Consider the following 57,671-nt stretch of genomic DNA (forward strand, 5'->3'; position numbering starts at 1 on the left):
GCCATTTCATTAAAATCCCTCCAATAGATGAAACATAGGCAGCAGAACTGCCAAATACATTGACACTATTAAAAAACCGATAAACATGTATAAAACAGGCTGAATCATTTTAAGAAGTTTTTCTGTCTTTTCCTCCAATTTATTTAGGCAATGCCTGCTGAAAAAAGATAATTCCTGGTCCAGCCTGCCATTTTTTTGACCATGTCTGATAATATTGGCCAGCTCCCTTTCAAAAAAAGGATAACTAATTAGTATATCCTCAAGCTTATTCCCCTCACGGAGTTTGATTTTCACGGCTTCACCAAGGGCGCTGTAAAAAGGCTGCTTATCATTTTTTTCAAAAAGACTAAGCGCCTCATGTGTGGATAGGCCGCCGATTAAGAGGTGACTGAGCTGTACAGCAAAGAAATGGGTGTAGTAAAGACGAAGAAAATGGCCTCCAGCAGGAATTTTTACTATGACCATCTTTTGCTGGATAGGGGAAAGGTTTCTGAATCTAAAAAAATAGTATATAAGTAAAGTGACTAAACCGAAGAGTACAATCAGAATGAATAATGGGAGAAGGTCCCCAAACAAATAAACGGCTTTTGTGAAGAAATTAGGCTTAAGGTGCATGGAAACGAATAAGGAAGAGAAACGGGGCAGCAGGACTTTATCAACGAAAACAAATAGGAATGCGGTAATGAACATCAGGAAAATAGGATAGGTCATCAGTTTTTGCAATTTTTGAATGTCCCTTCCTTTTCTCAGCACCATTTCGCTTCCTTCAAGAAATGCAGAAGCAAGGCCGCCATGCTGTTCGGCAAAAAACACATAGCCGATCAGATTATTATTAAAGTTCATGTTTGCAAGGATTTGATAAAAAGGAAATCCTTCTTTCAATTGAGAGAGGCACTGACTAATTTCATGTTTTCGTTTTGGCGGCAGCTGATGCATCATTGATTCCAGTGCCTCAGATAAGGGGTACCCTCTGGACAGCAGTTCACCAGTATTTTTCAGAAACAAGCCCTGTTCTTGAATGGTCCATTTATGTTTCCGCATTATCGTGCACCCACCTGCTGTACTCAGTTTCCTTTATATATCCAAGAGCAATCCCTTTAGTTATTACCTCTTTAAGTGTGCGATACTTAACAAGGCTTCTTTCGCCTCTCGCCTTCTTTATGGAGGCATTAAGCGCTCTTCCTGCAAGAAGCTCAAACACACTTGCCCTTTTCCACCTGCCGTATCCATAGCAGAATGGAGAACATTCCCCTTCACAATAAGGGCAATTCAATTCGACAAGGCGCTGAGCCGTGACAGCCACTAGTGTCTGCTCAATTTCCATCATATTCACCCCAAACTCAGCTAAACGATATACAGCCCCCTGAGCATCCCGAGTATGCATCGTGCTTAAGACAAGGTGACCTGTAAGTGCTGCTCTAACAGCAATCTTCGCAGTTTCCGCATCCCTGATTTCACCCACCATAATGATATCGGGGTCATGGCGAAGGATTGCTTTCAAGCCTGCGGAATAAGATACGCCCGCTTTCTCATTGACTTGAACTTGAAGGACCAAGTCATTCTCTTTTTCAATCGGATCTTCCAGGGTAATCACATTGCGATGGAACATATGAGAGGTTTCATTCAGCAGAGAATATAATGTTGTGGTTTTTCCGCTTCCAGTTGGTCCTGTGAAAATAATTAATCCATGAGCATGTTTCAGCAATGCCAGCATTTTTCTGGTCATGTCTGGAAAAAGGCTGATTTGAAAAAAAGGAATTTGTTCCTGCTGGGGCAGAATTCTGATAACGAGGCTTTCGCTGTGGCTTGATGGGAGGGTTGAAAAACGCAGTCCAATCATTTGTCCATCTACTTCAAGAGAATAGGCACCGCTTTGCGGCCGTCTCTTTTCACCAATGTCCATCGAAGCGGTAAATTTAAAATGAGAAATCAGTCTGTCGCACTCTTCTTTAGGAAGATAAAGCCTGGGGGTCAATTGGCTGCCGAACCTGAGCTGAATTAGAGTGTCTTTTCTTCGGGGAATAATGTGGATGTCGGAAGCATGGCTCCTGACGGCGTCTTTGATAATTCGTTCTGCCATTCTTTCAATTACACTCAACTAATTATGCACCACCTTTATTAATTGTTATAGATAATAATTCGCCTAATCCCGAGTATAACCTCCATATTTCGGCAAATCTTTTTGACGAATTTGTGAATAAATTATTTTTTTCTTTTCATAATAAAAGTGTACCAAATGAATTGATGGGCTATAGCCAAGCGGTAAGGCACCGGACTTTGACTCCGTCATGCGCAGGTTCGAATCCTGCTAGCCCAGTAATTATGGAAGGACACCAGGTGTTCCTTCCTTTTTTTACTACAAAAAAAAGGAAATGCGCAATCTATACGCATTTCCCATAAAGTGAAATTTCAAATTTCAATCAGTGGTTTTTTTTATAACCCACTGATTGTTAGTTGAACCAATCGGGCCTATACGGGCATTTTGCCCACCACTTATCCTCAATTGATTCCTCTGATTCTTGTAACGGGAATTTTACTGCCCGTTAGACTGCGATAAAATCTATTTGGCAATATTCTTAAATGCATCCGGATTATAGCCTATGACAATTTTATCTCCATTTGTCAGTATGGGCCTCCGCAGCAGTTTTGGCTCCTTAATTACTATTTGCACCACTTCTGATAAAGATAATTCCTCAAGGTTCTGTTCCAGTTTTTTATAGGTCTGGCTGCGGGTAGCGAGCAGTTCGTCAAGGCCGCTTGTTGTTAAGGAAAGTATTTTTAGTAATTCTCTTGATGATGGAGTCTCCCTGAAGAGATGCCTTTCTTCAAAATCAATTGAATGGGCTGTCAGCCATTTTTTCGTCTTTCTGCAGGAAGTACAGCTGGGATATGTGAAAAATGTCAATTGGCTCATAACTCTTCTCCTCACAAACTTCAATATTATTTTACTTAAATTGGACATCATTTGTACAATAAACGTATACACATTTGTATAAGTAATTAAACTTCATTTGTGAACATTTTCTAAACTTATAGTGATTACAGTGTTAACCTAAATCGACTGTATTATAATGGAAGCATGCCAGGAAGGCGCCAGCTCATTCATATAAGTGACAGCTGATGACCTCGGGAATAAATTACCCTTTTGAGGTGACAATAAATGGAGCAAACATTAAAAATAACTAATGTGTTATCCGATCCAACCCGCTATTATATTTATCAATACATTACGAAAAGACATAAAGATGTGACCGTACAGGAGATTGCAGATAATTTCAGCATTCATCCCAATGTTGCAAGATTGCATTTATCCAAGCTCGAAGATGTCAATATGCTTGTATCTGAAACAAAAAAAACAGGCAAAGGCGGAAGGCCAAGCCGCTTATATCGGTTATCTGATGACGTGATTCAGCTGCATTTTCCTTACAGGGATTATCAGCTGCTTGCAAAAATAACCATGGAGACAATGCTGGAGTTAGGTGAAGAAGGCAGAAAGGCACTGTATTCGACAGGAAAGAAATTTGGCAGAGAACTGATCCAGCAAGAGCTTAAAAGATTTGCAGGAACAGAAAAACTTACCTTTGACCAGAAATTAAACATCCTAAAGCATGCTGCCGATATGTCAGGTTTTCATCCTGAATTTGATGTAAACGCCGAAAAGACTATTGTCTATTTCCAAATTTATAATTGCCCATTTAAAGAAGTTGCAGCCCGCCACAGAGAGCCTGTGTGCAATATGCATAATGAATATTTGAAGGGTATGTTCGAAAGTTTGTTTCATTCTATTCAGCTGGTGGAAAAGCAAAATATGCTGACTGGCTGTGATGCATGCTCCTATCAGGCATTTGTTGGAAACTAAAAAAACAGATCCAGGAAAAAACCAGCTTAACAAGCATATCGTTTTTCCTGCTCTTTTCTGGACTATTTTGAAACCATTATTTACTTTTATTAAGCATTTACTTTATAATATTGTAGTGATGGACTTGTAAGGGTAAAAGGAGGGATACATATGGATCGTATGTACAGAGTATTAGGCTTCTGGACGGGAATTTTCGCCGTTATGTTTTACCTTGGCGACATGTATACAACGTCCCTGATTTTCTTCGGCCAAACAGGATTTTTCCTGCTTTTAAGCTACTTAAAGCTTTCCGAACGTATGTATATTTATGTTTTTGGAGCATACTTGACTGTTTTCTTCGTAGGCTTCACTTATTGGTCAACATTTATGATGACACCAGGCGCGGGCGGCCACTAATTGCCGATATAAAAAAGCGATGAAACCATCGCTTTTTTATTTTTCTCATATTTTCTTAGCCTGAAGAACCAGGTGAAATGCTGAACTCATACCTGAAGGCATAATCAGACTTCTGATTGCCCGGTTTCTTTTGCTGATAGGAGAGAACGGGTTAGAATCATAATGATCTTCAAGTTCCTGTAGTATGCCTGCAGACAGCAAGAATTCGTCCTGTCTCATTTTAAAATGGAAGTTCAGCCCTTCCTTTTCTCCAATGCGGATCAGGGAATCGAAATGGATATGGCTGGTTATATCCATCTTTCCAGGGTGCTCGAGTACATTATTCATTAAAGAATGCTTGTAATAGCCTCTAAGACTTCCATCCCTTCTCATCGGCTCTTGCCATTCCTCATCTGTATACCCATAATCGGCAGTCAGTACAATGCCTTTATCCAGAGCAACAGACAAGCTCTTGATCATCTGTTCCATTTGCAGAGGAATTTCAATTCTTTGGCCATTGCTAAGTGACAGACCGCTTTCTTCAAGAAATAAGTAAATATCTCCATTTGTTAATGGCACAGCTATCTCTGCAAGCTCCCCTTCTTTTACGGTAACCATAATTTCATGCAATTGATCCTTCCTTTTTTCAACCACATGTACGGGCAAGGCATCAAACAGCTCATTTGAAAAAATCATGCCGCAAAATGGGGTGATTTCATTCCAGCTATCTATTTGTCTTATACTTTCAGAAAATACAATCTGTTCCTCCTGCAGCTTTCTGTGATAGGGACTTGTTTCAAAAATGCAGTAATGAATCTCTTCATCAGCAATAAGCTTCCATTCATCAATAAAAGCTCGGGCGAAACGCCCATTTCCGCCCCCTATTTCGCAGACCTGAAAAGGCAGCTTATACTCCTTTGCCATCTGAAAAAACCACTTTGAAATCGTCCTTCCATATATATCAGAAATATTGCTGCTTGTTATATAATCTCCTGCCGGCCCAATTTTTGGTGTGTTTTTCATATAATAACCATATTCGGAATGATACAGGGCCTGCTGGATATATTCAGCATAGCTGATCATTTGCTGAGGAGTATTTTCTATAAAATTCATTAAAAAATTCCGCATAAGAACTCCCTTTTTTAAAAAATTCTAGCTTATTGGAAACAGCCATGCAATCTTGTTTTGATCACTTTTTTTCACTATTGACATAGTGTTTTCTCTGTTATATTGTTAATGTAGTAGCTTAACTATATCCCCTCCCATTTTTTATATGAATAAAACATCCCCCAGAAAAGCCCTTCTCATTGGAGAAGGGCTTTTCTATTTTACATTCAGAACCCATTCAGGAAGGGGTTTGAATCCATTTCCTGCCCAATTGTCGTTACCGGTCCATGTCCAGGGAGTACTTCTGTTTCTTCAGGCAATGTTAAAAGCTTATTATGTATACTTTCAAGAAGCTGCTGATGATTGCCGCCAGGAAGGTCTGTGCGTCCAATGCTCCCACTGAATAAAGCATCCCCGGCAACCACGAGATCTGCATCTTCAAAATATAGTGAAATACTGCCCGGAGAATGGCCTGGTGTCTCTAGAATTTTCAAGTTAAATTCACCTATGCTCAACTCTTGTTCCCCTGTTATAATATGGTCGGCGGGCCTTGCTTTTATCAGCTTGCCTATTTTAAAAAGGTGAGATCCGTTTAAGGCTGGATCTGGAAGCCATGCTGCTTCTTTTTCATGTATGTATACAGGAATAGAAAATGCATCTCTTATTTCGTCTACAGCGCCAATATGATCAAAGTGAGCATGAGTAAGAATTACAGCTAGAGGTTTTAGTCCTTTCTGTTCAATAATACCGCTTAGTTTTCCGCTCTCTTCACCCGGATCGAAGATTAAACAATCTTTGGTTTCATTCGAAAGAACATAACAGTTTGTTTGCAATGGGCCAAGAGGGATCTGATTCCATTCCATTGCTTACACCTCCCAGTGTTGGTTTAATTGTTTATTATTTTACACTATATCAGAATGGAATGCCTTATATCTGCAAAAGGAGAATAAGATGAAAATCCTATTTGGTGTTGAAGCCAGCTATATTATTCAAGATGTGCCCGAATTCATGGATCTAATAAAAAAAGAGACTGAACTGTTCGATTTTCAGCAGAGCACGTTTCTGTTTGAGCAGATGGCTCATGCCGAATTCACAAGAAGTGTACTTGTCGAAGCCGGGCTATTCGAAGAATTTTTTAATCTCTGGTACATAAAATCTGGTGTAAAGGGAGAAACTTTTGATGACTTTGCCATAGAAACAGACAGCGGGTTCTGCTTGTTCACCGAGCTCCTTAGCGCCTTTACTATAACCGGGGGCAGTGCAGAAGATGTCCGGATGGCTGTCTATCAATTTCAGGAGCATTTAGTCTTTACCGCAAAAGAAGAAGAAGTGCCATTGGTTTATTTTTCAGAACTTCACTTAAAGGATTTAATAATCGGCATTGCTGAAGCATATGACATACAAGTGTCATTTTTAGACCTCGACAAATAGAAGAAAAAAATATAAAATAAAGGACGAATGTATATACTTGGGTTTTACATAATGGGTATATAACCTGAAGAATGATTTTGATATGGCTTTTGCCTGCTGATCACGAAATAAAGGGGGCTGTTTTAATGGGACTACCAATCATTTTTGCATTAGTCGCAGTTCTTGCAGCTTTTGGTGCGTTTAGCGCACTGAAAAACAAGAACTTCCTTGGCTTGGTTTTTGCTGTAGGAACACTTGCTGTTTTCGGATGGTTCTCTGTAATGACCATAATTAACAGTGGATATCCTGCTGTTCACTAAGAAAAGTGCAACGAGCCTGCTAAGCATTAGCAGATGGCGTCTGATGCTTGACTTTTAAAAAAATAAAAGGGCTTCCCTCAATGGGGAGCCCTTTTATTTTAGCCATTTAACTGACTTTCAACCCTTCGGACCTTCTCTTCCATTTTCCTTTTGACATCACGTCTGTCATCAATGCGGATATTAGTTGCCACCCTCATTAGGCCTTTTTCAAAAGGGACTTCATGCATTGCCTGGATGACCTCAAACAAATCAGTAAGTTCCCCTTCAATAATGGTATTCATGGGTGTCAGCTGAAATCGGATTTTGCCGCTTTCTTCATACTTTTTTAATACACGCTGAATGTCTGCCACATAACTGCTGACACTTGGTGTTTCCGTTCCAATTGGAATAACAGTAACGTCTGCAATAGCCATATCTTTACCCCTCTATCTAACTTGATTTATCGTTATGTTCTACTAACCGAAAGATTTCTCTTTTGTCAGGCATTATTAATTCTTCGAGATAAAAACCCGCTAAACAGGCTGTCCCATTAGGTGAGCAGCTGAGCGGCGCATTTTCCATGTCTTCCAGAAGCACTTCCTTATCTCCTGTTTCACTGTCAACGGATATAAGCTGAAATCCCCCTGCATACATATCACTTTCAGCGCTATACAATGGCTGAAAAGTTATGATGCCCTGAGGAGTCCAGTCATAATACGGTACCAGCCAATCCGAAAACCTTGTCAAATGAGGTACTGAGATTGAAGATAACTTCCTGAAGTCATTATCCATAAAAGTATACATAGCCTGATCTGACTGATCTGCCGGCACAGTGATGGTCATTAGCCTGTCTTTGGCAGCATCGAATTGAAAAATGTCTGCCAAAACCTTGGTTTCATTATTTCCATCAATAGATTGTTTAACCAGCGGTGCAAAAAGTGACGGGTTTTCATTGCCCCAATCAAGGAAAAAAAGATGATTTGAATCCCCCCATTTGGCAAAAGGCTCCCTTAGGTTTAATTCTTCTGATGTACCTTTTGCAATGTCGATATGGTAGGAAGTAAAGTCCCAGTCTTCAGTAAATGAAGAAATTAATAATGATTCTTCATGATAAGGGTTCCACTCAACAGCAAAGTCAAAGCCAGATATATTTTTCTCCCAAACAACTTTCCCATTTGCTTTTATCGCGGTTAAAGTTCCTTCATAGGTTCCTGGTGATGTTCGAATCAGAATGTATTTGCCAGCCGGGCTGACCGTTACGGACGCAATCGGATGTGAACTTTCATAGAGAAGATTTTGATCGCCAGAAAAGAGGTTATAAGAAAAAACCCTGGAAGCTGTTCCCTCACTTACAGTGTAAACAATTTTATCATCGCTGAGCCAGCCATTTGCTCCCTGAAATTCCCCTTCTTTAATCCGGATAGGCTTAACGTTCCTATTTTCAGCATTATCAGGTGGTGCGGACGGTTCAGAGGCTTCTGTTTCTTGATTCTTTTTTTGCTGCATCTCTGCTTTTTCCGGCTGTTCACAGCCGGTTATTAAAAATAGGGAAACCATCATAACAAAAAATAAAAAAAGAAGCTTCCCTTGATATGTAGATTGAGTGTCCAACAAATCCGCACCTCCTTATCTCCCTAAATATAAGTACGTAAACGGCATGAAAATGTTTCAAAAATAATAGAATTAATGTATTTAATAGGAAAAAGCCGTTTTTCCGTCTTCGATTTGGAAAAGCGGCCGGTTACCATAGAACTATTGGCTTGTGAAGTTAGTATGATAGTTATTTTAATGTCTGTTTCACTAAAATACAATAAAGAAACATTTTCAAGGTTAATTTTTCACATATAAAGCGATGCAAGAAAAATGCCCAGCACTTCTTCATAAATATCATCAAATTGTGACAGGGGCAGGGGATTGATGCCTCTTCCAAGTTCAATTGTGAATCCCGGTCTCCGGAACTCCTGTATGAACCAATCCTTATAACCCGCAAAACTATCAATGTATTGAACTGCTTTATACCCGCTGACACGCTCGAACTCTAGCGCGAGTACCTGTGATTCCGGCGGCTCCAATCCCTCGAATCCCCAATAAAATTCTGCTCCTTGTGTATGGAAGGCAAGCATTCGATCGAATTGATTATCTTTTGCCAGTTCCGCCATTGCTATGGCTTCTGGTTCTGTTAACGGGGCTTCCCCAAGATAATCTCTTGGTGCCGGAGCATTTTGTTCACTTCTCTCTTTTTCAAAATCCCATTTGGCAGGATACTGATTATTTAAATCTACACCCCTAATATTGGCCTTCCAGCCTGTGAAATCAGTGCTTCCCCTATTTATGGCAATCACTTCTTCCCTGAGTTCTGGAGGTGGCCCATTTAAGACAAGATCTACTCCATCAGGATTCACCATTGGCACTATGGAAAGGTCAACGGAATTATATAAAGGCATTGTTGACACGCCTCTTATCGGCCGGACATTTGTTATGGATAAGAGAAAGCTGTTCAGCAAAGCCATTAATATAGGGGTTGTAATCCATTCATTTGCATGAAAGGATGCATTAATTTGCACTTTCTTATTCCCTTTTCCCAGACGTATCTCCTGAATTGGCTTTCCAAGGACACTTTGGCCAATTGATTTTACCTTTATGAACGGATAAATATCCGACAGCATGGTAATATCGGCTGTTAAAGCTTTGTAAGCATAACTTCTCCTGCCTGATACAATTGGAGTTATTACCCGCCTTGGCAGCTTTATGGCTGTACCGGGGGCCAGACTGTTTGGATTAAGGGATTGATTAACCAGGAGAAGAGCATCTACAGAGAGGTTTCTGGAAGTACTCAGCTTCCAAAAGGTGTCTCCTGGTCTTACCGTATAATTTTGCAGTGTAAAGCCGGGAATATTAATTTCCTGGCCTATCTGCAGCAATGCAGGATTTACGCCGGGATTGGAATCAGCAATGAGATTGATTGGCACCATAAAGAGCTGACTGTAATACCAGATGGAGTCTCCGGACCGGACTTTGACTTTCATCTTTCTCCCCCTTTCCATCATTTCAATTTTATGAGAAAAAGAAAAAAAGATGACTGTTTACCTGTGTTAATTTGAATCCGCAGTGTCGAAAGTGGGCAAAGAAAAAAGCACCTGCACGCAATCAGGCGCTTTTTTCAATTTATTTATTTATTTTTAGCAAGCCAGGCTGCTCCAATTACGCCGGCATCATTGCCCAATGTGGCAATATCTATGACGGTGGATTCCTTCACTCCTGGAAACGCAAATTTAGCGAAGTTTTCAATAACAGGCTTCAGCAGGACATCACCTGCTTTGGATACTCCTCCGCCTAATACTATTTTTTCCGGATTCAAGGTATTTGCTATATTTGCCAATGCCAGTCCCAGGTGCATAGCTGTTTCATTGACTACCAGAAGAGATGCTTCATCCCCATTCCTTGCTGAATCGAAAACATCTTTTGCTGTGATAAACCCATTCTCCCTATATAAATTGGAAAGAACCCCTTCTCCACCCGATTTTAGGTTTTCAAGAGCCTGTCGGACAATGCCTGTAGCTGATGCTATTGTTTCAAGGCAGCCCGCTTTTCCGCAATTGCACTGAGCACCGCCAAAAGGAACGGAAGTAATGTGGCCAATTTCACCTGCAGCTCCGCTGACTCCCTGCACAATATCTCCGTTGGCAATTACTCCGCCGCCGACACCTGTGCCAAGTGTTACACATACAAGATCTTTAGCGCCATTTCCGGCTCCCTTCCACATTTCGCCCAGAGCAGCGCAGTTAGCATCATTATCAATGATGACTGGAAGCGATGTTTCCACTTCAAGCAAATCCTTCAGCGGGTAATTATCTTTCCAGCCTAAATTAACAGTGTTATATACAACACCTGTTGCAAGATTTACAGGACCTGGAGCCCCCATGCCAATGCCGATGATTTTATCCTTGCTTATATCCAGTTCCTCCAATTTATGATCGATGGCTTTAGCTATATTTATCGTAATATTTTTTCCTTCTTCACTATTGTCAGTGGGAATTTCCCATTTATGAATGATTTCCCCATAATAGTTGATAAAAGCAAGTTTTGTAGTTGTTCCGCCTAAATCTACCCCAACCAGCCATTTCTCTGCCAAACTCCATCACCTTTTCTGTCTATTTTTTCTCTTTAAGATTCTGAATTTCAGTCCGTAAAATCAAGATGCTGCTCTGGTAATCTTTCACATCAATAAGCTGAGAATCATATAGCTCTTTTAATTCCGCAGCCATAAGCTCCAAGTCAGCTTCACGATTCCCTATGTAGATAATTGTCCCATATTTCTTCAGGAATTGCTGTATATCATAAATGGTTTTCATTCTGTACCTCTGCTTTATCGATAAGTTTATACCACAATAAAGTATAATCTAAATGTCCATCCTTCTCAAGATGGACAAGCTCCCGGAAATAAATAAGATTCCTGGACTAACGTAAAAAATCCCTTCCTGGCACAGCAGCCAGGAAGGGATTTTTTTACATTTAGCGATCTGGATCTTTGGGATGCAGGAAACGCGGCCGCCTGTTCTTCAATGGTATTGGCGATCTGAGCAATACATCCCTGAATGCTCTCAGATTGAAAGGGATGAATGGCCACAGGTATGGCACTCCAAAAGATTTCATTCTCGCCAGCATGATTATCAGCAGCATGATGCCAGCTACATATCCATAAGTATGGAAAATGCTTGTTGCAATCAGCAGGGCGATTCTTATCAGCCTGTTGGCCAGGCTCATTTCATAGCTTGGTGTTGAAAAAGTTCCAATTGCTGCTATTGCTAAATAAAGAATTACTTCATTAATGAACAATCCAACTTCAACAGCTACTTGGCCAATCATCAGGGCAGCCACCAGTCCGAGTGCAGTGGCCAGTGCGGATGGAGTATGGATTGCAGCCATCCTCAGCATATCCAAACCGAGCTCTATCATAAGGAACTGAATGACTAATGGCAGCTGTCCTGTTTCATTCGGCCCGATATATGATAATGCATCAGGCAGCAGCTGTGGCTCTATAGCAAATAAGTACCATAAAGGCAAAAGAAAAATGGACGCCCAGACAGCCAAAAAGCGGACAAATCGCAAATATGCACCTACAAGGGGCTTATTCCGGTATTCCTCAGCATGCTGCAGGTGATGCCAGAAGGTTGTCGGTGTAATGATCACACTGGGCGAACCATCGACGATGATGCAGACATGCCCTTCATAAAGATGGGTTGCTGCTGTATCAGGCCTCTCGGTATATCTTACCATCGGATATGGATTCCAATGCCGGCCAGAAATGAATTCCTCTATTGATTTTTCAGCCATTGGCAACCCATCAGTGTCAATCTTAGAAATAGAATCCTTAACTTTTTGGACCATTTCAGGATCTGCAATGTCTTCAATATAACTGACAACAACATCTGTTTTAGACCGCCTGCCCACCTGCATATATTCCATGCGGAGTGTCCGGTCTCTAATTCTTCTCCTCGTTAAGGCTGTATTAAAGACGAGTGTTTCGACAAAACCATCCCTTGAACCGCGGACAACACGTTCGATATCAGGCTCCTGTGGGCCTCTTACAGGGTATGTACGGGCATCAATGAGAATCACTTCATCGACACCATCCACGACTAATGCAGTTGGACCAGCCAGCACCATATCCACAACTTTATTCAGATCATCAGTGGTTTCAACCTCAACATAGGGTATATACGTTTTTATTAACCTGGAAAGCGTATCCCCTTCCAGCTGACCAGCATCCAATCCTGCAAGCATTTTCATCAGATAGTGCAATATATCATCTTTTACAAAGCCATCTACAAGATATAGGGCCATTTCCCTTTCTGCATATTCAACATCCAGCTGAATCACATCAAAGCTTTTTTCAACTCCAAGTGCATCTCTAAGATATTCTATATTTTCTTTCAGCGAAACCTTTACAGGCTCTCTTCTGACTTTCTCCAAAATCCCACCTCAGCATTCTGTTCCATTCTTTTCCTTGCATACTATTCAACATCATAGACATGCAAAAAAAAAATCATACCAATGATTGGCATGATTCATGAAAATTCACCGGAAATGAAGATATTATTTCCCGGGTAGTAAGCTGAAAATTCAGTAAAATATCAGCTGTTTTTTTATTCTATTTGGTTTAATAGCTTTTGATACTCTTCCTGTTCCGATTTAAGACCAGTGGCTTTTTGAGCATGATGCCTTGCTTTTTCCGTGTTATCTTCTTCTAAATAGATCAGTGCCAGATTATAATGTGCTTCGTGGAAAGAGGCTTCTTCCTTAACGACATGGAGAAGATGCACTTTTGCTTCTTCCAGTTGTCCCGCTTTTATTTCCGCATATGATAACAGAAAATAAGCTTCTGGAGAGGCATTCCCTTCCTTAACAAAATCAGCAAGCATTGAACGAGCCTTTTCATACTCTTCAGCATTAATATGCTCCTGGGCCATCACCATTGCAGTCTGTTCATTTAAAAGCCTTCCTGGTTCATTGAAACCATATTTCAACAATCCAGCCGCCAGACAGAATGATGCTGCTAAAAACAGGAACTGGAGCAATGGCCGTTTCTTCTTGGGAAAATGCACAATGCCAGTAGCAAGAAATCCGCCAATCAGCCCGCCGATATGGCCTGCGTTATCAATTCCTGGAATGGTAAACCCAAATGCAAGGTTGATCCCCAATACGACAAGTATATTAAATCCTATTGTACGGAAGAAAAGACTTGGATAAATGAGCCCAAAATATAAAAGTGCACCGAAGCAGCCAAAAATAGCTCCGCTTGCCCCAGCTGAAAGGGTAGGACTAAAAATGAAACTGGCTAATGTCCCGCCAAAACCTGCAGCCAAATAGATGAATAGGAACCTTAAATTTCCATACACGCGTTCTACTGCCGAACCTAGATAAAATAAGGCAAGTGTATTCATTAATAAATGCAGCAGCCCAATATGGAGAACAATCGGGGTCAAAAATCTCCACCATTCCCCATCAAGAATTAATGGGTTGAATTTAGCTCCATACTTGATTAAAGTCGATGTATCTGTGCTCCCGCCCATTGCTTCCAAAACTAAAAAAACAGCAACTTGAATAAAAATGAATATATACGTAAAGAAGGGCTTCCCAAAATTAAACATTTCCTTTTCTTTCTTCGCTGTTTTTACTGCTTTAGAAAGAGCGGCATGTTTCAGTGCATCAACATCCATTTCCGTATAATTTCCGGACAGAAACGTTAACGGTTTTTCAAAAATGGCCTCAACCGCACTAAGGCTATCCGGTTTGCCGGACTCAATGATTAGGGTTTGGACAGAGGTTTTCGCATTTTCAGGCATGAAGGGGACTGTGATGCGGAATTCATAGTCATCTACAGGCAGGTACTTAGTGACATAGATATTTAATACCGGCATCTCCCTTTTGCCAAGCTGCTTCCTGACAGATTCTGCTTTTTGGGCAGTAACTTCGATATCCCGCTGCAGCCAATTGCTCCAGTCAAGATTATATTTTAAGAGCCTGATTGCCTTAATCGTTTTATGCTCCATCTTTTCAAGCCATAATTCATCCTGATCACCAGATAGCTGAATCATTCTGTACCCCTGATCAGATATGAAATAATCCGCAAGTTTCCAAAATAAATAATCCTCTTGAACGGCCAATTCTTCCCCCACTCTCTATATGTTGCAATGATTACAATACTTTATTTAACTATAGGCAAAAAAGAAACCTTTTGTAAAAGAAAAAGCACCTAAATATTTATCCAAAATAAAAAGACCATTACGGTCTAATTACTAAAAAAATAAAATCCTGAATGTTGACAACTGTCTAGCTGCAGCGCCTCCCCCCTTGAGGTGTCGGGGGGAGGCGCTGCAGCTTTTCTTTACATTATTGCTGCCCTTCCGATTGCCCAGAAGAGAAAACAGAGCTCATCATCCTGTCGCGGACAAGCGGAAAACTCATTACTGAAGTGACTAGCAGTTTCCGCAAAAAGACGTTCCCAAAAATAACATTAATCAATCGATAACGGTTATGATAGGCAAAATAAGTACCAAGCCCTATCATAAATATGGATAGTAATCGAGACATTAAAAATCCCTCCTCTTCCTTATTGTGAGAAGAGGAAATAATTTTTATCCATGCTTCAGAACAAAATAAAATCCGCCGCCCAATGCAAGCTGGCTAATCCTTCCTTATTGGTTCCAGCGTTTTCTTGAGAACATTTACTGATTGGGTAAACTGATCAATCTCTTCGCTGTTTAAGTCAAGTTCAACAATGTCACGAATGCCGTTTCTATTGACTATAGCAGGTACCCCAATGTAAACATCATCATGACCATACTTTCCATCTAAGTAAGCTGACACCGTAAGGACCGAATTCTCGTTCTGAAGGATGGCTTTCGTCAGTCTGACCAGGCCCATGGCTATTCCATAATAAGTCGCCCCTTTTCGCTCAATAATCTGATAAGCTGCATCTCTGACATTAAGGAATATCGAATTAAGATCTTCCTTTCTAAAATTCTCTTCTTTCCCTATCCAGTCATCAATGTTTTTCCCTGCAATATCAGCATGGCTCCATACAGGCAATTCAGTATCCCCGTGTTCACCTATAATATATGCATGAACATTGCGCGTATCGACTTTGAAATACTCCCCCAACAGAAACCTGAATCTGGCTGTATCCAATATCGTTCCGGATCCGATTACTCTTTCCTTTGGCAGTCCGGAGAATTTCCAGACTGCATAGGTCAGAATATCTACTGGATTTGTCGCAACCAGGAAAATGCCATCAAAACCGCTATCCATAACATGATTCACAATGCCTTTAAAGATTTTTGCATTTTTTCCACTAGATCCAGACGTGTCTCTCCAGGCTTTTGATTTGCTCCAGCAGTTATGACAACCAAATCAGCCTCTTTGCAATCTGAATAATCTCCAAACCAGATCGATGTTGGGGAAGGAGCAAATGGCATGCCATGATTCAAGTCCATCGCATCTCCTTCAGATTTATCCTTATTTAAATCAATCAGAACCAATTCCTCTGTAACACCTTGATTTAATAGTGGAAAGGCATAGCTTGAGCCTACAAAGCCAGTTCCAATCAGCACGACTCTGTTCACCCGATTTTTCATAACAACTCCCCTTTTCACTTAAGGTAAGGAACAGCAGCATCTCAGTCCCTCTATGTCAATAGAATATATAGAAGAATTCCCACCGAGGCAGAAGCTAAACCTGAACAAAAATTAACAAAGTCATTATCTGCAAAACGCCTGCCTTTTACCAATGAGGCCGGCTGCCCGCAATGTTCGGTTTTTTCAACACTTTCATTGCACACCAGGCACTTGTATTCAGCCTGAAAAAAGGCCCCCAATATGGAATCAATCAGATTTCCCGCAAATCCAAAGATCCCAATCAGCATAACCTCATAAAGTGAAACGCTGAACAGCATGAATGAAAGAAGTGCTATTGTAAAAGAACCTGACAAAGCTGCAATTGTGCCCAGAATGCTGACAGCACCTGAAGTTCCCGTCTCTGCTGGCTTCCAGGTCCTCAACGAAATGGGAGGTTTTTGACTTAATGAGCCAATTTCTGATGCCCAGGTGTCCGAGTTCGCTGCGGCCAGGCCAATTAGAAATGCTATCAGCCAAACCGGTGATGGTATCAGGAGATGGATTATGCTGGCAATAGCTGCAATTCCTCCATTTGCTGCCACCTGCTGCCAATCCCTTCTTGACCCTTTTGCATGCTTATTTTCGAATGTCTCTTTTCTATGGCTTTTAAATTTTGACCAAAAGCTGGAACTCGCAAAAAAGAACCCCAGCACAAGGAGACCGTAAAAGCCAAATCCCCATCCTGTTGCCGCACCTACAATGAATGCGGCTGTACTGCCTGAAAGGGTCAGTAATCGAAAAAAATATCCAGCAAGCGCCGTGATTAATATAAAAATAAAAATAACAATAGATTCAAGCATTTCCGGATGCCCAGACCCGCTGATCGGTAATAATCATTTCCACCGGCTTGTCATGGTTTTCCACTGGAAAACCGTTTATGACCTGCAGTTCAAAAGCCAGTGAAACGGTTCTTCCTTTATATTGCTCGAGAAAACGATCATAATAGCCTCCCCCAAACCCCAGGCGGAAGCCGTTTTTCATGTATGCCAGCCCGGGTACGATTAAAGTTTCGATTTCCTCACTGAGAACTTCTTCTGTCTTTTCTGGACTTGGCTCCCATAATCCATAGTACACAGACTCCAATTCCATGAAGCTTTTCAGTTCACGAAACACCATTTGCTTTGCTTGGGGAATGCACTTCGGGACAGCAACCCTTTTTCCATCTTCCCATGCTTTTCTGATAATCTGCCACGTATCCGCCTCAGGCGGCTTTGAAACCGTTATACCTATCGTTTTAGCCTGAAGCCATAAAGGACTGCTGTAAAGGCTGCGGGCAATTTCATATGATAGCTGTTCATACTCAGGCTTACTCAATTCCTTCATTCTATCCAGCATTTGCTTTCTAAGCGCTTTTTTATCCATTTCCATACCAAACCCCCTCCAACAGAAGATGACATCTGCAAATCCCCTCAATAATTTATCCAGAAAAGGGAAGTATACCCATAAAAAAAGTCAACAAAAAAAGCAGTAGGAATGATCCTACCGCTTATTTTGTTTCACGATGTGTAGTCGAACGCTTATCTCTTGGGCAATATTTTTTAAGCTCAAGACGATCTGGATTATTTCGTTTATTTTTTTTAGAAATATAGTTACGATCTCCACATTCTGTGCAAGCTAACGTAATGTTTACACGCATGTAATTTCCCTCCAAACTATGTTCAAACTAGTTCGTTCATACGACTTTTCTATAATATCACTTTTTAATTCGAAATGCTAGTACGTTTTTTTAAAAGTGCCCTCTTTAACCCTGCCTATCAGCAGGTTGTTATACCGAAGGATTTCTGATTTGCTTTCCCCGTTAATAATCCATGATCCCCCTTCTATTGTCCCTCTGCCATTGAATACTGCATTAAGCGAGAAGACGCTTATTGCATTTCCCTGGACCATAGGATGATACTTTAAAGTCCCTTTCTTTCTGCAGTTCCAAATTTGGTCACTGTATACGTTCCAGTAAGGCTGAATCGTACACTCTTTCATTTTTCTGCCGTTTAGCTGGCCATTAACCAAAAACAGCTTGGAATCAGCCAAATGAAAGATGACATTTTCTGCGGGAGAAATGAAGGAGAGATGTTCACGGGAAGAATACTCATGTCTGTGCTGCAATAAAAGCTTAATCTTTCTGGGCTCGTCCACATGGTTAGTGATATAGCTTTTAAAATATGAAATTTTAGAATGTATTTTTTCTGTCTTAATTTGAACAGAAATATTTTCATCAGGAAATATCTCATTACTGCCATTCTCCATCCAGTAAGTTTTCCCGTCTATCCATAAACCCGGAATCATTTTCAATTTCCCGATCGGCGCTTTCTCCATTTCTTCATAAACATCAGATTGAATCCAATTTAATGTATTCATCTTCATGCACCTTTTTCTTTATATTTTTTAAGAATTTTAATAAAAGGTTTGTCATATTTTACCCGTTGATTTCCGCTACAGTCACATGCTTTCCGCGGGGAGGAACGAGAGCCTGCTCGGCTTCGCCTGCGGGGTCTCCCGCTCCCTCTCCTCTAAGCAGGAGTCAAGTGCCCTCCGCTACAATAAACTCAGTGCTTAACAATTTTCAGCCTGCTAATACTGCAAAAGCTTTAAACAAGGTCTTCAAGCTTCTGGCTGATTAGGGTTTCTTGGAATACTCTTTTTGTTTCCTCCGAAATGCGTCCCCAGCTGAATAGGCTTTCTGCGACCTTTTGACCTTGTCTGCCAATTGTAAGGGCTGCTTTTGGATCTTCAAGGAGAGCGGACGCCTGCTCTGCGAAACTGCCAGGATCTCCAGGGGTCATAAACAAGCCGGAAAATCCATGTTTTACTATTCCCTTTAGCCCGCCAGTATTAGATACTATCGCCGGTTTTCCTGCAATCATTGCTTCAAGGGCAACAATGCCAAATGGCTCATAATGACTTGGAAAAACAGCGAACTCGCACTTTAGAAAGAGGGCTACTCTTTGCATATCATTAATAAATCCCGGAAAACGAATTATATCGTCAACATTCAGTTCTTTCGCTTTTTTTCTGTGGGCTTCAAGCATAGGACCTTTGCCGGCTATAATCATATAAGTATCCGGGTACTTTTCTTTAATAATAGGCGCTGCCTCGATCAAGGTATCAAACCCTTTTTCCCTGACCATCCTCCCAATGGAAAATATCAGCCTGCCTCCTTTTTTTACCTGCAGCCCCTCCAATAAAGAGTCAGGGTCATCAAGCTGGGGTTCCTTGCTGATTCCATTTGCGATAACAGACATTTTCTCGCTTTCGACAGCAAATTGCTGAAGTACTTCTTCCTTCATATATTCACTGCAGACAATAACCTGATCTGACCCTAGTATCAGCTGCTCTTCTTTTCTATGGATAAACTTCTGTAATTCTGTGTAAATCCCATTATTCCTTCCATATTCGGTTGCATGTATGGTCGTGATTAAAGGACACTGTAAACTCTCCTTTAGTGACAGGCCGCATGCACCTACAAGCCAGTCATGTGCGTGGATGAGCTCGAAGTGGTGGAAAGATGTCAGTTCAATGGCTTTTTGCTCCATCGCCAAATTCAATCCTAATATCCAATGCAAAAAGTTAGGATCTTTTTCATTAAGGGGTTTGACTCGGTGTATATAGATACCATCTTTAAGTTCATAGCTGGAAAGATCGCCCGGATTAGCTGTCAGAACATGGACCTCATAATCCTGTTTCAAGCCTCCTGCAAGTCCATGCACATGTCTTGATAAGCCGCCTACAACATGTGGAGGATATTCCCACGTAAGAAGAAGGATCTTAGGCAAACCTTTATGGCAGGTATTTTTATTTCGCTCAGCAGTTACCGTTTCCATCATTCTTTACCTTCTCCCCTTCACTCATTGATTCATAATAAGTGTATGTACTCACATTCACAGTCCATTCAGCAGGCTGCCTCTCAGCTTCGCCTATTCCCGATGTTTGATAAGGCATTTCCTCAGAAGTATGAATTGCTTCTGAGCGAAGCAATGGGAAAAAATGAGTTTCCGTCAATTTTATGCCCAGCTCTACACAATACACCTTGCCAGGTTTGAGCCCTTTGAAGATCCACTCTGATTGATGGGACAGGATTACTTCATGATCAGCGACCGCATTGGCCCCATCAAAATAAATCCCGGTAACATCATATATTCTTAAAGATTTTCTCCTGGAAGAGACAGGCTCTTCCAAGTAAAGTGAAGCCATTTTCTCTTTATGATTAGATAATTTCCATAATACTTTTACCTTATCAAATGTTAAGCGTGTTAATATCAATTGATCTTTCGTTTGTTTAGGAACGTCATTTTCTTCAGCTGTCATATTATTCACGGCAGATTCCTCGCTGTCGCGTTTTGCTTTATTTTGGATAAGTTTGGTCCACTGATATTGCACTTTTCCTACAGTTGTATCAAGCTCACTGGCAATTTTGCGAAATGAAAGCCCTCTGCGGCGAAGCTTAATAATTTCATCGATCATACCCGGCACCTCTTGGATTTTTTTCATAAGCAAATAAAAAAGGAATATATATGACGAAAGGCAAAATTTTATGACTATTTATATAACCCAATGTTATCACTGATATGGATAGCCTACAATGAACGGAAATTGTCGCTTCCTGCGAATGCACATGCCTGCTTGAAAATGAATAAGAAAAAAATTTTTAAAGTATGCCGGGAAGCTATTTCGACAGAGTTCCAGCGACAAAAATCTTTAATTTTCACCTGTTTATGGATTGCATATCGAAATTTGTCATTTTTGATGGTAAAATATTTCTGTTCAATGAATATGAGGTGACTTTTTTTGGAATCAATCATGCTGGCATTATTGATCTTGTCTATAGGGCTATTTATTCTTTCAGTGTTCTTGAAAGATCCTTATAAAGAGCTGCGCGAAGAAATGGACCAAATGTCCATGCAGCAGATTCAGGAAATGTATCAGATTAAAAAGAAATTAAAAGTATTGGAAGAAGAACTGCTGGTGGGTGAAGAACCATTTATTCAGCAAGTCCCTGCAGAGTCTTCTGCTCATTCCTTAGTGAAAAGGGAAGTTCATGAAATTATAAAAAATCAGGTGATGCTGCTTACCAGGCAAGGATTGTCAGTAGAGCAAATTGCCAGACAATCATCACTCTCTCCTGATGAAGTAAGAACCATTCAAACAGAAATGAAATTTAGAGGTCATGGCTATGAATAAAAGAAATACCCGGGCATTTGCATTTGGCATCCTTACAGCTGTCATAGCCTTCAGTACACCCTATTTTTTCATAAAGCCGAATCAGTCTGAAAATAGAAAAATTGATGTAAGCAGTGCGAAAGAATTTCTTCAGGCAAACGGCTATACTGTTTTAACAGAGGAAGAATATACTCTATTGCAGCAGACTAAATCCGAGGATCCAGCAAATAAGAATACGGAAGAAAAAGAAGAACCTGCTGAGAAAGATACCGAGCCGGAAGAAGGTTCACAGGAAGTCTATCAGCTTACAATTGAGAGCGGCATGACGCCTGGGGAAATCGCAGCACAGCTTGAAGAGGCGAATGTAATCGATCAGGCAGCAAATTTCGGCATTTACCTTGAAGAATACGGGTTCAGCAAAAAAATACAGCTGGGCACATTTAAACTGACCGCTGATATGAGCTATAAAGAAATCGCAAAAATCATAACAAAAAGCTAAAAGGAGCTGAATCCTTTTAGCTTTTTTACTGTCCAGCATTAGCGTGCAAGGCGCTTAAGCTTTCCTAATTTAATTATTCAAATCATATTGACGTCCTTTAACCAGGTAAAAAATATGTTCTGAGATATTGGTTACATGATCAGCTGCTCTTTCTAAATATCGGCAAACAAAAGACAGCTGAGTGATCTGAGGGAGATATTCCGGTTTCTGCAGGTTGATCTGCAGCAGCTCTTTAATTGTTTCACCATATAGGTCATCTACCTGATCATCCATATCGGCAACTTTTTTTGCCTTTGCAATATCTTCTTCAGTGAAAGCCTCCAGGGATAGACGCAGCATTTCTGTAGAGATTTCGTACATTTCTTTTATATGTTCAATCGGCTTAATAAGAGGTTCTGACCCAATGCGTATGGTAGACTTCGCTATATTCACTCCAAAGTCAGCAATCCGTTCAATGTCTGTTGCGATTTTTATAGCGACAATGATGCGGCGAAGGTCAATGGCCACAGGCTGCTGTTTGGCAATTAGCAGAATGGCTAAATCATTTATTTCCTCATATAAAATATCAGCCTGATTATCGTCATCAATGATTTCAAGAGCCAATTCTATATTTTGTGTTTCAAGCGCTTCAACCGATCTATGCAGGGCCTCTACTGCAAAATTGCCAATTTCAATCAGTTTCTTTTGAAGCTCCTGCAGATCATATTCAAACCTTTCACGTACTGCCATCATGGTAATCCCCCTTCATCCATTCAAGTATGGATTATATTCTTTCATTAAACCTGCACACAATAATTAGCCGAATCTTCCTGTGATATAATCTTCAGTCCGCTTATCTGAAGGAGTGGAGAAAATCTTATCAGTTTCGGCAAACTCGATTACTTCACCATTTAAAAAGAAGGCTGTTTTATCAGAAATACGGGCTGCCTGCTGCATATTATGCGTAACAATAATGATGCTGAATTCTTCCTTAAGCTCCTGCACTAGCTCCTCTACCTTTAAAGTGGAAATGGGGTCAAGTGCAGAAGTAGGCTCATCCATTAAAATGACATCCGGTTCAATTGCAAGACAGCGTGCAATGCAAAGACGCTGCTGCTGCCCGCCTGATAAGCCGTACGCATTCTGGTTCAGGCGATCTTTTACTTCATCCCAGATTGCCGCTCCCCTTAAGCTTTTTTCAACAATTTCATCCAGGATTTTTTTATCACGGATTCCGTGTATTTTCGGTCCATATGCCACATTATCATAAATGGACTTTGGAAATGGATTAGGCTTTTGGAAAACCATTCCTACACTTGTTCTTAAATCCTCCACTTTAAATGATTTATCAAGAATATTGCGCTCGCGGTATAAAATTTCACCGGAAATCTTCACAGAAGGAACAAGCTCGACCATGCGGTTCAGGGTTTTGATATATGTGGACTTTCCACATCCGGATGGACCGATAATGGCCGTTACTTCATTTTCATTAATGGCCAGATTTATATTTTTTAACGCATGGCCTTCCCCGTACCAAAGGTTAAGATCTTTTGTATGATAAACAACTTTTTTATTCTCTTTTGCTTTTTGGCTTAGATTAGCTGTTTTAGTATTCAGATTGGCTTTTTCTGTAACTACAGGCATTTTATTAAACCTCCCGGACTAAAATCTTTTTTGGAATTTATTGCGGATCAAAATAGCGATTGAATTCATCGCAAACAATACAATCAATAATATAACGATAGTTGCAGCTGCCAGGTTGGCATATTCCGCTACAAGGGCAGAGTCAATTGTCCAATAGTAAATCTGAACCGGCAAAATCGTAAATTTATCAAAAATTCCATCAGGAACGGGAATTAACAATGCCGGAATACCGATAACAACCAATGGCGCAGTTTCCCCGATTGCCCGGGACAGTGCAAGAATGACACCCGTAAGAATTCCCGGCAGAGCTGCGGGAAGGACCACATTTTTAATAGTCTGCCACTTTGTCGCTCCCATACCATAAGAGGCTTCTCTTAAGAATTGAGGAACTGCACGAATAGCTTCCTGGCTGGCAACTACTACAACAGGAAGAACCAGCAGTGCCATCGTAAGACCTCCTGCGAGAACTACAGAACCTAAATCCAATGCTCTTGCAAAAACAGTTAAACCAAGGATTCCAAAAACAACTGACGGAACGCCCGCCAGGTTGGAGATATTCGTTTTAATAAATGAAGAAATGCGTCCCTTGGCTGCATATTCTTCAAGATAAATTGCTGTGCCTACTCCTAAAATCATCGTGACAGGTGCAACAACAAGCATCAGCCATAGTGTTCCTGTTATTGCTCCCCAGATACCGGCTCTTTCAGGATCCGTCGATAAACGATTCATCAGAAAATCCATGTTGATCCAGCCTAAACCATCAGCAAGAACCCGATAGATCAAAACAATTAATACGACAAGGCCAAATAAAGTGGCCATAAAGAAGAGTGTTTTAGCAAGGTTATTGGCTAGCAGGCGGCTGCCCATCTTTTTATGCACTTGTTCTGAATCCACATATTTCATATTAATATTCCTCCCTGAACTTGCGAGAGATATACTGAGCGAGCAGGTTCATAATCAGCGTAAACACAAACAATGTCATAGCAACAGCATAAAGACTATAATATAATGTTGTTCCAGCTGCCGCTTCCCCTCCTGTAACTTCCACGATATAAGCAGTCATGGTCTGCATGGACTGTGTTACGTCAAATGTAAAGTTCTTTGAACTTCCGCTTGCAATCGTTACGATCATCGTTTCCCCGATTGCTCTTGATATACCGAGCACAAAAGAAGCAATGATACCTGAAATAGCTGCCGGAACAACTACTTTCCAGGTTACTTCAAGCTTAGTAGCACCTAATGCAAGGGCACCTTCCCTCATTGCATTTGGCACAGAACTCATCGCATCTTCTGAAAGTGATGCTACCATCGGAATAATCATAATTCCCATTACAATCCCTGGACTCAAAATATTCGTAGGTTCAAGTCCTGGAATAAAGGATCTCAGTAAAGGTGTTACAAATGTAAAAGCAAAAAATCCATAGACAATAGTAGGGATACCTGCCAGGATTTCAAGAAGAGGCTTTAATGCCTTTCTTGTTTTTTCAGATGCGTATTCACTTAAAAATATCGCTGTCATCAGTCCCACAGGAATCGCAACAAGCATGGCGATTAGTGTGGAAATGATTGTTCCCGTTAGTAAGGGAAGAACACCAAAGACAGCATTTTCTCCTAAAGGCTTTAATTCAGTGCCTGTAAAGAAATCTATAAAAGGAACGTCTTTAAAAAAGGCGATTGTTTCCGTAATTAAGGTAAGTACAATTCCAATAGTCGTAAAAACCGAGATTGCGGCTATGCCAAATAAGATCTTTGGTATTAATTTTTCAGTGTAATTATTAACACTTCGTGATTTTTTCTTTTGCTGAATGATTTCACGTACATTCAGCTTTTTGTTATCGTGTTGAACAGCACTTTTTGCCAAGTGTAAAACCCCTTTCAGCCTTCTCATCCAAAGAAGTACTCTTTAGCTCATACTACAAAGGAAAAAACTAGTAACATCACAAGAAGATGAGAAGGCAAACTTCTCATCTTCCCATGACAATACTTTCAATCACTTACTTCAATCCGTTCAAAGCATCTAGAGAAGCCTGGATATCTTCATCTGATAATGGAGCAAATCCAGTTTCTGCTGCAACATCCTGTGCATTTTCCATTGTATAGATAGCATAATCAAGCACTTGCGGTTTTTCTTTAGCCATATTTGTATTCAAGTATGTGAATACCGGGCGTGTAAATGGAGCATAATCTCCGTCTTCTTTGATTGTATCTAATGATGGTTCAACAGGTCCGCTTCCAAAGTCTACTTTTACTGCAGTCAATTTATCTTTGTTGCTGTCATAGTAACCATAGCCAAAGAATCCGATGGCATTTTTATCTTTAGAGACAAGATCCACTAAAGTTGAGTAGTCCTGCTGTAAGTTGATATTTTCAGGAAGATCCTGTTCTTCGAGAATATTCTCAAACATAAATTCGTAAGTGCCGTGGTTTTCATTTGGGCCATATGTCTGAATTTCTTCATCCGGGAATTCAGGGCGAACATCTGACCATTTTTTCTTTCCTGCACTTGCAAGGAAGATATCAACAACTTCTTGCTGTGTAAGTTCTGTAGCCCAGTCATTTTCCTTATTGATGACAATCGTGATGCCATCCAAAGCAACCTTCATTTCCTGTACATCAATGCCAAGATCTTCAGCAGAAGCTTTCTCTTCATCTTTAATTTGGCGGGAAGCATCGTTAAAATCTGTTCCGTCTTCTGCAAGGAATTTCTTGAAGCCAGCTGAAGTTCCGGAGCGACTAACTTCTACAGAGACATTTTCCTGTTCTCCCATATAGTTTTCAGCCATGCGTGCCATAAATGGATAAACAGTCCCAGAACCATCTATTACTACACTGCCTTCCAGCTCTTCACTTTTTTCGCCATTTCCGCTTGCACCTTCATTTGTATCTCCGCCTCCGCAAGCTGCAGTGAATGCCATTACAGCTGCCAACATTAAAAACAGGCTCATTTTTTTAAGACGTTTCATTCCTGAATTCCCCCTAAGAAAATTGGTTGTTTTGTCCTACGAGTATTAGAATAAGGGTTTACTGTTAACGCGGTTTTAACTGATTGTAAAGCTTTTGTAAATGTGGACGATTCTTGTGTAAATATGTCGAATAAGAGGTATAACATTAATTTATCTTTCCATCATTGCCTGCTTGCAATTCATATTCAGGAAAAAGAAAAACTGCCTCCCTTTTTATAAGGAGACAGTTTATCAAAACTCATTCATCTTCTTTGCGGGCATCTTCCTGCCCTTCAAGTACTTCATCTATATTTTCCACTTTTTGAACAGATTCTTCACTATCATCGCCCTTTTTATGCCGTTCCTTTTTAAGATCAAAATAAGCATCAAGGACACGCTCTCCAATTTCTTTATTGGCTCCGTGATCCACGCTTCCCTGATAAGCCCATGGAACTAATACCGCCATAGCTACCTCAGGATTTTCAGACGGAGCATAGCTTACAAGACTTAGGTTCATGACTTCAGGCGGCTCTTTGCCAAACTTGCTGCGTTCCGGTCCATCATAAAATGCCTCGGCAGTTCCGGTTTTTCCGGCCGGCTTATAGTCCTTACTGCCAAACAAACCGTAAGCTGTTCCGCCTTTTTCCTGCATGACTCTGCGGAAGCCTTCCTGGACACGGTCCATCCAGCCAGCTTCAAGCTCTACCCGATTAAGGACTTTCGGCTCCATTTCCTGGACAATAGGTCCAAGTTCATTATTTTCCATCAATGGCTCGCGGATTTCCTTTACTATATGAGGCTCCATCCTATTTCCGCCATTGGCAATGACCGAAACATATTGGGCAAGCTGCATATTGGAATAAGTATCATACTGGCCAATCGAAAGGTCAAGCATGAAACCAGGCAATGTACTCATCCCTTTAAAGCCTGTTTGCTCATTCGGCAGATCAATTCCTGTCCGGACCCCAAGTCCGAATTGAGCGAAGGAATCCCTTACAGTGCTAAAAGCTTTTTCATTTATCCGCAATGGCTGCTCATACTCATATTTCCCGCCGCCTATATTGATGACAGTTTCAAACATATAAACGTTGGAAGAAAATTTCAGCGCATTAATATCATTCAAAGCACCAAAATTTCTCCAGGATTTTTTTACAGGTGTTCCTTTAATTTTTAAAGGCCGGTCGTAAAAAACGGTTCCGGGGTTAATGGCGCCCGTCTTATATCCGGTAAGAATTGTAGCACCCTTCACAGCAGAACCTACATTATAAGTAGTAGTGATGTTGCCCAATGCATCGTCCTGCATGACAGATTTTCCTGTCTCTTTATCCTTCACAATCTTTTTGCCGGCCATTGAAAGAACCTCTCCGGTATGAGGATCCATCAGCACAACGTATGCTCTGTCCAATAATCCTGTCCCTGCTGATGCCTTAGCTTCACGCAGTTCCTCTTCAATGATTTTCTCTACTTCCTTCTGAAGATCCATATCAATGCTAAGCACAAGGTCCTTTCCTCTTTGTCCATCAGTGATGGGTACCGTTTCAAGGACATTGCCGGCTTTATCTGTAACATTTTTCACTTTTGCCTTTTGGCCGTGAAGCACTTCTTCGTATTGCATCTCAATATAACTCTTTCCTACACGGTCGTTACGGCTGTAATCACGGGCCATATAGTATTCAAGCTGTTCAGCCGGCAGCCCTTCATCAGAGCTTGTCACATTACCCAGCACTGATTTTAATGTATCTCCGAAGGCATAATACCTTTCCCAGTCGGTTGTTGTATCAACTCCCTGAAGTATTTGAAGATTTTCGCTGACAACCGCGAATTCCTCAGGAGTGACTTCTTTATTTTTGACAATTTGCGGTGTTAATGCATATCCGCTTGTAAACTCTCTGTAGATGGCAAGTACTTCAAGGTCATCTTTTGTCAATTCGCTTAATTCATCTTCTGTAATTCGATCCAATGTGAGCTGATAGATGGCTTTGTCCAATTCTTTCTGGTCGCCTTCATACTTTTTTTCAAGCTTCTCTTTGTCTTTTTTAGAGATCTTTTTTTCAGCCTCTTCAGGATTTTTCATAATCCAGTAATCCTTCTTATCTCGTTCCTGAACTTTTTCAGTATCTTTGTGTATTAGCTTGGCCAGCCTTTCTGCCACCTCAAGCATTTCGTCCTGCTTGTATCCATTATTAGTAAATGTGATGGCATTTTGCGGCGTATTATCAACAATCACCTGGCCATTTCTGTCAAACATCTTTCCTCTCGGCACCGGGCTGTTGACTGTAACATCTTCCGTTCTTTCAATCTCCCGCTTATAATCATCACCATAAACTATCTGAACCATTCCAAGCCTGAGGATCAGCATGGAAAACAATAAGAACACAGCAAAGAAGAGCATATTCAGACGGAAAGGAACATGGGTCTTCTTCTTTTTCTTCCTATTCAAAATTACGCACACTTCCTTTAAAAAATTCTCATAACCCCATTCTAAAAGAAAATAACAATAAATACTATAAAGAACCCTTTTTCGACAGAGATATTTTTACTGGTAAAAAAAAGAGAGAGAATTTTCCTCTCTCTCATGCAGACTGAAATTGTATTTTCCTGACGAATAAATATATGACCGAATGCCCGGCCCCAATGATTAAGAGAAGTATAGGGATGCTTTTTTCTTCATTGAAAAAAGATACGGCAGCTAAAAAACCTAAAATGGATACTATACGTCCTGCATTTAAGAAGATTTCCCTTACTACGATATACTCAATTCTCATCTCTGCAGCCTTCCAGCCTCTGCCAATGACATCATATGTTAATGAGATATATGGCACAAGCAGGAGAGGATACGCTATAGCAATAGTGGCTGCATACATCAGCAGCTTTTGATACGTAACCTCAAAAACGATAAAGAAGATGGCACCATACAGTAATAACCCGCCAATAAGAATGGCCCTTTTGCGATATTCCTTCTTTAAAAGTCTTGATACAAGAAAATACCCCAAAAAAGATATACTTGAGTTGACCAATCCGTATGTACCAAGAGCCAGTTCACTGCCAGTTGAAATAAAAACATATACTGATATGACAAAGATAAAGGTTCCCTCTCTGAGCCCCTGGAAAAAGTGGGCATTTGTAATCATACGCCAGTTCATGCTGTTTTTTCGTTCTGCAAGGATTCTTCCAAATAAATACCTTCCGTCAGCTGGCCGCCTTTTTAGAAAAAAGCTTAAAAATACCGCTATTGAAAAAAGTGTCAGGGAGATGCCGAAGATAACGGAATAGCCCGTGAACTTTTCCATCCTTGAAATAATGAAACCCGCTGCTATCGGTCCAATCATACCCCCAACGGATGTTAGTATTCCAAGGAATCCATTAAAGAAATCGCGATTCTCCGGCTCAGTAATTTCAAAAGTGAGTACATTGAATGCAAGCCAGTAGAACCCATACCCGACTCCCAGCAGAGCCCCGAGAAGCAATAGAAATTTAGAGGCATTCGTTCCAATGAAAAGCACTGTCAGATAAAATAGAGCCAAAAAAATCACGCCGATTCTCAGCACAATGACACGGTCAATTTTTTTCGCCCATCTCCCTGCCAGGATAAACGTCAAAGGCTGAAGCACCACTATGGCCAGGTTATATAAAGCCAGATCGCTGAACTCACCAGACTGCTTCCAGAGATAAATATTAACAAATGTGTTTGAAAGGGCAGCACTTAAAGAATAAAGCCCCCCTATAAATAAAAGCAATGTTAAGTCTTTGGTTAAATCGACATCACCGATCAGTTTTTTAAATCTGCTCATAAAAAAAACTCCCCTTTGGTTCTAAGGGTAGTCTCCTACAAAGACAGTGCGGTTATGCAATGATTTAGAAATTAGGGGAAAGCCTCCGGAATTTGGAGCAAAAAAACACGGCAGATGTAATCTGCCGTGCTGTTTCATTTATTACTTTGCAGCGCTGTAACGCTTAGAAACCTCTTCCCAGTTAACAACATTCCAGAAAGAATTGATGTATTCAGGACGGCGGTTTTGATATTTTAAGTAATAAGCATGCTCCCAAACATCAAGCCCAAGGATTGGTGTCTTACCTTCCATTAAAGGAGAATCCTGGTTAGGGGTGCTTGTAACTTCCAATTCGCCATTGTTTACTGCCAGCCAAGCCCAGCCAGAACCGAAGCGAGTTGTTGCTGCTTTAGCAAATTCTTCTTTGAAGCTGTCATAGCTTCCGAATTTGCTGCTGATAGCGTCTGCTAATTCACCTGTAGGCTCACCGCCGCCATTTGGAGAAATGATCTGCCAGAATAGAGAATGGTTTGCATGGCCGCCGCCGTTGTTGCGTACTGCAGTGCGAACAGCTTCAGGTACGGCATCCAGGTTAGAAACTACTTCTTCAACAGTTTTAGAAAGAAGCTCTTCGTTTCCTTCTAAAGCATTGTTAAGGTTTGTTACATAAGTATTGTGATGCTTTGTATGATGAATATTCATCGTTTCTTTGTCGATGTTTGGCTCCAATGCATCATAAGCGTAAGGTAATTGCGGTAATTCGAATGCCATAATAAAATTCCTCCCTATGTATCTGTTTTATTAAGCCCCCTGAAACACTCCAATCATTTATAAAATTCTGATTTTAGAATATTTCTAAGGTCTTTAGTTTAAGATTACCAAAGTTGGTTTTTTGTTTCAAACAAAATGCTTTACTACATATATACAATATCCTAATTTGTTTTTATTATTCCATTAAATTCAAATCACCCGAGCGGGTCATCAAAGGACCACAATTAGAAAATAAGTAATCATTACCCCTTGTATCACCGCTTTGGCTGCTGCACTGCTGACAAAACCGATTACAGATCCGAAACCGATCTTCAATGCATCATTGAAGCTGGCCTTATTTACTGCGAGTTCAGCAATGACCGCTCCCAAAAAAGGCCCAATTAAAATTCCTAATACAGGGATGACAAATGGACCTGCCAGCAGGCCGATTGTACTTCCCCAGACACCCGCTTTTGATCCGCCATACTTTTTTACCCCAATCATATTTGCTACGTAGTCTGCACCAAATAGCAGCAGGACAAATAGCACCTGAATCGTCCAGAATAGCCAGTTAAAAGGTTCGAAAGAAAAAAGAATTCCATACAGGATAAAACCGCCAAGCAAAAACAGCACACTTGGAATAATCGGAAAAACCAAGCCCGCAAAAGCGATAATAAATAACAGAATGATCAGCGTCCAATAAATTATCTCCATGATCAGCACCCTTTCTAGAAAACATGAAAGCGCTTTGCCCACACCTCGAGGGGGCAGGCTGCTTGCGCTAGACATTTATCTAACTTCAAAATTTCTACATTATTTATTTTAAAATTAATAAGCAAGGGATTTCCCCTTGCTTATTTTACCATTTATTCTTCTCCTAAAACAGCTTCAGCAATATTCACCGCGTGATCGCCGATACGCTCAAGGTTGCTGACAATGTCTACATAGACAATGCCCGCCTGGCCAGAGCAGACTCCTTCATTCAGGCGAAGAATATGCTGTTTGCGAAGCTTTCGTTCCATCTTGTCTATCTCTTCTTCTTTTTTTACAACATGCTCTGCAGCAATTTTATCATTGTGGTCCAGTGCCTGAAGAGCTTCTTTTACAGTAGAAATGGTCAATTTGAACATTTGTTCTAAATCAGCCATAGCTGAATCGGTAATGGACACTTTATTTGCCTGTTTATAATCAATCAATTCTATTACATTTTCGAAATGGTCACCGATACGCTCAATATCTCTTACTGTATCCATCAGCACGGTGTGCTCGTTCGACTCATGTGCTGAAAGTGAACTTGTAGATAACTTAATCAGGTAATCCGTAATTTTGCGGTCAAGATTATTGATCGCGTCCTCTAACTGGTATGCACTTTCGGAATGTTTTTGATTGCCGGTTTTCAAATATTGAACCGTTTCTTCAAGTCCCCGTAAAGAGAATGCCCCCATGCGAAGCACTTCTTCTTTAGCTTGTCCAAGAGCAATCGAAGGGGATTGTTCTATAAAAACAGGATCCAAATGTTTTGCTTTATATTCAGCAACCGCATCTTCTCCCGGAATAAGCTTCGTTACAATCCATGCCAGCACGGCTACAAATGGCAGTTGAATAAGTGTATTAGTACTATTAAAAATTCCATGCGCAAAGGCAATGGTCATCTCAGGATTTAAATCCATTTTCCCCTGCAGTGTTTCAATCAATAATGTAAACGGCTTTAATAAAATCAAGAAGATAGTAGTACCAATTAAGTTAAACAATACATGCACGGCTGCAGCTCTTCTTGCAGCAACAGATGCTCCAATAGCGGCTAAAACAGCTGTGATGGTCGTTCCAATATTGTCTCCAAACAGAACAGGCAATGCTGCATCCAGGTTTATCAGCTCTTCAGAAAACAGCCCTTGGAGAATACCGATTGTGGCACTTGAGCTCTGAACAATAACAGTAAACACTGTTCCGACAACCACACCTAGAATTGGATTTGAACTCATGCTTACGGTCAAGTCATGAAAAGCTTCCAATGTACGAAGAGGCTTCATTCCCCCGCTCATTAATTCAAGTCCATAGAATAATGCACCAAAGCCAAATACAATCTGACCGGCATTGTGAACTTTTTTGCTTTTAAAGAAAAACAATAGAATAGAGCCTAAAGCAATGATCGGCAAAGCGTATTCCCCGATATCTATTCCGATGATGAAAGCAGTTACCGTTGTCCCGATATTTGCTCCCATAATAACACCTATTGCCTGGCGCAATGTCATGAATCCGGCAGATACTAATCCAACTGTAATAACAGTGGTTGCAGAGCTGCTCTGTATAAGAATGGTGACAAGAACACCCGCCAATACACCCATGATTGGATTTGTAGTAAAGCGATCTAATAAATCCCTCAGCCGGTCACCAGCTGATTTTTGGAGCCCATCACCCATGAACTTGATTCCATAAAGGAAAATACCAAGCCCGCCCAAAAACTCAAAAAGCATTTGCTGAACATTAAGTTCCACCATTATCCAACCCCTATAACTGTTTATTCGACATGATTCATCAAACCCCATACAATTATTAATGGAAACCTATAGAAATGTAAACCTGTTGCGGACTAAATTTACAATTCCTTAACATTACATGCTTATATTACATTTTTGTTACAAACTCCAAAAAGCCTTGCAAACGCGTTTACTTGTAACATCTGGATATTTGGCTAAAATATAATAGTGAATCTCAAAAAGGGTGTGTCCAAATGAATATTTTTCTTCAGTTTTATAAAAGCTTGTTTTCTCCTAAAGATATCGCTTTATTTCGTCGTCAGGGCATAGGAAAGACTATTTTGTATGTGTTTTTCCTTACCCTGCTATCAGCACTGCCAACCTTGTTTTATTCCGGTTCGGCAATCATTAATGGTTTAAATGCTATTGATGAAACAATTGACAGTAATTTACCGGATTTTGAAATTGCAGAAGGACAGCTTCACACAGAGGAGGAAGTACCTGTAACCCTCAATAAAAATAACTTTACAATCATTGTTGATTCGACAGGAGCAGTAGACCCTTCTGTTTTATCCGAAAGCGGCAATACGATTGCCTTATTAAAAAATGAAGTCTACATACTTGCTGAAGGACAGGAACAGACATATCCATATACATTACTGACAAGCGGCACACTAACAAAAGATGACTTATCAGACTTCCTTGCATCTGCAGAATCCCTTATGCCGATTATTATTCCCTTAATAGCGATTGTCATTTATATTTTTGCAGCGGGCATTCGATTTATCGAGATCTCCCTGTTAGCACTTGCAGGTCTGCTTATTAAAAAAGCTCTTGCCAAGAAATTGGAGTATCGTCATTTATGGCGCATGTCTGCTTACAGCATTACTTTGCCAGCCATTTTCTTTACTATCATGACAGCCCTGCAGACAGCAGTGCAAAACGGAGCGATTATTAACTGGTTTGTTTCTCTTATCATCCTCCTCTTGTCCATAAAGGAAGTCCCATCTCATAGCTCTAAATAAAAACGTGCCAATGGCGCGTTTCTATTTTTGCAATTAAAAAGAGGAGTAATTTTATAAATAAAGCAGTTATTAATGCAGAATAATACAAATTGAGGACTTTTTTTGGTCTAATCATATTTGGACAAGCATACATATTGGGTAAACAAGGGGGTTTGGCCAGTATGAAGAAGCTTGGGGGAGTATTGCTTTCAATCCTAGTTATATATGTAATCTTTTATGACCTTAATCATGGCACACTGCCCGCTGGACAAAAGCAAGCATTGGAGGCAAGTTCCCTCCCCACAGAAACAGGTGAACCCTATTTTGAAAAAAAGGTCAATCCTGGAGAAACAGTTCTATCAATTATAGAACTAAACCTTGATGGTCCCATTCCTGTAGCCATAGACCAGGTTGTGTCAGACTTCTCGGAATTAAACAATGGAATGCAGCCTGAAGACATTAAATCAGGGACGACCTATAAATTTCCAAAATATACTCAGGACAACTAATCATCATTCTTGTCAATTTCAGCGGTTCATTGATACAATAAAGTGGAACCTTCTCTAACAGCATACATCTCAGCTGTTATATGAAAAGATAAAAAGGAGCGAATCTCCATTGAGTGAAATTATACATCGCACTAAAACAAGGCCTGTTAAAGTTGGGCCATTAACAATTGGCGGAAGCAATGAGCTGTTCATCCAGAGTATGACCACTACGAAAACACATGACGTTGAAGCGACTGTTGCTGAAATTAAAAGGCTGGAAGAAGCAGGATGTCAAATCGTGCGTGTTGCCTGCCCGGATGAAAGAGCTGCAAATGCCATAGCAGATATTAAAAGACAAATTAACATACCGCTTGTTGTTGATATCCACTTTGACTACAAGCTAGCATTGAAGGCAATCGAAGGCGGAGCAGATAAAATCCGAATTAATCCTGGAAATATTGGTAAACGTGAAAAAGTGGAAGCAGTGGTCAAGGCTGCAAAAGAAAAAGGCATCCCTATCCGCATTGGTGTAAATGCAGGTTCTCTTGAAAAAAGAATCCTTGAGAAATATGGATATCCTACTGCAGATGGTATGGTTGAAAGCGCCCTGCATCATATCAAAATTTTAGAAGACCTTGATTTCCATGACATCATCGTTTCTATGAAAGCATCCGATGTTAATTTGGCCATTGAGGCTTATGAGAAAGCAGCACAAGCATTTGACTACCCTCTCCATTTAGGTATAACAGAATCAGGCACACTTTTTGCAGGTACTGTAAAAAGTGCCGCTGGACTTGGTGCAATCTTAAGCAAAGGAATTGGAAATACGTTAAGAATTTCACTTAGCGCAGATCCCGTGGAAGAAGTAAAGGTTGCCCGTGAACTTCTTAAAGTGTTTGGATTATCCTCCAATGCAGCAACTTTAATTTCCTGTCCAACATGCGGAAGGATCGAGATTGACTTAATCAGCATTGCAAATGAAGTGGAAGACTATATTCAAAAAATTAAAGCGCCAATTAAAGTTGCTGTATTGGGCTGTGCCGTTAACGGGCCTGGTGAAGCCAGGGAAGCTGATATCGGCATTGCAGGTGCCCGCGGTGAAGGGCTTCTTTTCCGTAAAGGCCAGATTGTAAGGAAAGTTCCAGAAGAGACAATGGTTGAAGAACTTAAGATTGAAATCGACAAAATCGCTGCAGAGTATTTTGCCAAACAGGAAGAGGAAAAAGCACAGGCAGAAAGCCTGCTGCCGTAAGGCAATATTGTCCCTTTCCGAAATAGAAAAAGCCTGGCACCAAATAATTTTGGGAGCCAGGCTTTTTTTCTTTTTCTAAAAAAACGGCAGAATAAACATACCGACAATAATGGATATAGCCCCTATTGCAATCGCCCAGCCCCCAAGGCTTTCTGAACCCCTGCGGCGTGCGATAAAACCAAGGACAATTCCTGTTGCTCCAAAAAGAACCGGCAGCACAAACAAAGATAAAATGGAAAGTGCCAGGGCTGCATATCCGACTCCTCTGCCGGCTGCAACTGTTTCATTTTCTTCATCCCTGTTCGCTGATCTATTATAGACACCAGGCGCTGCTATTTCGGCAGAGGTTTCCTCAGAATAATCTGCATGAATTGCAGCTGTTTCGTTTTCCTCATCCCGATCCAGCGATCTGCCGTAGACACCTGGAGCTGCTATTTCTGCAGCAGCTTCTTCAGAATAATCTTCATGGACTGCAGCTGTTTCGTTTTCCTCATCCCGATCCAGCGATCTGCCGTAGATACCTGGAGCTGCTATTTCTGCAGCAGCTTCTTCAGAATAATCTGGATCTGCTTCGCCAATCCGCTCACTGTATCGAAGGTCATACTCTTCATTACTGCGCTCTTGGTCTGCCATCATGATCCCTCGCTTCCTTTGCTGTGTTACTAAAAAGTATTGCTTAATGGAGCATTTATAGTGTTTGCGATATAAGCCCTTTTTAAGATGTAAATGTTTAACTTTCATACCTGTTCAGGCAACACTCTTTTTCAAGGCCGGGACTTTTGTTAAGATAAGGGATATATGCATTAAAGGAGATCATAATGATGAAGAAGCGTTTTGGCATTGATATAGACGGAACGGTTACGCGCCCTGAAGCCATGGTTCCGTATTTAAATGAAGCATTTAATCTGAATATTACTTTAAATGATATTAAGCAATATGATTTAACACCTTTGGTGACGATTTCAGAAGAACAATTTGCAGATTGGTTTTATGAAAATGAGCCCATCATATACAAAGAATCACCCATTGCAAAAGGCGCAAAGGAAGCTTTGACCAACTGGAAACGCAAGCATGAATTGTATTTTATAAGTGCCAGGGGTTCTCACCTTCAGCAAATAACAGAGGAATGGTTTCTAGAGAACACATTGGAGTTCGATCATATTGAACTGATCGGGAGCCATGATAAAATCGAAGCAGCAAAAAAATATGAAGTGGATATATTTTTTGAAGACAAACATGATAATGCAGTTATGATTCATGAGGCATGTGGAATTCCTGTCATCTTATTCGATACACCCTATAACCAGGAACCCCTTCCCAATGGCGTCATTAGAGTAAGAAACTGGAAGGAAGCATATGCATGGGTGGAAGACTGGCTGCAGGAACAAAAGCGGTAGCGCCTTGATCAGATGAACTCAAACTAAAAACCGCCACCTCATGTGGCGAACGTTGAAGCCAGCACATCCTGCGCAAGTCCGGCAGGCATAAGACGAATCACGCAGGAAACCTCCCAAAGCTACTTTGGTCGGGCGATGTATCGCTGCCGAAGCATTTCTTGTTCCTGATTTCTGGAGTAATTTGGCTTATGAACCAAGAGGCTAGGCGCTGTAGCTGGATGCAGATTATTATTTCTCCACAAAGTTCACATCTTTATATTTTTTTATTTCCTAGATTACAAAAAGGAGCATGGGGCTATAATATGAACTGTGCCCCGATTTACGGACAGTTTAAAAAGCGCCTATGCGGCTAGTAAATGGCCCCGGTATTGCTCCGGGGTCATTTTATTTAAGCCCCATTGATAACGATGCTGGTTATATTCCTCAATCACTCGATCCACTTCTTTTCTAACATCTCCTAAATTATCTAATGATTTATACTCTGCTAAATCCTTAAAGTGCCCAAAGAAACTTTCCATTGGTGCGTTATCCCAACAGTTTCCCTTTCGGGACATCGATTGTATTAAGCCAAGTTCTTTTACTTTGCTTTGGAATTGGGGATGGGTATAGTGGAAACCTTGGTCAGAGTGCAGTATGGCTTCTGGATGAAAATGATCGCCAACAGCTTGTTTTAACTTTTTAAGCGTCTTATATACAATATCCATTTCTAACGAAGTGGATAGATGATAAGCGACAATTTCTTTGGTAGCTCCATCTTTTACGCAGGATAAGTATGCTTTTTGTCCCTTTCCGAAATAGAGATAAGTAATGTCAGTAAGCAGGACTTTTCCTGGTTCTTCTTGATTAAATTCTCGGTTAAGGAGGTTGGGACAAGATCGATGCTCATGGGTTGCCTTAGCCATTTTACGATAAGGATTGGCTTTCCTTACCTTTGTTACAAGATTATATTTTGCCATCAGACGCCTAATCTTTTTGTGGTTCATTACCGATGAATAATCATTCTCCATAATCATTTTGATCTGGAGGACACCTACTTTTTCTTTTTTACTTATGAATATTTCTCGAATTAACTCTATATCCAATTGATCCTTCTCGTCACGTTGTGCCCGTAATTGTGCTGCCTTCAGCCAATCATAGTAGCCACTTCGACTTACGCCTGCCAGTTCACACAGGTAGGAAACAGATTTTTTCAACTGATATGTTCTGATGGTTTTCTCAATTAAAGAAAACTTCTCAGCTGCCGTTAGAATCGTTTCTTCATCAACGCCTGCCTTTCTAGTTCTTCCAGCTTTTTTAAGAAGTCATTCTCTGCCTCAAGGAATTTAATCCTTGCCTCAGCCTTCCTTAGTTTCTCCTCAATGGAAAGTTGTTTAGAAGAAGGACGTCCAGTGCTCCCTTTACCTCGACGTTCCGTAAGGAAACCTTCCTCCCCGAACCTTTCGAATGTTTCTCTCCAACGCTTAAGACAACGTTTTGGCTGTTCCTTGCCAATCATCTCGAGATCAAAGCCTTGTTCAATAAAGATTTGCGATGGTGTTTTCCCACTTTTGTACTCCGCCACTGCTTTTATCTTAAATTCAGAACTATAGGAGATTGACCTCTCAGAAGCCCTCAAAACATTAGGATTCTTTTCAAGCTCTTTCATTTGGAATTCATTATAGATATTCTTACTCATAAAAAATCCTCCGCCTTATTCATTAAAACTATTGAAACACAAAAAACCCCAGAAAGGGGCACTTTTTTATCAGTGTCCACTATCTAGGGTATAGTTCAATAAATAGCTCCATGCTTCTTTTTTATTTAATTTATTGAAAACATTCCGGGCACTTCCCATATATTTCGAACTTATGTCCAGAAACATCATATCCCTTGAGATTTTCCTGTACCTGCTTCATGGGACAGACTTCGATTTCCTTCGTTTTGCCGCAATCCAGACATATAAAGTGATGATGATGATGTTCATGTGAGCAAGTAAAGCGGAAGTGTTTTTCCCCTGATAGCTCTGTCATCTCAAAAATATCCAGGTCCACGAATAATGATAAGTTTCTGTAGATTGTATCAAAGCTGAGTCCAGGGTAATTATCCTTCATTTTTTCCAGAACATCTTTTGCCGTTAAATATTTATCGCTATCAGCAAATAGCTGAAGCATTTCTTCCCTCTTCCCTGTATGCTTATAGCCTTTATCCTTTAAAAGCTGCATGGCTTCATCAACATTCATACTTTCACCTCATTGTTTGCTCTGAAATAACTTCGGATAGAATTCCTTTATATTATGCCGGCCTCAGGCCTGCAATTTTTTTAAACAAGATTGTCACAATCAGTATTAACACGGCAATCATGACGATTGTTCCGCCTGGAGCTAAATCTATATAGTAGGAAATCGTCAGCCCGCCTAAAACTGAAATTTCACCGAAAAGCATGGACAGGAAAATCGTCTGTTTGAATCCTTTTGCGATTCTGATGCTGGCAGCAACCGGCAAAGTCATAAGTGATGAAACCAATAAAATACCCACTATTCTCATGGAAGCAGCTATGACCAAAGCTACCATGACAATAAATATGAAGTGGACACTTTTTGCAGCTATTCCAGATGCCTTGGCATGCTCTTCATCAAATGACAGCAGAAACAATTCTTTATAGAGCAGCACCACAAGTGCAATAACAAACACGCTGATGATTAAAATCGTCCATAAATCCAGCCGGCTGACCGCACTGACACTGCCAAAGAGATAACTGAATAAATCAGTATTGAACCCGTCAGCGAGTGAAATAAATATTACTCCAAGCCCAATGCCTCCAGATAAAATAATAGGAATAGCAAGCTCCTGATAATGTTTATAAACAGCCCTCAGTTTTTCAATAAACAATGACCCTGCTACGGAAAAAGCCATCCCCATATATAACGGATTCAACCCGCTCAATCCGATAAATTTCTTTTCAAGCAGCAAGCTTGCAGCGATCCCAGCAAGTGTCACATGACTTAAAGCATCGGCAATTAAAGACAGCCTCCTGACAACAATGAACACACCCAGTAGAGGAGCAATGATTCCGATGATGATTCCCGTTAAAAAAGCATTTTGTAAAAATTCATATTGAAGGATTCCTGCAATCATCTGCCTGCTCCTTTATCGTGGTGATGATGGTCATGATTATGTGTCAGAACATGTACATCATGCCCGTAGATTTCTGACATTTCATTGATATTTAAGCTTTCAAATTCTGCTGTATTTCCATGGAAATGCAAATTCTTATTCAGGCAAGCCACATGAGTGACTTTATCAGAAATTGTGCCAATGTCATGTGTAACCAGCAATAGAGTTATACCAAGCTTCTTATTTAAATCATCAAGCATCTCGTAGAAAGACTGGACATTTTTTACATCTACACCTACTGTGGGTTCATCCAATATTAGCAATTTTGGATCGCTTACCAATGCCCGGGCAATGAAAACCCGCTGCTGCTGCCCGCCTGAAAGCTCGCCTATATTGCGTCCGGCAAACTCTTGCATGCCAACAGATTCAATAGCATGCAGAACTTTTGCCTGATCGGCCTTGCCCATAAATTTAAAAAGCCCCAGCTTCTTTGTAAGGCCGCTTGAAACGACTTCAAAGACCGTTGCCGGGAATCCTGTGTTAAATGAATTTGCCTTTTGAGAAACAAACCCAATGTTCTGCCAATCCTTAAAGCGGCTTATTTCATTGCCAAACAGTTTAACGCTCCCCTTCTGCACTTTAAGCAAATTCAGGATAAGCTTTAGCAGGGTTGATTTTCCCGAACCATTTGGCCCGACGATTCCAAGGAAATCTCCTGAATTAATGGTCAGATTAATATCCTCCAGGACATTTTCTTTCTCATATCTATAAGAAACATGATCTATTTCAATAATTGGCTGTGCCATTTTTATCACCTTACATATTAAGAATCATTACGATTTACTAACACAGTATACAGGAACCTGCATTCAAAGTAAAGGTACATGCTTATTTATTGGAATTTCAAAACTTATTGTCACTATTCATATTCTTAACTCATAAAGTACTGAGGAGGAGTGATGAACATGAAAATATTCGAAAACATCATTAATCACAAACTAAGCAATATTACAGCAGATGAATTATTAAAATATGGAGAGCAGTTCAACATCAGAATTACAAAAGCGCAGGCTCAGAAAATTGCAGACCATTTGAGAGGAAAGCAAGTAAACATCTTTGATGATCGGGAACGGACAAAAATAATAAAAGAAATTGCCAGGATTGCGGGTCCGGAAACTGCAAGGGAAGTAAACAGGCTGTTTTTGCAATTTACAAAATAGGACTTGGCTTATAATACTTAATTACTCATGCAAAAAGCTGTGCATTCTCGGGCACAGCTTTTTATTATAGTTATCCAGCCGTAATGGCTTCTAGTAGATTTTCATTGAATTCCTTGCTGCGCAGCATATTAATTTCTTGCTTATAAGGCGCTTTTTTATTGTTTTTATCTTCGCCAACATAAGGAGTCTCCAGAATTTTAGGGATATCCTGTAATTGAGGATGATGAACAATGTAGTTTAACGCACTGAAGCCAATGTGGCCAAATCCGATATTCGCATGACGGTCTTTACGCATTCCGCGCTCATTCTTACTGTCATTAATATGGAGCACTTTCAGGCGGTCAAGCCCAATAATCTTATCGAATTCTTCCAATACACCATCGAAATCATTTACAATATCATATCCTGCATCATGCGTATGACAAGTATCAAAGCATACAGATAAATGGTTGTTATAATTGACTCCCTCTATAATCATAGCCAGCTCTTCAAAGGATTTCCCGCACTCCGAACCTTTTCCGGCCATGGTTTCTAGTGCGATCTGCACATTTTCTTCGCCATTTAAGACTTCATTCAAGCCCTCCACGATTTGTTTGATGCCGGCCTCTGTTCCAGCTCCTACATGTGCACCTGGATGAAGAACAATCTGCTTAGCACCAATCGCTTCGGTGCGGTCGATTTCAGAGCGAAGGAAATTAACGCCTAATTCAAATGTTGAAGGGTTTGAAGTATTCCCGATATTGATAATATAAGGAGCATGTACAACGATATCAGCAATCCCGTGCTCTGCCATATGCTTCAGCCCGGCCTCAATGTTCAGATCTTCGATTTTTTTTCTTCTTGTGTTTTGCGGGGCTCCTGTATAGATCATAAATGTATTGGAGCCATATGAAACAGCTTCTTCACTTGCTGCTAAAAGCATTTTTTTTCCGCTCATGGACACATGTGATCCAATTTTCAGCATGACGATACCTCTCCCTTTAATATTTCTTTTAAAAATTTGTTTTACTTATAAACCATGCCCGTTGATTTCCACTGCGTGCATTTTGATTTCCGGAGGAATGAGAGCCTTCTCGGATTCGACTGCAGGGTCTCTCACTCCCTCTCCTCCCGCAGGACTTTGACTAAGCTTCCTTGAATTAACTTTTCAAGAATCAAATCCCATCAGCTCCCAACCAACTCAGTGGTTAAGACGAGTTAGCAGGTCAAAAGTCTTGCAAAAATTTATTTGCGCTTTATTCTTCTTTCGCGTTTTTTAATTTTATCCATTTCCCATTTCATTTTCTTTTTATATCCTGGTTTTACTTTTTTTGGTTTTTTCACTAGTGATGCAGCTTTTTTATCAATGTCATCTGTTTGTTTCTGTCTTGTTTTTCGCTTATTGCGATTATCCAGGTCTGTCCATTCACCTTTTTGCAGATCTTTGTGCTGGAATTCCAATCCCATTTTTTCAAGTCTGTTTAATGCATCTTCATCGGAAGTCTCATACACCGTCACAGCAATTCCCGAGAATCCTGCACGCGCTGTCCGGCCAACCCGGTGTATATAAAAATCAAGATCTGTCGGAAGTTCATAGTTGATTACATGGCTGATTCCCTGTATGTCAATGCCCCGGGCTGCCAGGTCTGTTGCCACAATATATTGAAACTCAAGGTCGAGAATCTGCTTCATCATTTTCTTTCGCTCACGAGGGTTAAGGTCTCCGTGAATCCGCCCGACTTTTAGACCTTTGCTGATTAATCCGTCTGCCACTTCATCTGCCTTTTTCTTGGTGTTGGTAAAAACAATGGCTAAGTAAGGATTAAGCGAAGTCAATGCTTGGTAGACAAGTTCCACTTTGTTTCGATGTCTGGACGGCAAAAGCCAGTGCTCAATATTAGCTGCTGCTGCCTGCTTAGGCTCAACGTGAACATATTTCGGATTTTCCATATATTTCTTCAGGAAAGGCTTTAGCTTCTCCGGAATGGTAGCTGAGAACACAAGCATCTGAAGCTTTTCCGGCATCCTTGCTGCAATCTGATCAACATCCTCTATAAATCCCATATCAAGCATTAAATCAGCTTCATCCACAATAAGAATTTCTGCAGTATGCACAAATAGCGCCTGTTCCTTTACAAGGTCATTAATTCTTCCAGGAGTCCCTACAACCACATGAGGCTGTCTTTTCAGTTTTTCAATCGTTCTCTGCTTATCTGTTCCGCCGATATAGCAGCGGGCAGTTATCTCTTCTCCTTCTGGACAATGCTCTGTTACTTTAAGAATTTCATGATAAATCTGGTTGGCCAGCTCACGTGTCGGTGCAGTAATAATGGCCTGAACCTCCTGGCGGGATGGATCAACTTTTTGAAGAATAGGCAGTACGTATGAATGAGTTTTTCCTGTACCTGTCTGCGACTGGCCAATGGCGCTTTCACCCTTCAGTACTGCAGGAATCATTCTTTCCTGAATTTCTGTCGGCTCGAAAAAGCCAAAATCCTTAACCGCTTCTATAATAAAAGGCTTCAAATTAAATCGGTCAAATTTCGTTTCGTTCATATAAAAACTCCTCAATTATTCAGATTCGCCTCAGTTCAGGCAGCATCCGAAACATATATTAGTGAAGTAAGATCTACTAGTATCAACTGCAACTTGCTGGTTCCGAGCTTTTCCTACATCCTGTTATTATAATAAAGTTTCCTGCAAATAACCACTCATACAGGCATTTATATTTTTATGATAAGCTTTTTGGGCGATTTTAATAAATAAATTGGTTTCTTCTGCTTTATGCCTAAACCAAAATGGGATAAACGCATACTTTATTATATGAAATTTTATTAAGAAGCAGAAATGTGCAAAGAAAGGAGGCCAATAGATATGATGCCAGGATCAAGACCCCCTATGCGCGGAGGAATGCCTCCCCATCCTTTTATGACACCGATGCAGGGAAGACCTCCTATGGGGCCAATGATGAGCGGTCCTCCGGGAATGAAACGCGGTGGAGGCAGGGGAGGATTACTTTCAAAAATATTGGGAAAAGGCAATGCACAGCCTGCAGCCGGAATGGGGGGAGCAAGAGCAGCAGGAGGCTCCCCCGCAGGTGGAGGCATATTGCAGGCAATAAGCAACCCTTCTTCCATAAACGGCTTTTTAACAAACACTCAAAAGGTTCTAAATACCGCACAGCAAATTGGACCTATGGTTCAGCAGTATGGTCCGCTGGTCAGGAATCTTCCTGCTATGTGGAAACTTTATAGAGGTTTGAAAGATGCCCCTGAAGCTGATGAGACCGCTTCTGAACCTAAAGAGGAATCCAATCAGACGAAAGCAGAAAAAAAGAAACCAGATTCCCAGAGCAAAAAAACCAAAAAGGCACCTGTCTCTGAAAAGCCAGCCGTTAAATCATCTTCAGCAGAAGGTATTTCCAAACCTAAATTATATATTTAAAGAAAAGGATGCTGAGGCATTCTTTTTTTGCTTTTTATTAAGAAGAATTACTCCTTTTGTAATATCGGTTTATCTCTTATATAATAGAAATGCAATATGGGATTTTTCCGCATTAGAAATAGAACTCACTTCAATTCAGATATAAGCTTTCATTAGGGAGGATAAGCAGATGAATGTCATAAAAATCTCTCCTCGGGGGTATTGTTACGGTGTGGTGGATGCAATGGTTATTGCCAGAAACGCTGCACTTGATCCGGCATTGCCAAGACCCATCTATATTTTGGGTATGATCGTTCATAACAAACATGTAACAGATGCTTTTGAAGAGGAAGGCATTATTACACTTGATGGGAAAGACCGCAAAGAAATCTTAGATAAAGTCGATAAAGGCACTGTCATTTTTACAGCACATGGCATCTCACCTGAAGTGCGTGAAGCAGCCAAACAAAAAGGCCTTGTGACAATCGATGCTACGTGCCCTGACGTAACAAGAACACATGATTTAATCAGAGAGAAGGAAAAGGAAGGTTTTCAAATCATTTACATTGGCAAAAAAGGCCATCCAGAACCTGAAGGTGCAGTAGGTGTAGCTCCTCAAGCAGTCCATTTAGTACAGACCATTGAGGATGTAAATGAACTTAGCATACAGGCTGATAAAATACTGGTGACTAATCAGACTACAATGAGCCAATGGGATGTCGTACATGTTATGGATCAGATAAAGGAAAAATATCCTCACGCAGAGTTCCACAAAGAAATCTGCATGGCTACCCAGGTGCGCCAGGAAGCTGTTGCGGAACAAGCTGGCCAGGCTGACGTTTTAATCGTCGTGGGGGACCCAAAGAGCAATAACTCCAATCGTCTTGCACAGGTATCAGAAGAAATTGCCGGTACAAAAGCCTACCGCATTGCTGATATAACTGAACTGGATGTGAATTGGCTAAAAGATGCAACGACAGTTGCAGTCACAGCAGGAGCCTCTACACCGACACCGATCACAAAGGAAGTCATCACGTTCCTGGAACAATTTAATCCCATTGATGAATCCACATGGTCACGCGAGAAAAAAGTGCCATTAAATAAGATACTTCCTAAAGTGAAGAAGCCTGCAAAGCTATAATCAAAAAGACCGGTCCCTATAGGAGACCGGTTCTTTTTTAGTCAAACAAACTTAAATGGATCCGTATGAATTTCAGAAGGAAAAATGGATACGCTATACCCTTTTCCAGAACACATCTGTACTAATTTTTGGGCAACTCCCTTTTTCATTATTTTTTCCACATTATGTCCCGGATCAACAATATTGAGGCCCATCATCATGGCATCATGTGCCACATGATAATACATGTCACCCGTAACATATACATCAGCCCCCTTCATCTTTGCTGACATGAAGTATTTATTTCCATCTCCGCCCAGGACAGCAACTTTCCTGATTTTGGATGAGAGGTCACCTACTACCCGGACTCTATCCACTTCAAGTGTATGTTTTACATGCTCTGCAAATTCCTTTAGAGTCATCTCGCTGATTTCTCCAATTTTGCCAAGCCCAAGAACTTCCCCCTTGTTTTCAAGCTTATAAATATCATAAGCAACTTCTTCATAAGGATGGTTTTTGAACATGGCCGACAGCACTTTCTTTTCTATATGTTCAGGATAAATGGTCTCAATGCAGACTTCTTCAACAGTCTCAAGCTTACCCTGCTGGCCGATATGCGGATTGGCCTCCCCATTAGGCTTAAACTGCCCTGTTCCACGGGAGGCGAACGAACAATGACTGTAATTGCCAATTGAACCTGCCCCTGCGTTTCCAAGCGCTTGCCTTAGTGATTCAGCATTTTCTTCAGGGACAAACACAGCGAGCTTTTTCAACTCAGTTTCATATGTTGGATATAAAACTTCTGTGTTGGTCAGCTTCAGTGCATCAGCTAGCATATCATTGACCCCGCCTTTGGCGATATCCAAATTGGTATGTGCTGCATATACGGCTATATCATGTTTGATAAGCTTTTCAATAATTCTTCCGGATGGAGTATCCGTTGAAATTTTTTGCAGCGGCCTGTAGATTAACGGATGATGAGCAATAATCAGCTGTACCTTCTTTTCAATTGCCTCATCAACGACTTCTTCCAGCACATCAAGGGCAATCATGACATTTTCAACGGGGGTGTTAAGCCTGCCGATCTGGAGGCCGATTTTGTCTCCTTCCATCGCATATCCTTTTGGGGAGAACTGCTCAAATAATTGGATAATCTCATGTCCATTTATTTTTTTCACTGTTTCAGTACCTCCTCTGCCATTTTGATTTTCTCCTTCAGCTCCTGTTTTCTCTTTTCTGTTTCGCTGGAGTATGCGGCTTTATCAAGCTGCAAAAGGATTCTCTCCCAATTTTTCTTTTCACCAATCCACTTGGTTCGAAATACTTCGGATTTTTGCTCCATTAGAAAAGGGCCCATCAGCAAACCTTGTTCTTTATTCTTGTATGGTTTCAAAGGCTCTCCTTTTTCAGCTGCAAGGATTTCATAAATCTTTCCGTCTTCTTCAAGAATTTCTTCGGCGATTAGCTCCCAGCCGTTAGCAATCAGCCAGGTTCTAATCGAGATGGCACTTAAATTCGGCTGGAGGATAAGCCTCTTTATAGCAGCAAGCTTGCTCTTCCCATCTTCAAGAATGCTCGCAATTAAAGCGCCTCCCATGCCCGCAATGGTTATACAGTCTACTTCGCCTGGCTCAATTACTTCAAGGCCGCTGCCTTTTCTTACAGAAATCTGATTCTCGAGCCCTTCCATTTTCACCTGTTTTTTGGCTGATTGAAACGGCCCTTCCACCACTTCACCAGCAATAGCAAAAGGGACAATGCCTTTCTTTACTGCGTAGCATGGCAAATATGCATGGTCTGAGCCTATATCAGCCACTCGTGAACCAGGGGGGATATAATTTGTTACAGCTTCAAGCCGATTTGATAATTTCTCTGTATTCATTCTGTCACCACTTATATATGTATTGTAACAAGCGCAGAGCGCCTGCCTATCTGCTCCTCCTGAGAGAAAAGCTAAAAAAAGCTATCGTAATTTGCGATAGCCTTTCTTATAGTATAAAAAAAGTCCTTTACATATGCAAAGGACTTTCATTATAGGTATTACTTAAGGCCTGCTAACCATTCAGCCATTTCGGCAGCTTTGTCTTGAGGCACTAATCCTGGAGGCATTGAGCCTTTACCGTTTACTACGATATTTGCGATATCATCTTGTGATAAACGATCGCCTACACCTGTTAGAGCAGGACCAACTCCACCTTGATACTGGTCACCGTGACATCCGATACAGCTCTTCTGATAAATTTCTTCAGGGGTTGCAGCTGCAGTTTCTTCAGTTTCAGCACCGCCGCCTTCCTGTTCTTTAGCAAGCTCTTCCATATCGCCAAGACCTTTAAAAGAAACAAGGAACATTGCTACCACACCAAAAACCATAATTAACACAAATGGAATGATTGGATTGCGATTCATGATTTAACCTCCCTTATGTAAGCACATTCAGTTTAAGTAAGTATACAAACAATCTCTATTTTACTTTAAAAAAGTCAGAAGGAAAAGCCCTATTGTAAACTTTGTCAAATCTTGTTCATAAAATGGACAAAAACTCCATCCTGAGGGTGGAGTTTTTGTCTCTTCATATTATTAAATTTAGCACCCAATAAGGCGTGCAATGACCATTCTTTGTACTTCTGAGGTACCTTCACCTATTTCTGTGAGCTTTCCGTCTCTCATGTAGCGTTCTACATGGTAGTCTTTCATATAGCCGTATCCTCCGTGGATTTGGACGGCCTGATCGGCGATTTCCATACAGATTTCAGAAGCATAGAGCTTGCACATGGATGCTTCTTTTGCGAAAGGTCTGCCCTGGTCTTTCAGCCATGCAGCTTTGTAAACCATATTCCTTGCCAGTTCAATTTTCATTGCCATATCTGCAAGTTTAAATTGAATAGCCTGAAAATCTGATAATGAACGGCCAAACTGCTTGCGTTCCTTTGCATACTGGAGTGCCTTGTCATAGGCAGCCTGCGCTATTCCCAGAGCCATGGCTCCAATTCCAATACGTCCTCCATCCAATGTAATTAAAAATTGTTTAAAGCCCTCTCCTTTTTTGCCGAGCAAGTGCTCAGTCGGAACGCGTACGTCTTCAAGGACAAGTTCAGTAGTATTTGATGCATTGAGTCCCATCTTTTCGTAATTATCGATCACAGTAAATCCTTCTGCATCCGTTGGAACAATAATTGCGCTTATTTCTTTTTTACCATCCTTTTCACCGGTGACAGCAGTCAATGCTAAATGCTTAGCATAGCTTGCATTTGTAATGAAACACTTATTTCCGTTAATGATATATTCTCCATCTTTTTCTACGGCTGTTGTTCTCGTACCGCCTGCATCAGAGCCTGCATTTGGTTCTGTCAGACCGAAAGCTCCAAACGACTCACCTGTACAAATTGGCACCAGATATTTTTGCTTCTGCTCTTCAGTTCCAAATAAATAAAGCGGTGCTCCGCCAAGAGAAATATGCGCCGAGTAAGTGATTCCGGTAGAAGCGCACGCTCTGCTCAATTCTTCTGTTACAATAGCGAAACTTACAGTATCTGCCCCTGCCCCACCATATTCTTCAGGGAAAGGAAGTCCCATTAAACCAAGATCCGCCATTTTTTTAAAAACTTCTATCGGGAATTCTTTTGTACGGTCTCTTTCCAAAGCCCCCGGTGCCACTTCTTCCTGAGCAAATTCCCTTATGGTTTTATAGATCATATTCTGTTCGGCCGTCAAGTCAAAATTCATTTACATCCCCCTTAAACACAAAAGTTGTTGTATACGCTTTCATTACTATTATATAAGGGATACAAGAGTTTTCTCAACATTTAAAAACTTTTTAAAATATTTTATTATACGAATATAGAAATAACTATTAAAAAGCATCCTAGCGCCCCGGAAATCCATAAATATTGAAACTTCAATTTCAAACCCGCAAACAGCCAAAGAACGCAATTAATTACTAGGGCAGCATAGAGAGCTTTCTGGTTTTCGCGATATACCTCCGATACTAGTGCAACAGATCCCATCAGTAAATTCAATGCTGCTGATATGATGGGAATATGCATTAATTTTGCTTTCCTAAAAAAATAAAAAACAAAGAATATACACGTGAAAATAAAAAGAATCAAAATGGCAGTTTGCAAAATAATAGACAATTCAGTAAAATAAATTAATAAAGCAGAAATTGGAATAAGCAGCAAGAAAATAAGATTGGCCAGATTCAGACCCATTACACTTTTATGCTTTTTTATTTCCTTCGGCTGACTTCCTTCCGTATAAAGAGCCAGCAGGTAGTCACAATATCGATCAGGGAGCATTCGGCTTTTCTTCCAATACAGAAGTTCGTTAACAATGACCTTTTTTCTGTTTTCATCCAACCAAAGCACATCCAGTCAAAAAAAATAGTTTACTTCCATTTTAAGAAGTAAACTATCCACTGGCAATTCTTTTTTATTCTAAGAAGTCTTTTAAACGCTTGCTTCTGCTGGGATGACGCAGTTTTCTTAAGGCTTTGGCTTCAATTTGACGTATACGCTCCCGGGTAACGCCAAATACCTTGCCAACTTCTTCTAAAGTCCTGGTTCGGCCGTCGTCCAGTCCGAATCGAAGACGAAGAACATTTTCTTCCCGGTCAGTAAGTGTGTCAAGAACATCTTCAAGCTGTTCCTTAAGGAGTTCATATGCCGCATGCTCTGATGGAGAAGTGGCATCCTGATCTTCAATAAAGTCACCTAAGTGAGAGTCATCCTCCTCACCAATAGGTGTTTCTAATGAAACAGGTTCCTGTGCAATCTTAAGAATTTCTCTTACTTTATCTGGAGTTAAATCCATATCTTCAGCAATTTCTTCTGGTGTTGGTTCGCGGCCAAGATCCTGAAGAAGCTGACGCTGGACACGGATCAACTTATTGATGGTTTCAACCATATGGACAGGAATACGAATTGTACGGGCCTGGTCAGCAATTGCTCTTGTGATGGCCTGGCGGATCCACCATGTTGCATACGTACTGAACTTAAATCCTTTGCGGTAGTCGAATTTTTCAACCGCTTTTATCAGTCCCATATTTCCTTCCTGAATAAGGTCAAGGAATAGCATTCCGCGTCCCACATACCTTTTAGCAATACTTACAACCAATCGGAGGTTAGCTTCTGCGAGACGTCTTTTTGCTTCTTCATCGCCTTCCTCAATTCGATTGGCAAGTGCGATTTCTTCCTCTGCAGAGAGTAAATCAACACGTCCAATCTCTTTTAGGTACATACGGACAGGATCATTAATTTTCACACCCGGAGGGACACTTAAATCATTAAGGTCAAATTCCTCTTCATTTTTTGCAAGCTCCTGAACATTTGGATCTTCATTTTCATTGTCTCCGACTAATTCAACACCCTGATCTCCGAGGAATTCATAGAATTCATCCATCTGGTGGGAATCGACTTCAAATTGAGACAATCTTTCTGCTATATCATCATAGGCAAGGACACCTGTCTTTTTTCCTATTTCAACTAATTGATCTTTCACTTGTTCAAGGGTCAACTCTGTATCAACCTCTTTTGAACGGGCCGACTTTTCAGCCATATGTCCCCCTCCTTCCAAAAATCAAACACATTCTTAATACATCTTGCAAATGGGACTATTCCTTAGGAGACGCCTAATCCCCAGAAACATTTATTTGAGGCACAAGGCCTTCTTATAGTGACTTTCGCAAATGAAGGATCTCCATTGCGATTAAAGCCGCTTTAGCATAATCCTTTTGTCGTTCTGCTTCTTTTTCTTCATTTAGTTTTTCCTTTATTTTTAACATCTTTTGATAATTCAACACCTGTTTAAGATAATCTGATAATTCCTGTTCGCTTATTTCATCGTTAATGGACATCATTTCTATATCCACCACAATTCGCTTAAGCTTTTCATCTTTTATAAAATTTATAAATGCACTCGGATCAGGCGTATGGCCTTTTTCGTAGAAACCTAAAAGATAGGTAATAATTGCCTGGTGTTCATCGATGTTAAATGTATTTCCCTGAAGCATATCCTGAACTTTAAATGCTATGTCACTATTCCTGAGCATGTGGGCGATTAGCCTTCTCTCCGCTGTATGGTAGGCGGGTTTAAGACTGTCAGCCCTTTTTGGTGTTTGAAGCCTTTTTTGAGGTTCGAAAGCACCTTTCCCTTTATGGGTGTTCCTTCGCTTCTCCGTATAATAGACCTGTTTTTGCTGCTCTTTCAAGGCTTCCAGAGAAAGTGAGAATTCATTCGCAAGCTGGCGCAGATAATGATCTCTTTCGACCGCTTTATCCAGCTGGCTGATCTCCTTTAATACCTCTTCGATATAAAGGAGACGATCTCCTTCATTTTGAAGCCTTTTCCCCCTGCGGAGATAAAGCATCTTAAATGCCATAAAGGTTATGCTGGACTCGATTACATCATGACGAAATTTTTCTTCTCCGAACTCATTAATATAATCATCCGGATCATATCCGTCAGGCATGAGCGCCACTCTGATCTGGCATCCTGCTTCCATTAGCAGATTTGCAGCCCGGTATGCGGCTTCAATACCTGCATTATCGGAATCATAACAGATCGTGATTGATTGAACATTTCTTCTTAAAGAAGCAACATGTTCTTCAGTTAAAGCGGTGCCCATCGTACCAACGCCATTGCCGACACCAGCACGATCAGCAGCGATTACATCTGCAAACCCTTCAAAAAGAACGGCCTTCTGCAATTTTTTAATCTGTGGTCTCGCCAAATGAAAATTATATAAAGTTTTGCTTTTATTGAAGATTACAGTTTCAGGGCTATTTAAATATTTGGGCTCATCGTCCCCAAGTGATCTTCCCGAAAAAGCAATCGTATTTCCGCTGCGGTCAAAAATCGGGAACATGATTCTATCTCTGAAGCGGTCAAAATAGTTCCCATCTTTCTCCCTTTTGATAATCAGTCCTGCCCTTTCCATAACATCTGCCGGGAATTTTCTTTTAGTAAGGAACTTGAAAACAAAATCCCAGGACTTCAATGAATAGCCGATTTGAAATTTCTCAATCGATTCCATTGTAAAGCCTCTATTAAGCAAATATTCAAGTGCATGCTGACCATCTTTTGTGTTTACGAGCAGATGGTGATAAAATTTACGTAGAAGCTCATGAGCTTCCATCATCTGCTGTAAATCTACAGGCATTGATTTTGCTGATGCTGCAGATGCCGCATCAATTTCAAGCTTGACATTTCCTTTTTCAGCGAGTTTCAAGGCTGCTTCCTGAAAGGAATATCCTTCTAATTCCATTAAGAAAGAAAAGGCATTGCCTCCCGCTCCGCATCCAAAGCAATGATAGATTTGCTTTTCGGGCGATACAGAAAAGGAAGGAGTATTTTCGCCATGAAAAGGACAAAGCCCAAAATAGTTGCGTCCTTGCTTGTTTAATTGAATATAGTCGCCAATGACATCAACAATATCTACAGCTTGCCGAATCTCATTTACTTTCTCCTCGGCGATCCGTTCTGCCATATGAACAACTCCATTACTTACTCAGGTATTCGATAAACGTTACTGAATTCCTTCAAGATTCGACAAAATTTTTGTCAATTGCTGCACAAACCTGGATCTGTCCTCTCGGCTGTATGGTTTTGGGCCTTTCCCATAAACTCCTCTTCTTCGCGCTTTCGCTGAAAGGTGCCTCATTTCAAGCGCGGTCCGAATTTCATTTTCCTCAAATAAAATTCCCCTGGGAGAAAGGACATAAACACCATTGAGCAAAAGAGTTGATGCCAATCCAATATCTTGAGTTACAACTACATCTCCTGATTTCACATAATTCATTATGAATAAATCAGCAGCTTCCTTACTGCTGTCAACGAATTTCCAGACAGCCCCATTTAGGTCATTTTTCATATGGGCATAAGAAGCAACAAATACTGCGTCCAACGTAAAGGAATTGGCGATTTCGACAATTTCTTCTTTAACGGGACAGGAATCAGCATCTACTATAATGTTCGGTTTGCCTGATGTTCTAATAATTCTACATCACTCCGCATAATCCTTCTTTGCATGAATAACTTTTGCATTGTGAGATATGTCGAATTTTTTCTTGGTCGAAAACTTGACATGCCACAATAAATAGTTTATTCCTTCGCAATGAACTCTAAACCTATTCAGGGACATTTTTATCACAATTTTTTATTATAGTACATTAATCTCTATTTTGCCATTAATTTATCTGGGATGAATATAATTTAATTTACAGGTTTTCCCCTGAAAAAAGCCATCCTTAGAATGGAGCTTTATTTCGGGGTTCCAGAGGAGTCTCCCGCTCCCTATTCTACCCTAAGCTAAACAGCCTAAATGCCTAGTATAAAAAAGAAAAGGCACATAAAAAATTTATGTGCTAGCTTTTCGGAAAGCTTTTACGGTATTGATTTAGAATCATATTGGCTGTTTCTTCTACTGCCTTATTCGTGACATCTATAACCGGGCATTTAATTTTAGATACAATCTTTTCAAAGTAACCTATTTCTTCTTTGATTCTCTCTATATTAGCATAGCTGGCATTATCGCTTAAACCTAGCGATATTAGACGTTCTCTCCGGATAAAGTTTAATTTCTCAGGACTGATTTTCAGGCCGAAGCACTTATCAGGCGGGACAAGAAACAGCTCTTCTGGAGGATCGACTTCAGGAACAAGGGGAACGTTAGCCACTTTAAGGCGCTTATGTGCCAGATATTGAGAAAGAGGTGTTTTTGATGTCCTTGAAACGCCTATTAACACTATATCCGCTTTTAATATCCCACGAGGGTCTCGGCCATCATCATATTTAACAGCGAACTCGATAGCCTCAATCTTTTTAAAATAATCCTCATCAAGCTTTCTGACCAGTCCAGGTTCAAAAAGAGGGGTAATGCCGCAGGCTCTTTGGATTTGATCCATTAAAGGGCCAACGATATCAAAAGCATATATTCCTTCTTCTGCAGACCTCTGGTTAATATACTTCCTCATATCCGGCTTAACCATTGTATAGGCTATCATGCCATTATCCAGTTTTGCCAGCGAAATGACTTCATCAATATGTATTTTTTCTTCAACATATGGGAAGCGCTTAATAGATATATCACTGCCATTAAACTGGCTTGTGGCAGCTTTTGTTACAAGTTCGGCCGTTTCTCCCACTGAGTCCGAAACGACGTAGATGATCGGCAATTTTTCCATTCTTCAACACCATCTCCTTCTTACTTTGCTACTTTTCGCCGGCCAGGGCCAAGAATGCTTTTGTCAGGTTTGTTTTGGTTATCCGGCCGTTTACTTCGAACCCTTTCTCTGTCTTTTTTACAACAGGAAGGGCATCGATTTGCTTTTCAATCAGCTTTTTAGCAACTTCTATGAGCAAATCATCTTTTTCACACATCGTAATATTAGGCATTCTTGTCATAATGATATTAACAGGGATAGAATTAAGCTCCTGCTTGCCAATACTAGCCCTAAGCAAATCCTTCCTTGACAAAACCCCTACAAGCAGTGAACTCTGGTCCACTACAAATAGCGTGCCGACATCTTCCAGAAACATAGTCACAATTGCATCATATACCGATACATTCTCATTAACGACTACAGGAATGGATTGATAATCTCTTACATAAAGCTTCTGAAGGTTTTCTGTCAACAGCTGTGCCCCGGTTTTTCCTGTATAAAAATATCCTACACGCGGACGGGCATCCAAATAGCCTGCCATCGTTAATATAGCCAGATCCGGCCTTAGTGTTGCCCTGGTTAAGTTAAGCTGTTCCGCTATACTCTCACCAGTGATCGGTCCGTTTTCCTTTACGATTTCTATGATCTTTTCCTGCCTTTTATTTAATTCGATCTTCCTCACCACCTATTCTGAACAGGGTATGCTAATGGCACTCATTTCCCATTATAATAATGTTATACTTTTATATAATTATTATATACTATTTGTCATAAATGAAAAGATGTGTTTCCTATATAGTTCTCTTTACTTCGCCCAATATGTCCAAAATATGAAAGAGCCCGTCAGCAATATAACAGGCTCTTTCCTGACAGCTAAAGCTGCTGTCTTCTTTCTTAAAATTTAATCCTATTCCAGCAAAAAACGCAAAATTTAAGCTCGTTATTTAACAATAATTTCGTTCATATTTGCAAACTTCTTAATCAAATCAGCCAAATTTGCCATCTGGTGCAGCCTATTGCTGCGAATTTCCTGCTTTTCATCCATAACCATAGTATGCTCGAAGTATTGATCAATTTCTGGTTTCAGGCTAATTAGCAGGTTAAAGGCAGCTTCTTCTGCTACCTCTTTTCTTAATTCCTCGTTCACTGATAAATATTTGTTGAAAAGAGATTTTTCGTAAACATTTTCAAATAAGCTGCTGTCTATATCCCCTTTATCCTCTGCTTTAGAAGCAATGTTGATAACTCGGCTAAGAGCTTCAATGCTTTCCTTGAAACCTGCAGCATCCTTATGGGACTCCAATACTTCAGCTCTTTTTACAAGTGAAGGTACTGAACCGATTTCACTGCCCAAAACGGCTTCAATTAAGTCATAACGAACTGTCTTCTCCTGCAGCATATATTTGATTCTTAATTTAAAGAATGAAACCAGTTCCTGCATCAATTCACCCTTTGATTTCTTTCCAATCTTCGAATTAAGAACAGTCTCAGAAGATAATGCAATTAATTCTTCGAGTTTTAAATCCCAATTTTTTGCCAGTAAAGTCTGGATAACACCCGTTGCCTGTCTTCTTAAGGCATATGGATCCTGGGAGCCGCTTGGAATAATCCCTATTGCAAAGGAAGACACAATTGTGTCGAGCTTTTCAGCAATGGACAGCACTGCACCAGCATCACTTGCAGGCGTCTGGTCCTCTGCATTGCGCGGCATATAATGTTCATTAATTGCACGCGCCACAGCTTCCTTTTCACCTTTTTGCAGGGCATATTTTTCACCCATAAAGCCTTGCAGCTCTGGAAATTCATAAACCATGTGCGAAACAAGGTCGAACTTGCTGATTTCAGCAGCCCGGTCTGTCACTGCCTTTGCCTCATCGCTGAAATGAAGATTTTCACTCAAATTAGCTGCCAGCTGGCGAACACGTTCCACCTTTTCAGCAAGAGTTCCAATTTCTTCATGATAAACAATGTTCTTAAGTTTTTCCAGTGATGCCGCGATATCCGTTTTTTGGTCCTCCCTGTAGAAGAAAGCTGCATCAGAAAGTCTTGCCCGCAATACTTTCTCATTTCCTTTAGCCACTTTCTCCAAATGTTCA

The 57,671-nt window shown here is 40.6% G+C and carries 61 protein-coding genes, 1 tRNA gene and 1 pseudogene (2 of these 63 only partly in view); 14 read left to right on the forward strand and 49 right to left on the reverse strand.

Annotated features, from left to right (window positions below; genetic code table 11):
• The 3 genes in view from comGC to comGA are tightly spaced (each overlapping or abutting the next) and all read right to left on the reverse strand, a layout consistent with a single transcriptional unit that may run on beyond the window.
• Positions 1–10, reverse strand: the 5' end (the start) of a protein-coding gene (gene comGC, locus AC0VZ9_RS20665; protein WP_019380175.1) for a competence type IV pilus major pilin ComGC. The gene continues 314 nt to the left of window position 1, outside the view; the window shows 10 of its 324 coding nt (coding positions 1–10); its start codon is at positions 8–10; its stop codon lies beyond the left edge, outside the window.
• Positions 10–1,041, reverse strand: a complete 1,032-nt coding sequence (comGB, locus tag AC0VZ9_RS20670) for a competence type IV pilus assembly protein ComGB (protein ID WP_475396679.1) — start codon at positions 1,039–1,041, stop codon at positions 10–12. The genes comGC and comGB overlap by 1 nt, the downstream gene beginning before the upstream one ends.
• A complete protein-coding gene (comGA, locus tag AC0VZ9_RS20675) occupies positions 1,028–2,098 on the reverse strand; it encodes a competence type IV pilus ATPase ComGA (protein ID WP_009332934.1) in 1,071 nt (356 codons plus the stop codon). Before comGA ends, comGB begins: the two co-directional genes overlap by 14 nt.
• A gap of 147 nt (positions 2,099–2,245) precedes the next feature.
• Here comGA and AC0VZ9_RS20680 point away from each other — a divergent pair.
• A tRNA-Gln gene (locus AC0VZ9_RS20680) sits at positions 2,246–2,317 on the forward strand.
• A 243-nt stretch (positions 2,318–2,560) separates the two neighbouring features.
• Here AC0VZ9_RS20680 and AC0VZ9_RS20685 read toward each other — a convergent pair.
• Positions 2,561–2,914, reverse strand: coding sequence for a Spx/MgsR family RNA polymerase-binding regulatory protein (locus tag AC0VZ9_RS20685; RefSeq protein ID WP_019380414.1), 354 nt, complete (start codon positions 2,912–2,914; stop codon positions 2,561–2,563).
• 246 nt (positions 2,915–3,160) lie between these two features.
• Between AC0VZ9_RS20685 and AC0VZ9_RS20690 the strand changes: the two genes are divergently transcribed.
• Complete coding sequence (locus AC0VZ9_RS20690) at positions 3,161–3,859, forward strand: helix-turn-helix transcriptional regulator (RefSeq protein WP_019380413.1); 699 nt, start codon at positions 3,161–3,163, stop codon at positions 3,857–3,859.
• Between the two features lie 150 nt (positions 3,860–4,009).
• Positions 4,010–4,255, forward strand: a complete 246-nt coding sequence (locus AC0VZ9_RS20695) for a DUF2626 domain-containing protein (RefSeq protein WP_009332938.1) — start codon at positions 4,010–4,012, stop codon at positions 4,253–4,255.
• Positions 4,256–4,300: 45 nt separating this feature from the next.
• On the opposite strand, the gene AC0VZ9_RS20700 is transcribed toward AC0VZ9_RS20695, so the two are convergent.
• Both AC0VZ9_RS20700 and AC0VZ9_RS20705 read right to left on the reverse strand, forming a co-directional pair.
• On the reverse strand, positions 4,301–5,362 hold the full coding sequence (locus tag AC0VZ9_RS20700; protein ID WP_475396680.1) for a class I SAM-dependent methyltransferase: 1,062 nt from the start codon (positions 5,360–5,362) through the stop codon (positions 4,301–4,303).
• 206 nt (positions 5,363–5,568) lie between these two features.
• Positions 5,569–6,204 carry an MBL fold metallo-hydrolase gene (locus AC0VZ9_RS20705; RefSeq protein WP_009332940.1) on the reverse strand — a complete coding sequence of 212 codons (636 nt, stop codon included), beginning with the start codon at positions 6,202–6,204 and terminating at the stop codon, positions 5,569–5,571.
• A gap of 88 nt (positions 6,205–6,292) precedes the next feature.
• On the opposite strand from AC0VZ9_RS20705, the gene AC0VZ9_RS20710 reads away from it, so the two are divergent.
• Entirely contained in the window at positions 6,293–6,772 is a 480-nt protein-coding gene (locus AC0VZ9_RS20710; protein ID WP_009332941.1) for a hypothetical protein, read from the forward strand.
• A 125-nt stretch (positions 6,773–6,897) separates the two neighbouring features.
• Positions 6,898–7,071, forward strand: coding sequence for a DUF2759 domain-containing protein (locus tag AC0VZ9_RS20715; RefSeq protein ID WP_009332942.1), 174 nt, complete (start codon positions 6,898–6,900; stop codon positions 7,069–7,071).
• A gap of 98 nt (positions 7,072–7,169) precedes the next feature.
• Here AC0VZ9_RS20715 and AC0VZ9_RS20720 read toward each other — a convergent pair whose 3' ends face one another.
• From AC0VZ9_RS20720 to AC0VZ9_RS20790, 15 genes and pseudogenes are all read right to left on the reverse strand, one after another.
• Positions 7,170–7,484, reverse strand: coding sequence for an MTH1187 family thiamine-binding protein (locus AC0VZ9_RS20720; protein ID WP_009332943.1), 315 nt, complete (start codon positions 7,482–7,484; stop codon positions 7,170–7,172).
• 16 nt (positions 7,485–7,500) lie between these two features.
• Entirely contained in the window at positions 7,501–8,664 is a 1,164-nt protein-coding gene (locus tag AC0VZ9_RS20725; protein WP_019380410.1) for a YqgU-like beta propeller domain-containing protein, read from the reverse strand.
• 224 nt (positions 8,665–8,888) lie between these two features.
• Complete coding sequence (locus tag AC0VZ9_RS20730) at positions 8,889–10,076, reverse strand: M14 family metallopeptidase (protein ID WP_019380409.1); 1,188 nt, start codon at positions 10,074–10,076, stop codon at positions 8,889–8,891.
• Positions 10,077–10,219: 143 nt separating this feature from the next.
• Positions 10,220–11,182: an ROK family glucokinase gene (locus AC0VZ9_RS20735; RefSeq protein WP_019380408.1), complete on the reverse strand. Its 963-nt coding sequence runs from the start codon at positions 11,180–11,182 to the stop codon at positions 10,220–10,222.
• 19 nt (positions 11,183–11,201) lie between these two features.
• The gene (locus tag AC0VZ9_RS20740) at positions 11,202–11,402 is read right to left on the reverse strand and encodes a YqgQ family protein (protein WP_009332947.1); all 201 of its coding nucleotides are present in this window, start codon (positions 11,400–11,402) and stop codon (positions 11,202–11,204) included.
• A gap of 160 nt (positions 11,403–11,562) precedes the next feature.
• A complete protein-coding gene (locus AC0VZ9_RS20745; RefSeq protein ID WP_009332948.1) occupies positions 11,563–13,023 on the reverse strand; it encodes a spore germination protein in 1,461 nt (486 codons plus the stop codon).
• A gap of 173 nt (positions 13,024–13,196) precedes the next feature.
• On the reverse strand, positions 13,197–14,717 hold the full coding sequence (locus AC0VZ9_RS20750) for a rhomboid family intramembrane serine protease (RefSeq protein ID WP_475396681.1): 1,521 nt from the start codon (positions 14,715–14,717) through the stop codon (positions 13,197–13,199).
• Positions 14,718–14,943: 226 nt separating this feature from the next.
• Positions 14,944–15,144 (reverse strand): hypothetical protein, encoded by a 201-nt coding sequence (locus tag AC0VZ9_RS20755; RefSeq protein ID WP_009332950.1) that lies wholly within the window; start codon positions 15,142–15,144, stop codon positions 14,944–14,946.
• A 93-nt stretch (positions 15,145–15,237) separates the two neighbouring features.
• Positions 15,238–16,187, reverse strand: a pseudogene (locus tag AC0VZ9_RS20760) (L-lactate dehydrogenase).
• Positions 16,188–16,237: 50 nt separating this feature from the next.
• On the reverse strand, positions 16,238–17,026 hold the full coding sequence (locus AC0VZ9_RS20765) for a DUF92 domain-containing protein (protein WP_475396682.1): 789 nt from the start codon (positions 17,024–17,026) through the stop codon (positions 16,238–16,240).
• Positions 17,019–17,594 (reverse strand): 5-formyltetrahydrofolate cyclo-ligase, encoded by a 576-nt coding sequence (locus tag AC0VZ9_RS20770; RefSeq protein ID WP_019380406.1) that lies wholly within the window; start codon positions 17,592–17,594, stop codon positions 17,019–17,021. The genes AC0VZ9_RS20765 and AC0VZ9_RS20770 overlap by 8 nt, the downstream gene beginning before the upstream one ends.
• 118 nt (positions 17,595–17,712) lie before the next feature.
• Positions 17,713–17,862 carry a 50S ribosomal protein L33 gene (gene rpmG / locus AC0VZ9_RS20775; protein WP_009332954.1) on the reverse strand — a complete coding sequence of 50 codons (150 nt, stop codon included), beginning with the start codon at positions 17,860–17,862 and terminating at the stop codon, positions 17,713–17,715.
• Between the two features lie 77 nt (positions 17,863–17,939).
• Positions 17,940–18,581, reverse strand: a complete 642-nt coding sequence (locus AC0VZ9_RS20780; RefSeq protein WP_475396683.1) for a hypothetical protein — start codon at positions 18,579–18,581, stop codon at positions 17,940–17,942.
• 230 nt (positions 18,582–18,811) lie between these two features.
• Entirely contained in the window at positions 18,812–20,047 is a 1,236-nt protein-coding gene (locus AC0VZ9_RS20785) for a glycosyltransferase family 4 protein (RefSeq protein WP_034296564.1), read from the reverse strand.
• The gene (locus AC0VZ9_RS20790) at positions 20,025–20,684 is read right to left on the reverse strand and encodes a DUF4912 domain-containing protein (RefSeq protein ID WP_034296567.1); all 660 of its coding nucleotides are present in this window, start codon (positions 20,682–20,684) and stop codon (positions 20,025–20,027) included. The genes AC0VZ9_RS20785 and AC0VZ9_RS20790 overlap by 23 nt, the downstream gene beginning before the upstream one ends.
• A gap of 324 nt (positions 20,685–21,008) precedes the next feature.
• On the opposite strand from AC0VZ9_RS20790, the gene AC0VZ9_RS20795 reads away from it, so the two are divergent.
• Positions 21,009–21,401 (forward strand): hypothetical protein, encoded by a 393-nt coding sequence (locus tag AC0VZ9_RS20795; RefSeq protein ID WP_226280633.1) that lies wholly within the window; start codon positions 21,009–21,011, stop codon positions 21,399–21,401.
• A complete protein-coding gene (locus AC0VZ9_RS20800) occupies positions 21,394–21,879 on the forward strand; it encodes a hypothetical protein (RefSeq protein WP_475396684.1) in 486 nt (161 codons plus the stop codon). Before AC0VZ9_RS20795 ends, AC0VZ9_RS20800 begins: the two co-directional genes overlap by 8 nt.
• A 69-nt stretch (positions 21,880–21,948) precedes the next feature.
• Here AC0VZ9_RS20800 and phoU read toward each other — a convergent pair whose 3' ends face one another.
• The 10 genes from phoU to AC0VZ9_RS20850 form a co-directional block, all read right to left on the reverse strand.
• Positions 21,949–22,608, reverse strand: coding sequence for a phosphate signaling complex protein PhoU (phoU, locus tag AC0VZ9_RS20805; protein ID WP_026041601.1), 660 nt, complete (start codon positions 22,606–22,608; stop codon positions 21,949–21,951).
• A gap of 66 nt (positions 22,609–22,674) precedes the next feature.
• Entirely contained in the window at positions 22,675–23,502 is an 828-nt protein-coding gene (gene pstB / locus AC0VZ9_RS20810; RefSeq protein WP_475396685.1) for a phosphate ABC transporter ATP-binding protein PstB, read from the reverse strand.
• An 18-nt stretch (positions 23,503–23,520) separates the two neighbouring features.
• Positions 23,521–24,405, reverse strand: coding sequence for a phosphate ABC transporter permease PstA (gene pstA, locus AC0VZ9_RS20815; RefSeq protein WP_009332962.1), 885 nt, complete (start codon positions 24,403–24,405; stop codon positions 23,521–23,523).
• Position 24,406: 1 nt separating this feature from the next.
• Entirely contained in the window at positions 24,407–25,363 is a 957-nt protein-coding gene (pstC, locus tag AC0VZ9_RS20820) for a phosphate ABC transporter permease subunit PstC (RefSeq protein ID WP_009332963.1), read from the reverse strand.
• A gap of 133 nt (positions 25,364–25,496) precedes the next feature.
• Positions 25,497–26,465: a PstS family phosphate ABC transporter substrate-binding protein gene (locus AC0VZ9_RS20825; RefSeq protein WP_475396686.1), complete on the reverse strand. Its 969-nt coding sequence runs from the start codon at positions 26,463–26,465 to the stop codon at positions 25,497–25,499.
• A gap of 238 nt (positions 26,466–26,703) precedes the next feature.
• Positions 26,704–28,884 carry a peptidoglycan D,D-transpeptidase FtsI family protein gene (locus AC0VZ9_RS20830; protein ID WP_019380399.1) on the reverse strand — a complete coding sequence of 727 codons (2,181 nt, stop codon included), beginning with the start codon at positions 28,882–28,884 and terminating at the stop codon, positions 26,704–26,706.
• A gap of 133 nt (positions 28,885–29,017) precedes the next feature.
• Positions 29,018–30,235, reverse strand: coding sequence for an MFS transporter (locus AC0VZ9_RS20835; protein WP_009332966.1), 1,218 nt, complete (start codon positions 30,233–30,235; stop codon positions 29,018–29,020).
• A 141-nt stretch (positions 30,236–30,376) separates the two neighbouring features.
• Complete coding sequence (locus AC0VZ9_RS20840; RefSeq protein ID WP_475396687.1) at positions 30,377–30,985, reverse strand: superoxide dismutase; 609 nt, start codon at positions 30,983–30,985, stop codon at positions 30,377–30,379.
• A gap of 210 nt (positions 30,986–31,195) precedes the next feature.
• Positions 31,196–31,678 (reverse strand): DUF456 domain-containing protein, encoded by a 483-nt coding sequence (locus tag AC0VZ9_RS20845; RefSeq protein ID WP_251175144.1) that lies wholly within the window; start codon positions 31,676–31,678, stop codon positions 31,196–31,198.
• Between the two features lie 152 nt (positions 31,679–31,830).
• Positions 31,831–33,462: a Na/Pi cotransporter family protein gene (locus AC0VZ9_RS20850; protein ID WP_009332969.1), complete on the reverse strand. Its 1,632-nt coding sequence runs from the start codon at positions 33,460–33,462 to the stop codon at positions 31,831–31,833.
• 233 nt (positions 33,463–33,695) lie between these two features.
• Between AC0VZ9_RS20850 and AC0VZ9_RS20855 the strand changes: the two genes are divergently transcribed.
• The 3 genes from AC0VZ9_RS20855 to ispG all read left to right on the forward strand — a co-directional run bounded on the left by AC0VZ9_RS20855 (position 33,696) and on the right by ispG (position 36,185).
• Positions 33,696–34,466 (forward strand): DUF1189 domain-containing protein, encoded by a 771-nt coding sequence (locus AC0VZ9_RS20855; protein ID WP_475396688.1) that lies wholly within the window; start codon positions 33,696–33,698, stop codon positions 34,464–34,466.
• A gap of 161 nt (positions 34,467–34,627) precedes the next feature.
• Complete coding sequence (locus AC0VZ9_RS20860) at positions 34,628–34,954, forward strand: hypothetical protein (RefSeq protein WP_217026192.1); 327 nt, start codon at positions 34,628–34,630, stop codon at positions 34,952–34,954.
• A 118-nt stretch (positions 34,955–35,072) separates the two neighbouring features.
• A complete protein-coding gene (gene ispG / locus AC0VZ9_RS20865) occupies positions 35,073–36,185 on the forward strand; it encodes a flavodoxin-dependent (E)-4-hydroxy-3-methylbut-2-enyl-diphosphate synthase (RefSeq protein ID WP_251175152.1) in 1,113 nt (370 codons plus the stop codon).
• A 75-nt stretch (positions 36,186–36,260) separates the two neighbouring features.
• Here the strand turns inward: ispG and AC0VZ9_RS20870 are convergent, their stop codons facing one another.
• The gene (locus AC0VZ9_RS20870; protein WP_157380206.1) at positions 36,261–36,620 is read right to left on the reverse strand and encodes a hypothetical protein; all 360 of its coding nucleotides are present in this window, start codon (positions 36,618–36,620) and stop codon (positions 36,261–36,263) included.
• A gap of 386 nt (positions 36,621–37,006) precedes the next feature.
• Here AC0VZ9_RS20870 and AC0VZ9_RS20875 point away from each other — a divergent pair, with 386 nt between their 5' ends.
• Positions 37,007–37,582, forward strand: a complete 576-nt coding sequence (locus AC0VZ9_RS20875; RefSeq protein ID WP_034296571.1) for a nucleotidase — start codon at positions 37,007–37,009, stop codon at positions 37,580–37,582.
• Between the two features lie 341 nt (positions 37,583–37,923).
• On the opposite strand, the gene AC0VZ9_RS20880 is transcribed toward AC0VZ9_RS20875, so the two are convergent.
• The 4 genes from AC0VZ9_RS20880 to AC0VZ9_RS20895 all read right to left on the reverse strand — a co-directional run bounded on the left by AC0VZ9_RS20880 (position 37,924) and on the right by AC0VZ9_RS20895 (position 41,481).
• Positions 37,924–39,257 (reverse strand): IS3 family transposase gene (locus AC0VZ9_RS20880; RefSeq protein ID WP_099049178.1). Its coding sequence is split into 2 segments (ribosomal slippage): positions 37,924–38,885 and positions 38,885–39,257, totalling 1,335 coding nucleotides; the frame shifts between segments, so codons are not numbered across the junction.
• 130 nt (positions 39,258–39,387) lie between these two features.
• Positions 39,388–39,801, reverse strand: coding sequence for a zinc uptake transcriptional repressor Zur (gene zur / locus AC0VZ9_RS20885; RefSeq protein WP_019382847.1), 414 nt, complete (start codon positions 39,799–39,801; stop codon positions 39,388–39,390).
• A gap of 52 nt (positions 39,802–39,853) precedes the next feature.
• Positions 39,854–40,696: a metal ABC transporter permease gene (locus AC0VZ9_RS20890; protein WP_009332976.1), complete on the reverse strand. Its 843-nt coding sequence runs from the start codon at positions 40,694–40,696 to the stop codon at positions 39,854–39,856.
• Complete coding sequence (locus AC0VZ9_RS20895; RefSeq protein WP_217033081.1) at positions 40,693–41,481, reverse strand: metal ABC transporter ATP-binding protein; 789 nt, start codon at positions 41,479–41,481, stop codon at positions 40,693–40,695. The genes AC0VZ9_RS20890 and AC0VZ9_RS20895 overlap by 4 nt, the downstream gene beginning before the upstream one ends.
• A gap of 159 nt (positions 41,482–41,640) precedes the next feature.
• Here AC0VZ9_RS20895 and AC0VZ9_RS20900 point away from each other — a divergent pair, with 159 nt between their 5' ends.
• Positions 41,641–41,895, forward strand: coding sequence for a DUF2624 domain-containing protein (locus AC0VZ9_RS20900; RefSeq protein WP_019382849.1), 255 nt, complete (start codon positions 41,641–41,643; stop codon positions 41,893–41,895).
• A 70-nt stretch (positions 41,896–41,965) separates the two neighbouring features.
• On the opposite strand, the gene AC0VZ9_RS20905 is transcribed toward AC0VZ9_RS20900, so the two are convergent.
• Positions 41,966–42,859, reverse strand: a complete 894-nt coding sequence (locus AC0VZ9_RS20905; protein WP_475396689.1) for a deoxyribonuclease IV — start codon at positions 42,857–42,859, stop codon at positions 41,966–41,968.
• Between the two features lie 260 nt (positions 42,860–43,119).
• Positions 43,120–44,430, reverse strand: coding sequence for a DEAD/DEAH box helicase (locus AC0VZ9_RS20910; RefSeq protein ID WP_019382851.1), 1,311 nt, complete (start codon positions 44,428–44,430; stop codon positions 43,120–43,122).
• A gap of 318 nt (positions 44,431–44,748) precedes the next feature.
• On the opposite strand from AC0VZ9_RS20910, the gene vrrA reads away from it, so the two are divergent.
• Complete coding sequence (vrrA, locus tag AC0VZ9_RS20915; RefSeq protein ID WP_019382852.1) at positions 44,749–45,318, forward strand: VrrA/YqfQ family protein; 570 nt, start codon at positions 44,749–44,751, stop codon at positions 45,316–45,318.
• A 169-nt stretch (positions 45,319–45,487) separates the two neighbouring features.
• Positions 45,488–46,438 (forward strand): 4-hydroxy-3-methylbut-2-enyl diphosphate reductase, encoded by a 951-nt coding sequence (locus tag AC0VZ9_RS20920; protein ID WP_475396690.1) that lies wholly within the window; start codon positions 45,488–45,490, stop codon positions 46,436–46,438.
• A 41-nt stretch (positions 46,439–46,479) separates the two neighbouring features.
• On the opposite strand, the gene AC0VZ9_RS20925 is transcribed toward AC0VZ9_RS20920, so the two are convergent.
• The 11 genes from AC0VZ9_RS20925 to glyS all read right to left on the reverse strand — a co-directional run.
• Entirely contained in the window at positions 46,480–47,595 is a 1,116-nt protein-coding gene (locus tag AC0VZ9_RS20925; RefSeq protein WP_475396691.1) for a Nif3-like dinuclear metal center hexameric protein, read from the reverse strand.
• Positions 47,592–48,299 carry a tRNA (adenine(22)-N(1))-methyltransferase gene (locus AC0VZ9_RS20930; RefSeq protein WP_475396692.1) on the reverse strand — a complete coding sequence of 236 codons (708 nt, stop codon included), beginning with the start codon at positions 48,297–48,299 and terminating at the stop codon, positions 47,592–47,594. The genes AC0VZ9_RS20925 and AC0VZ9_RS20930 overlap by 4 nt, the downstream gene beginning before the upstream one ends.
• Before the next feature lie 158 nt (positions 48,300–48,457).
• Entirely contained in the window at positions 48,458–48,823 is a 366-nt protein-coding gene (cccA, locus tag AC0VZ9_RS20935) for a cytochrome c550 (RefSeq protein ID WP_009332985.1), read from the reverse strand.
• A 177-nt stretch (positions 48,824–49,000) separates the two neighbouring features.
• Positions 49,001–50,140 carry an acyl-CoA dehydrogenase gene (locus tag AC0VZ9_RS20940; RefSeq protein WP_009332986.1) on the reverse strand — a complete coding sequence of 380 codons (1,140 nt, stop codon included), beginning with the start codon at positions 50,138–50,140 and terminating at the stop codon, positions 49,001–49,003.
• 104 nt (positions 50,141–50,244) lie between these two features.
• Positions 50,245–50,772, reverse strand: a complete 528-nt coding sequence (locus AC0VZ9_RS20945; protein WP_342025643.1) for a hypothetical protein — start codon at positions 50,770–50,772, stop codon at positions 50,245–50,247.
• 73 nt (positions 50,773–50,845) lie between these two features.
• Positions 50,846–51,970: an RNA polymerase sigma factor RpoD gene (gene rpoD / locus AC0VZ9_RS20950; RefSeq protein WP_009332988.1), complete on the reverse strand. Its 1,125-nt coding sequence runs from the start codon at positions 51,968–51,970 to the stop codon at positions 50,846–50,848.
• Between the two features lie 112 nt (positions 51,971–52,082).
• Complete coding sequence (dnaG, locus tag AC0VZ9_RS20955; RefSeq protein WP_475396693.1) at positions 52,083–53,900, reverse strand: DNA primase; 1,818 nt, start codon at positions 53,898–53,900, stop codon at positions 52,083–52,085.
• Positions 53,901–53,939: 39 nt separating this feature from the next.
• Positions 53,940–54,407, reverse strand: coding sequence for a YaiI/YqxD family protein (locus AC0VZ9_RS20960; RefSeq protein WP_026041796.1), 468 nt, complete (start codon positions 54,405–54,407; stop codon positions 53,940–53,942).
• 370 nt (positions 54,408–54,777) lie between these two features.
• Positions 54,778–55,596 carry a pyruvate, water dikinase regulatory protein gene (locus AC0VZ9_RS20965; RefSeq protein ID WP_009332991.1) on the reverse strand — a complete coding sequence of 273 codons (819 nt, stop codon included), beginning with the start codon at positions 55,594–55,596 and terminating at the stop codon, positions 54,778–54,780.
• 28 nt (positions 55,597–55,624) lie between these two features.
• Positions 55,625–56,260: a transcriptional regulator CcpN gene (gene ccpN, locus AC0VZ9_RS20970; RefSeq protein WP_009332992.1), complete on the reverse strand. Its 636-nt coding sequence runs from the start codon at positions 56,258–56,260 to the stop codon at positions 55,625–55,627.
• Positions 56,261–56,515: 255 nt separating this feature from the next.
• Positions 56,516–57,671, reverse strand: partial view of a glycine--tRNA ligase subunit beta gene (gene glyS / locus AC0VZ9_RS20975; RefSeq protein WP_009332993.1) — the 3' portion only. 917 nt of this gene lie beyond the right edge of the window; the window shows 1,156 of its 2,073 coding nt (coding positions 918–2,073); the start codon falls outside the window, past its right edge; its stop codon occupies positions 56,516–56,518.

The organism is Cytobacillus sp. QJM3NY_8 (assembly GCF_056173585.1).

Bases quoted from the DNA above. Each gene is read 5' to 3' on its own strand.
- AC0VZ9_RS20855 (WP_475396688.1), top strand. From the start codon at position 33,696: ATGAATATTTTTCTTCAGTTTTATAAAAGCTTGTTTTCTCCTAAAGAT.
- AC0VZ9_RS20825 (WP_475396686.1), bottom strand. From the start codon at position 26,465: ATGAAACGTCTTAAAAAAATGAGCCTGTTTTTAATGTTGGCAGCTGTA.
- AC0VZ9_RS20890 (WP_009332976.1), bottom strand. From the start codon at position 40,696: ATGATTGCAGGAATCCTTCAATATGAATTTTTACAAAATGCTTTTTTA.
- pstB (WP_475396685.1), bottom strand. From the start codon at position 23,502: ATGCCTGTAGTTACAGAAAAAGCCAATCTGAATACTAAAACAGCTAAT.
- AC0VZ9_RS20895 (WP_217033081.1), bottom strand. From the start codon at position 41,481: ATGGCACAGCCAATTATTGAAATAGATCATGTTTCTTATAGATATGAG.
- AC0VZ9_RS20785 (WP_034296564.1), bottom strand. From the start codon at position 20,047: ATGATGGAAACGGTAACTGCTGAGCGAAATAAAAATACCTGCCATAAA.
- vrrA (WP_019382852.1), top strand. From the start codon at position 44,749: ATGATGCCAGGATCAAGACCCCCTATGCGCGGAGGAATGCCTCCCCAT.
- AC0VZ9_RS20920 (WP_475396690.1), top strand. From the start codon at position 45,488: ATGAATGTCATAAAAATCTCTCCTCGGGGGTATTGTTACGGTGTGGTG.
- AC0VZ9_RS20710 (WP_009332941.1), top strand. From the start codon at position 6,293: ATGAAAATCCTATTTGGTGTTGAAGCCAGCTATATTATTCAAGATGTG.
- AC0VZ9_RS20780 (WP_475396683.1), bottom strand. From the start codon at position 18,581: ATGAATACATTAAATTGGATTCAATCTGATGTTTATGAAGAAATGGAG.
- pstA (WP_009332962.1), bottom strand. From the start codon at position 24,405: ATGAAATATGTGGATTCAGAACAAGTGCATAAAAAGATGGGCAGCCGC.
- zur (WP_019382847.1), bottom strand. From the start codon at position 39,801: ATGAATGTTGATGAAGCCATGCAGCTTTTAAAGGATAAAGGCTATAAG.
- AC0VZ9_RS20910 (WP_019382851.1), bottom strand. From the start codon at position 44,430: ATGAACGAAACGAAATTTGACCGATTTAATTTGAAGCCTTTTATTATA.
- dnaG (WP_475396693.1), bottom strand. From the start codon at position 53,900: ATGGCAGAACGGATCGCCGAGGAGAAAGTAAATGAGATTCGGCAAGCT.
- AC0VZ9_RS20700 (WP_475396680.1), bottom strand. From the start codon at position 5,362: ATGCGGAATTTTTTAATGAATTTTATAGAAAATACTCCTCAGCAAATG.
- AC0VZ9_RS20790 (WP_034296567.1), bottom strand. From the start codon at position 20,684: ATGATCGATGAAATTATTAAGCTTCGCCGCAGAGGGCTTTCATTTCGC.
- AC0VZ9_RS20845 (WP_251175144.1), bottom strand. From the start codon at position 31,678: ATGGAGATAATTTATTGGACGCTGATCATTCTGTTATTTATTATCGCT.
- phoU (WP_026041601.1), bottom strand. From the start codon at position 22,608: ATGGCAGTACGTGAAAGGTTTGAATATGATCTGCAGGAGCTTCAAAAG.
- AC0VZ9_RS20930 (WP_475396692.1), bottom strand. From the start codon at position 48,299: ATGAATACAGAGAAATTATCAAATCGGCTTGAAGCTGTAACAAATTAT.
- AC0VZ9_RS20860 (WP_217026192.1), top strand. From the start codon at position 34,628: ATGAAGAAGCTTGGGGGAGTATTGCTTTCAATCCTAGTTATATATGTA.
- AC0VZ9_RS20770 (WP_019380406.1), bottom strand. From the start codon at position 17,594: ATGGAAATGGATAAAAAAGCGCTTAGAAAGCAAATGCTGGATAGAATG.
- AC0VZ9_RS20715 (WP_009332942.1), top strand. From the start codon at position 6,898: ATGGGACTACCAATCATTTTTGCATTAGTCGCAGTTCTTGCAGCTTTT.
- AC0VZ9_RS20690 (WP_019380413.1), top strand. From the start codon at position 3,161: ATGGAGCAAACATTAAAAATAACTAATGTGTTATCCGATCCAACCCGC.
- AC0VZ9_RS20695 (WP_009332938.1), top strand. From the start codon at position 4,010: ATGGATCGTATGTACAGAGTATTAGGCTTCTGGACGGGAATTTTCGCC.
- AC0VZ9_RS20875 (WP_034296571.1), top strand. From the start codon at position 37,007: ATGAAGAAGCGTTTTGGCATTGATATAGACGGAACGGTTACGCGCCCT.
- AC0VZ9_RS20765 (WP_475396682.1), bottom strand. From the start codon at position 17,026: ATGCTTGAATCTATTGTTATTTTTATTTTTATATTAATCACGGCGCTT.
- AC0VZ9_RS20835 (WP_009332966.1), bottom strand. From the start codon at position 30,235: ATGAGCAGATTTAAAAAACTGATCGGTGATGTCGATTTAACCAAAGAC.
- AC0VZ9_RS20800 (WP_475396684.1), top strand. From the start codon at position 21,394: ATGAATAAAAGAAATACCCGGGCATTTGCATTTGGCATCCTTACAGCT.
- AC0VZ9_RS20905 (WP_475396689.1), bottom strand. From the start codon at position 42,859: ATGCTGAAAATTGGATCACATGTGTCCATGAGCGGAAAAAAAATGCTT.
- AC0VZ9_RS20965 (WP_009332991.1), bottom strand. From the start codon at position 55,596: ATGGAAAAATTGCCGATCATCTACGTCGTTTCGGACTCAGTGGGAGAA.
- rpoD (WP_009332988.1), bottom strand. From the start codon at position 51,970: ATGGCTGAAAAGTCGGCCCGTTCAAAAGAGGTTGATACAGAGTTGACC.
- AC0VZ9_RS20755 (WP_009332950.1), bottom strand. From the start codon at position 15,144: ATGTCTCGATTACTATCCATATTTATGATAGGGCTTGGTACTTATTTT.
- AC0VZ9_RS20720 (WP_009332943.1), bottom strand. From the start codon at position 7,484: ATGGCTATTGCAGACGTTACTGTTATTCCAATTGGAACGGAAACACCA.
- AC0VZ9_RS20685 (WP_019380414.1), bottom strand. From the start codon at position 2,914: ATGAGCCAATTGACATTTTTCACATATCCCAGCTGTACTTCCTGCAGA.
- AC0VZ9_RS20730 (WP_019380409.1), bottom strand. From the start codon at position 10,076: ATGAAAGTCAAAGTCCGGTCCGGAGACTCCATCTGGTATTACAGTCAG.
- AC0VZ9_RS20900 (WP_019382849.1), top strand. From the start codon at position 41,641: ATGAAAATATTCGAAAACATCATTAATCACAAACTAAGCAATATTACA.
- rpmG (WP_009332954.1), bottom strand. From the start codon at position 17,862: ATGCGTGTAAACATTACGTTAGCTTGCACAGAATGTGGAGATCGTAAC.
- comGB (WP_475396679.1), bottom strand. From the start codon at position 1,041: ATGCGGAAACATAAATGGACCATTCAAGAACAGGGCTTGTTTCTGAAA.
- AC0VZ9_RS20705 (WP_009332940.1), bottom strand. From the start codon at position 6,204: ATGGAATGGAATCAGATCCCTCTTGGCCCATTGCAAACAAACTGTTAT.
- AC0VZ9_RS20740 (WP_009332947.1), bottom strand. From the start codon at position 11,402: ATGAAAACCATTTATGATATACAGCAATTCCTGAAGAAATATGGGACA.
- AC0VZ9_RS20840 (WP_475396687.1), bottom strand. From the start codon at position 30,985: ATGGCATTCGAATTACCGCAATTACCTTACGCTTATGATGCATTGGAG.
- cccA (WP_009332985.1), bottom strand. From the start codon at position 48,823: ATGAATCGCAATCCAATCATTCCATTTGTGTTAATTATGGTTTTTGGT.
- AC0VZ9_RS20850 (WP_009332969.1), bottom strand. From the start codon at position 33,462: ATGGTGGAACTTAATGTTCAGCAAATGCTTTTTGAGTTTTTGGGCGGG.
- AC0VZ9_RS20940 (WP_009332986.1), bottom strand. From the start codon at position 50,140: ATGAATTTTGACTTGACGGCCGAACAGAATATGATCTATAAAACCATA.